The organism is Streptomyces sp. NPDC057623 (assembly GCF_042800355.1).
In the GTDB taxonomy this organism is placed as follows: Bacteria; Actinomycetota; Actinomycetes; order Streptomycetales; family Streptomycetaceae; genus Streptomyces.
Genome location: NZ_JBHVGZ010000007.1, coordinates 57,422 through 115,092 on the forward strand (window position 1 = coordinate 57,422; position 57,671 = coordinate 115,092).

46 protein-coding genes (2 of these 46 running past the window's edge) are annotated in these 57,671 nt (G+C 71.4%); 25 read left to right on the forward strand and 21 right to left on the reverse strand.

The window, feature by feature from the left end; translation table 11 throughout:
• Nucleotides 1-319: the 3' end of a LysR family transcriptional regulator gene (locus ACFU95_RS10120; RefSeq protein WP_383824493.1), read on the forward strand. It extends 629 nt beyond the left edge of the window; only the last 319 of its 948 coding nucleotides appear in the window; its start codon lies beyond the left edge, outside the window; it ends in the stop codon at nucleotides 317-319.
• On the opposite strand, the gene ACFU95_RS10125 is transcribed toward ACFU95_RS10120, so the two are convergent.
• The 5 genes from ACFU95_RS10125 to ACFU95_RS10145 are packed head-to-tail and all read right to left on the reverse strand — an operon-like array spanning nucleotide 303 to nucleotide 7,495.
• On the reverse strand, nucleotides 303-2,426 hold the full coding sequence (locus ACFU95_RS10125; protein WP_383824495.1) for a glycoside hydrolase family 127 protein: 2,124 nt from the start codon (nucleotides 2,424-2,426) through the stop codon (nucleotides 303-305). The genes ACFU95_RS10120 and ACFU95_RS10125 overlap by 17 nt on opposite strands.
• A gap of 34 nt (nucleotides 2,427-2,460) precedes the next feature.
• Nucleotides 2,461-4,395 (reverse strand): glycoside hydrolase family 127 protein, encoded by a 1,935-nt coding sequence (locus ACFU95_RS10130; RefSeq protein ID WP_383824498.1) that lies wholly within the window; start codon nucleotides 4,393-4,395, stop codon nucleotides 2,461-2,463.
• A 17-nt stretch (nucleotides 4,396-4,412) separates the two neighbouring features.
• Nucleotides 4,413-5,234, reverse strand: coding sequence for a carbohydrate ABC transporter permease (locus ACFU95_RS10135; RefSeq protein ID WP_383824501.1), 822 nt, complete (start codon nucleotides 5,232-5,234; stop codon nucleotides 4,413-4,415).
• 29 nt (nucleotides 5,235-5,263) lie between these two features.
• Nucleotides 5,264-6,145 (reverse strand): carbohydrate ABC transporter permease, encoded by an 882-nt coding sequence (locus ACFU95_RS10140; protein ID WP_383824503.1) that lies wholly within the window; start codon nucleotides 6,143-6,145, stop codon nucleotides 5,264-5,266.
• 36 nt (nucleotides 6,146-6,181) lie between these two features.
• Nucleotides 6,182-7,495 carry an ABC transporter substrate-binding protein gene (locus ACFU95_RS10145; protein ID WP_383824506.1) on the reverse strand — a complete coding sequence of 438 codons (1,314 nt, stop codon included), beginning with the start codon at nucleotides 7,493-7,495 and terminating at the stop codon, nucleotides 6,182-6,184.
• Nucleotides 7,496-7,666: 171 nt separating this feature from the next.
• Here ACFU95_RS10145 and ACFU95_RS10150 point away from each other — a divergent pair, with 171 nt between their 5' ends.
• The 3 genes from ACFU95_RS10150 (at nucleotide 7,667) to ACFU95_RS10160 (ending at nucleotide 13,576) form a co-directional block, all read left to right on the forward strand.
• Nucleotides 7,667-8,698 carry a LacI family DNA-binding transcriptional regulator gene (locus ACFU95_RS10150; RefSeq protein WP_383824509.1) on the forward strand — a complete coding sequence of 344 codons (1,032 nt, stop codon included), beginning with the start codon at nucleotides 7,667-7,669 and terminating at the stop codon, nucleotides 8,696-8,698.
• Nucleotides 8,699-8,804: 106 nt separating this feature from the next.
• Complete coding sequence (locus tag ACFU95_RS10155) at nucleotides 8,805-12,077, forward strand: discoidin domain-containing protein (RefSeq protein ID WP_383824512.1); 3,273 nt, start codon at nucleotides 8,805-8,807, stop codon at nucleotides 12,075-12,077.
• Nucleotides 12,074-13,576: a family 43 glycosylhydrolase gene (locus ACFU95_RS10160; protein ID WP_383824514.1), complete on the forward strand. Its 1,503-nt coding sequence runs from the start codon at nucleotides 12,074-12,076 to the stop codon at nucleotides 13,574-13,576. The genes ACFU95_RS10155 and ACFU95_RS10160 overlap by 4 nt, the downstream gene beginning before the upstream one ends.
• On the opposite strand, the gene ACFU95_RS10165 is transcribed toward ACFU95_RS10160, so the two are convergent.
• From ACFU95_RS10165 to ACFU95_RS10185, 5 genes are all read right to left on the reverse strand, one after another.
• The gene (locus tag ACFU95_RS10165; RefSeq protein ID WP_383824517.1) at nucleotides 13,577-13,849 is read right to left on the reverse strand and encodes a hypothetical protein; all 273 of its coding nucleotides are present in this window, start codon (nucleotides 13,847-13,849) and stop codon (nucleotides 13,577-13,579) included. It lies immediately after the preceding gene.
• Nucleotides 13,850-13,941: 92 nt separating this feature from the next.
• The gene (locus ACFU95_RS10170; protein ID WP_383824520.1) at nucleotides 13,942-14,118 is read right to left on the reverse strand and encodes a hypothetical protein; all 177 of its coding nucleotides are present in this window, start codon (nucleotides 14,116-14,118) and stop codon (nucleotides 13,942-13,944) included.
• A gap of 19 nt (nucleotides 14,119-14,137) precedes the next feature.
• Nucleotides 14,138-15,220 (reverse strand): sugar ABC transporter substrate-binding protein, encoded by a 1,083-nt coding sequence (locus ACFU95_RS10175; RefSeq protein WP_383824523.1) that lies wholly within the window; start codon nucleotides 15,218-15,220, stop codon nucleotides 14,138-14,140.
• A 20-nt stretch (nucleotides 15,221-15,240) separates the two neighbouring features.
• Complete coding sequence (locus tag ACFU95_RS10180) at nucleotides 15,241-17,751, reverse strand: SpoIIE family protein phosphatase (RefSeq protein ID WP_383824526.1); 2,511 nt, start codon at nucleotides 17,749-17,751, stop codon at nucleotides 15,241-15,243.
• Between the two features lie 116 nt (nucleotides 17,752-17,867).
• The gene (locus ACFU95_RS10185) at nucleotides 17,868-18,098 is read right to left on the reverse strand and encodes a hypothetical protein (protein ID WP_383824528.1); all 231 of its coding nucleotides are present in this window, start codon (nucleotides 18,096-18,098) and stop codon (nucleotides 17,868-17,870) included.
• Between the two features lie 63 nt (nucleotides 18,099-18,161).
• Between ACFU95_RS10185 and ACFU95_RS10190 the strand changes: the two genes are divergently transcribed.
• From ACFU95_RS10190 to ACFU95_RS10200, 3 genes are read left to right on the forward strand one after another with little or no spacing between them, the layout of a single operon-like run.
• Complete coding sequence (locus tag ACFU95_RS10190; protein WP_383824531.1) at nucleotides 18,162-19,250, forward strand: substrate-binding domain-containing protein; 1,089 nt, start codon at nucleotides 18,162-18,164, stop codon at nucleotides 19,248-19,250.
• Between the two features lie 46 nt (nucleotides 19,251-19,296).
• Nucleotides 19,297-20,070, forward strand: a complete 774-nt coding sequence (locus ACFU95_RS10195; RefSeq protein ID WP_383824534.1) for an ATP-binding cassette domain-containing protein — start codon at nucleotides 19,297-19,299, stop codon at nucleotides 20,068-20,070.
• Nucleotides 20,064-21,368, forward strand: a complete 1,305-nt coding sequence (locus tag ACFU95_RS10200; protein WP_383824537.1) for a sugar ABC transporter permease — start codon at nucleotides 20,064-20,066, stop codon at nucleotides 21,366-21,368. Before ACFU95_RS10195 ends, ACFU95_RS10200 begins: the two co-directional genes overlap by 7 nt.
• Before the next feature lie 84 nt (nucleotides 21,369-21,452).
• On the opposite strand, the gene ACFU95_RS10205 is transcribed toward ACFU95_RS10200, so the two are convergent.
• On the reverse strand, nucleotides 21,453-22,655 hold the full coding sequence (locus tag ACFU95_RS10205; RefSeq protein WP_383824540.1) for an NAD(P)/FAD-dependent oxidoreductase: 1,203 nt from the start codon (nucleotides 22,653-22,655) through the stop codon (nucleotides 21,453-21,455).
• A 203-nt stretch (nucleotides 22,656-22,858) separates the two neighbouring features.
• Here ACFU95_RS10205 and ACFU95_RS10210 point away from each other — a divergent pair, with 203 nt between their 5' ends.
• The 4 genes from ACFU95_RS10210 to ACFU95_RS10225 all read left to right on the forward strand — a co-directional run bounded on the left by ACFU95_RS10210 (nucleotide 22,859) and on the right by ACFU95_RS10225 (nucleotide 31,986).
• The gene (locus ACFU95_RS10210; protein WP_383824986.1) at nucleotides 22,859-23,491 is read left to right on the forward strand and encodes a DedA family protein; all 633 of its coding nucleotides are present in this window, start codon (nucleotides 22,859-22,861) and stop codon (nucleotides 23,489-23,491) included.
• Between the two features lie 175 nt (nucleotides 23,492-23,666).
• The gene (locus ACFU95_RS10215) at nucleotides 23,667-28,871 is read left to right on the forward strand and encodes a family 43 glycosylhydrolase (protein ID WP_383824543.1); all 5,205 of its coding nucleotides are present in this window, start codon (nucleotides 23,667-23,669) and stop codon (nucleotides 28,869-28,871) included.
• 194 nt (nucleotides 28,872-29,065) lie between these two features.
• Nucleotides 29,066-30,616 carry an alpha/beta fold hydrolase gene (locus tag ACFU95_RS10220; RefSeq protein WP_383824545.1) on the forward strand — a complete coding sequence of 517 codons (1,551 nt, stop codon included), beginning with the start codon at nucleotides 29,066-29,068 and terminating at the stop codon, nucleotides 30,614-30,616.
• 143 nt (nucleotides 30,617-30,759) lie between these two features.
• Nucleotides 30,760-31,986, forward strand: a complete 1,227-nt coding sequence (locus ACFU95_RS10225; protein ID WP_383824548.1) for a cytochrome P450 — start codon at nucleotides 30,760-30,762, stop codon at nucleotides 31,984-31,986.
• 9 nt (nucleotides 31,987-31,995) lie between these two features.
• On the opposite strand, the gene ACFU95_RS10230 is transcribed toward ACFU95_RS10225, so the two are convergent.
• Nucleotides 31,996-35,160: an ATP-binding protein gene (locus ACFU95_RS10230; RefSeq protein ID WP_383824551.1), complete on the reverse strand. Its 3,165-nt coding sequence runs from the start codon at nucleotides 35,158-35,160 to the stop codon at nucleotides 31,996-31,998.
• 130 nt (nucleotides 35,161-35,290) lie between these two features.
• Between ACFU95_RS10230 and ACFU95_RS10235 the strand changes: the two genes are divergently transcribed.
• Together ACFU95_RS10235 and ACFU95_RS10240 are read left to right on the forward strand one after the other, a co-directional pair.
• Entirely contained in the window at nucleotides 35,291-35,650 is a 360-nt protein-coding gene (locus tag ACFU95_RS10235; protein WP_383824554.1) for a DUF779 domain-containing protein, read from the forward strand.
• A 76-nt stretch (nucleotides 35,651-35,726) separates the two neighbouring features.
• A complete protein-coding gene (locus ACFU95_RS10240; RefSeq protein ID WP_383824557.1) occupies nucleotides 35,727-36,962 on the forward strand; it encodes a phosphodiester glycosidase family protein in 1,236 nt (411 codons plus the stop codon).
• 17 nt (nucleotides 36,963-36,979) lie between these two features.
• Here the strand turns inward: ACFU95_RS10240 and ACFU95_RS10245 are convergent, their stop codons facing one another.
• From ACFU95_RS10245 to ACFU95_RS10270, 6 genes are all read right to left on the reverse strand, one after another.
• Entirely contained in the window at nucleotides 36,980-37,174 is a 195-nt protein-coding gene (locus ACFU95_RS10245) for a hypothetical protein (RefSeq protein ID WP_107912016.1), read from the reverse strand.
• A 125-nt stretch (nucleotides 37,175-37,299) separates the two neighbouring features.
• Nucleotides 37,300-38,160, reverse strand: coding sequence for a phosphatidylinositol-specific phospholipase C/glycerophosphodiester phosphodiesterase family protein (locus ACFU95_RS10250; protein WP_383824560.1), 861 nt, complete (start codon nucleotides 38,158-38,160; stop codon nucleotides 37,300-37,302).
• A 185-nt stretch (nucleotides 38,161-38,345) separates the two neighbouring features.
• Entirely contained in the window at nucleotides 38,346-39,422 is a 1,077-nt protein-coding gene (locus ACFU95_RS10255; protein WP_383824563.1) for an acyl-CoA dehydrogenase family protein, read from the reverse strand.
• Entirely contained in the window at nucleotides 39,419-40,600 is a 1,182-nt protein-coding gene (locus tag ACFU95_RS10260) for an acyl-CoA dehydrogenase family protein (protein ID WP_383824565.1), read from the reverse strand. Before ACFU95_RS10260 ends, ACFU95_RS10255 begins: the two co-directional genes overlap by 4 nt.
• Nucleotides 40,597-41,574 carry an NADPH:quinone oxidoreductase family protein gene (locus ACFU95_RS10265; protein ID WP_383824568.1) on the reverse strand — a complete coding sequence of 326 codons (978 nt, stop codon included), beginning with the start codon at nucleotides 41,572-41,574 and terminating at the stop codon, nucleotides 40,597-40,599. Before ACFU95_RS10265 ends, ACFU95_RS10260 begins: the two co-directional genes overlap by 4 nt.
• A gap of 87 nt (nucleotides 41,575-41,661) precedes the next feature.
• Nucleotides 41,662-42,243, reverse strand: coding sequence for a helix-turn-helix domain-containing protein (locus tag ACFU95_RS10270; protein WP_383824570.1), 582 nt, complete (start codon nucleotides 42,241-42,243; stop codon nucleotides 41,662-41,664).
• A gap of 78 nt (nucleotides 42,244-42,321) precedes the next feature.
• Here ACFU95_RS10270 and ACFU95_RS10275 point away from each other — a divergent pair, with 78 nt between their 5' ends.
• The 5 genes from ACFU95_RS10275 (at nucleotide 42,322) to ACFU95_RS10295 (ending at nucleotide 47,056) form a co-directional block, all read left to right on the forward strand.
• Nucleotides 42,322-43,263, forward strand: coding sequence for an NAD(P)/FAD-dependent oxidoreductase (locus tag ACFU95_RS10275; protein WP_383824572.1), 942 nt, complete (start codon nucleotides 42,322-42,324; stop codon nucleotides 43,261-43,263).
• 51 nt (nucleotides 43,264-43,314) lie between these two features.
• Nucleotides 43,315-44,853 carry an ATP-dependent DNA ligase gene (locus tag ACFU95_RS10280; protein WP_383824574.1) on the forward strand — a complete coding sequence of 513 codons (1,539 nt, stop codon included), beginning with the start codon at nucleotides 43,315-43,317 and terminating at the stop codon, nucleotides 44,851-44,853.
• Nucleotides 44,850-45,323: an NUDIX domain-containing protein gene (locus tag ACFU95_RS10285; RefSeq protein WP_383824577.1), complete on the forward strand. Its 474-nt coding sequence runs from the start codon at nucleotides 44,850-44,852 to the stop codon at nucleotides 45,321-45,323. The genes ACFU95_RS10280 and ACFU95_RS10285 overlap by 4 nt, the downstream gene beginning before the upstream one ends.
• Nucleotides 45,324-45,399: 76 nt before the next feature.
• Nucleotides 45,400-46,794 (forward strand): NADP-dependent succinic semialdehyde dehydrogenase, encoded by a 1,395-nt coding sequence (locus ACFU95_RS10290; protein WP_383824580.1) that lies wholly within the window; start codon nucleotides 45,400-45,402, stop codon nucleotides 46,792-46,794.
• A 25-nt stretch (nucleotides 46,795-46,819) separates the two neighbouring features.
• Nucleotides 46,820-47,056 (forward strand): DUF6213 family protein, encoded by a 237-nt coding sequence (locus tag ACFU95_RS10295; RefSeq protein WP_234762360.1) that lies wholly within the window; start codon nucleotides 46,820-46,822, stop codon nucleotides 47,054-47,056.
• Between the two features lie 19 nt (nucleotides 47,057-47,075).
• Here ACFU95_RS10295 and ACFU95_RS10300 read toward each other — a convergent pair whose 3' ends face one another.
• Together ACFU95_RS10300 and ACFU95_RS10305 are read right to left on the reverse strand one after the other, a co-directional pair.
• Nucleotides 47,076-47,690 carry a transcriptional regulator gene (locus ACFU95_RS10300; RefSeq protein WP_383824582.1) on the reverse strand — a complete coding sequence of 205 codons (615 nt, stop codon included), beginning with the start codon at nucleotides 47,688-47,690 and terminating at the stop codon, nucleotides 47,076-47,078.
• A gap of 136 nt (nucleotides 47,691-47,826) precedes the next feature.
• Complete coding sequence (locus tag ACFU95_RS10305; protein WP_383824584.1) at nucleotides 47,827-49,056, reverse strand: acyl-CoA dehydrogenase family protein; 1,230 nt, start codon at nucleotides 49,054-49,056, stop codon at nucleotides 47,827-47,829.
• A gap of 181 nt (nucleotides 49,057-49,237) precedes the next feature.
• On the opposite strand from ACFU95_RS10305, the gene ACFU95_RS10310 reads away from it, so the two are divergent.
• Nucleotides 49,238-49,882 (forward strand): TetR family transcriptional regulator, encoded by a 645-nt coding sequence (locus tag ACFU95_RS10310; RefSeq protein ID WP_383824586.1) that lies wholly within the window; start codon nucleotides 49,238-49,240, stop codon nucleotides 49,880-49,882.
• 36 nt (nucleotides 49,883-49,918) lie between these two features.
• Here ACFU95_RS10310 and def read toward each other — a convergent pair whose 3' ends face one another.
• Nucleotides 49,919-50,458, reverse strand: coding sequence for a peptide deformylase (gene def / locus ACFU95_RS10315; protein ID WP_383824589.1), 540 nt, complete (start codon nucleotides 50,456-50,458; stop codon nucleotides 49,919-49,921).
• A 111-nt stretch (nucleotides 50,459-50,569) separates the two neighbouring features.
• Here def and ACFU95_RS10320 point away from each other — a divergent pair, with 111 nt between their 5' ends.
• From ACFU95_RS10320 to ACFU95_RS10345, 6 genes are all read left to right on the forward strand, one after another.
• A complete protein-coding gene (locus ACFU95_RS10320) occupies nucleotides 50,570-51,808 on the forward strand; it encodes a MurT ligase domain-containing protein (protein WP_383824592.1) in 1,239 nt (412 codons plus the stop codon).
• 23 nt (nucleotides 51,809-51,831) lie between these two features.
• Complete coding sequence (locus tag ACFU95_RS10325; RefSeq protein ID WP_383453779.1) at nucleotides 51,832-52,560, forward strand: type 1 glutamine amidotransferase; 729 nt, start codon at nucleotides 51,832-51,834, stop codon at nucleotides 52,558-52,560.
• Nucleotides 52,561-52,749: 189 nt separating this feature from the next.
• Complete coding sequence (locus ACFU95_RS10330) at nucleotides 52,750-53,775, forward strand: 6-phosphofructokinase (protein ID WP_383824595.1); 1,026 nt, start codon at nucleotides 52,750-52,752, stop codon at nucleotides 53,773-53,775.
• A gap of 113 nt (nucleotides 53,776-53,888) precedes the next feature.
• On the forward strand, nucleotides 53,889-54,839 hold the full coding sequence (locus tag ACFU95_RS10335) for a cytochrome c oxidase assembly protein (RefSeq protein ID WP_383824598.1): 951 nt from the start codon (nucleotides 53,889-53,891) through the stop codon (nucleotides 54,837-54,839).
• Nucleotides 54,840-54,908: 69 nt separating this feature from the next.
• Nucleotides 54,909-56,363, forward strand: coding sequence for a DUF6777 domain-containing protein (locus ACFU95_RS10340; protein ID WP_383824601.1), 1,455 nt, complete (start codon nucleotides 54,909-54,911; stop codon nucleotides 56,361-56,363).
• A 37-nt stretch (nucleotides 56,364-56,400) separates the two neighbouring features.
• Nucleotides 56,401-57,671, forward strand: the 5' portion of a protein-coding gene (locus tag ACFU95_RS10345) for a protein kinase (protein WP_383824603.1). 604 nt of this gene lie beyond the right edge of the window; 1,271 of the gene's 1,875 nt are visible here — the first part of the coding sequence; it begins with the start codon at nucleotides 56,401-56,403; its stop codon lies off the right edge, out of view.

Sequence of the window (57,671 nt, forward strand, 5' to 3'; positions counted from 1 at the left end):
CGACTTCGGGCTGACCATCGAGGCGACGGGCCCCAACTTCGGCGTCGAGGCCCTCATCGACACGATCGCCGCCTCCTCGACGCTGGCGACCTTCCTCGGTACCCAGACGCCCCTCGTCTGGCCCGCCGGCTACGACATGCGGCTCATCCCGCTGCGCGACCCGACGCCGGTCTACCCGCACTCGATCCTGTGGCGCGCCGACAACCCGCACCCGGCCCTCACCGCGCTCCGCGCCTACCTCGCCTCCGTCCACCACGACCCTGCGGACGGCGAGATCTGGACCCCGGCGTGGGCCCGGCGCGCTACGAACGGCTCCTGAGGTCCGCGCCCACGGCCGCCGCGACGACCCGGTCCCGTTCGGCGGAGCTGAACAGGCCCTCGGCGAGCCAGGTTTCGGCGAGGGCGCGAACCGTTGCCACGAAGCTGCCCGAGGACGCGAAGGGTGCCTGCTCCCACACGACGTCGAGGAAGGTCAGGCCGTCGCCGCGAGCGCGGTTCGGTACGCCCGAGTCGCTCGCTCCGAACACGACGACGGGTTCGGCGCGCCTGAAGTAGGCGTGGTAGCGGGTGGCGTCCGCGACGTGGAAGGGGGCGAGGGTCAGTCCGTGCGTGGTGAAGTGCAGCGGGCGGCCCTCGGGTGCGACGGCGTCGGCGAGCTCGCCGCGGAGCGTGAAGTCCTTGTAGAAGGAGAACGCGCGGAACTGCGCCGCCTCGCTCCGGGCGACCAGCAGGACCGGCCCGTAGAACAGCGACTGCACGCCGGGATCGTCCAGGGCCCGCTCGACGCGCAGCCGGTACGGGGCGGTGATGCCGACCCGGTCGCCGCTCCGCCAGTTCCTGCTCAGGGTGAGGTACGTACCGGGCGTGGCCGTGATTCGTTGCCGTACGCCGTTGACCGCGACCGTGAAGCCGCCCGTCGCCCAGGAGGGCACCCGCAGCTTCAGGTCGAGCCTGCCACCGCCCTCCCGGAAGGTCAGGGTGCGGACCCCCTCGGCCGGGTAGTCGCCGGCCTGCTCGACGACGAAGCCTCGCTCCGGCCACCGCAGGGTCGAGGCGAGGTAGAGATTGACGTACAGCGCGTCCCCGTCGGCCGAGCGGAAGTACACCGAGTCCTGGTACTTGGTGTGGTTCTCCATGCCGGTGCCGCCGCAGCAGGTGCCGGTGTTGCCGTACTCGCGCACGACACCCGGTCCCATGCCGACGAAGTAGGTCACCTCCGGGCTGCTCGTGCTGGGCGCGTCCCGGCGGGAGGCGAGGATGTGGTTGGTCAGGCCCCGCTCGTAGTAGTCCATGTACGCCGGGTCCGGAGCGTGGAAGAAGAGCTGCCGGCTCAGCTTGAGCATGTTGTACGTCGCGCAGGTCTCGGCGTTCTTGTCGTCCAGGGTGGCCGCGATGGCGCCCCGGGCACGGAACATCTCGCCCTGCCCCGTGCCACCCAGGCTGTACGTCCGCGTGCCGGTGACCATGCCCCAGAAGTTGCGGGCCGCGGCGGCGTACGTCTCCTCCCCGGTGTGGTCGAACAGCCTGACGTAGCCGGTGAACTGAGGAATGTGCTGGTTGGCGTGTCTGCCCTCCAGGATGTCCCGGTCGTCGGCGCAGGCGTCCAGCAGCGCCGTGTTGTCGAAGCAGCGGGCCGCGGCGAGGTGCTCCTGCCGTCCGGTGAGGGCGTACAGGTCCGCCATCACCTCGTTCATCCCGCCGTACTCACCGGCGATGTAGATCGACCACATGCGTTCCAACTGGGCCCTGGGCAGCCGGCCGAGACGGCTGTGCACCCAGTCGCCCATCCCGGAGACGATCCGCAGCGCCTGCGCGTTCCCGGCCAGGGTGTGCGCGTCGAGCAGGCCGCGCATGATCTTGTGACAGGTGTAGTACGGCGCCCAGATGGTCGGGTAGGTCGTGTAGCTCTCCAGCAGGACGAACTGCGTCTCCGGGTACGCCGCCAGATAGCCGGGGTGACTGGGCCTGGGCTCGCCGTGCTCCGCCAGGGCCTGCCGGCACTCGTCGAGCGCGGAGACCAGGTAGTCGAGCTTGGCCTTGAGGGCGGCCTCCCCGGTGTCGGCGTACGCCTGGGCGAGCAGGGTGAGGAAGTGGCCGCCGTAGTGGCCGCGCAGATTGCCGTCGGAGGTCTCCCAGCCGCCGGGCGGCCGGGCGCCACGGGTGTCGAGCCCGGCGTTGGCGCGGAAGACGGCCAGGATGCGGTCGGCCGGGTAGGACCGTGCGTAGTCGAGCATCAGGTCGCGCTTGCGTCGGAAGAGACCGTCGCCGAGGGCGACTTGGCCGAGGGGGAAGGGGTGTACGGCCCACGTGGGCGGCGGTACCGGGGCCGCGGCCTGGGACGGCGTGGCCGTCTGCGCGAGGGGGACGGCGGCCGCCGTGGCGGCGGCGATGCCCAACACGCGTCTGCGGGTGGGGGGTTGGGACATGCTCGGTCTCCTTTCGTATGGTCTCGTCAGCTCGTCAGGCGGTCGACTCGTCGGCGTCGGCTCGTGGAAGCGGTGTGGCCGGCAGCCACACGCGCATCGTCGAAGGGCCGCGGTTGGCCCAGGAGTTGTAGGGCACCAGCACGACCCCGCCGCGTTCGGCGGCGGGCACCGCGGACTGCCCCGGCGGTCGGTAGGGCCATGCCGGGTCGTGTGGCTCTCCCGGTGCGGCGAGTTCACCCGGCGCCACGACCGTGCCGTCCGGCCCGTCCACCGGAACGGCGCCCGGATCCACCCGTACGGCGTCGACCTCCTGTCCGTCCGGGAGGTCAACGGACTCGGCGCAGTAGACCAGCGGGCCGCGCTGGACGGCGAGCGTGCCGCGTACCGCGTCGATACGGGGGTCCGGTTCGATCCAGCGCGGTGCGACGGGCAGTTCGAGCCGGATCTCGTCGCCGGGCCGGAAGGCGCGGGTGAGAGTGGCCGTGCCCGGGGCGACGGTACGGCGGGTCCCGTCCGCGTCGACCAGCCTGGCCGTGGCGCCCTCCGTCCACGCCGGGACGCGCAGCGACAGGGTCCACGGCCGGTCCGGGGACCGGGCGACGCGCACGGACACGGTCCCGCCGCGGGGATAGTCGGTGCGGACCCGCAGAGCGATGCCGCCGGTGGTGATCTCCGCGTCGGCGTACTGGTGCAGTTGGATTCCGTCGTCGGACGCCGTCGCCAGGTACGCGGGCAGCACGGCCAGGGTCCGCGCCACGTTCGTAGGGCAGCAGGACACCGCGAACCAGGGTGCGCGCAGGCTCGATTCGGCGCGCGGGCTGTCCGTGTCCGCCGGAGGAACGGTGCCGCGGCGACGCCGGTGCAGGGTGTTGGCGTAGAAGAAGGCCCGGCCGTCCTCGGACGGGGAGGCCGCGACGACGTTGAACAGGGTCCGCTCCGCGAGGTCGGCGAAGCGCGGCTCGCCCGTGGCGAGGAGCAGGCGCCAGCTGAGCATCACGGAGGCGACGCCGGCGCAGGTCTCCGAGTACGCGCGGTCGGGCGGAAGCACGAAATCGTCACCGAAGGACTCGTCGCGGTGGTGCGAGCCCATGCCGCCGGTGAGATACGTCCGACGGGCGACCGTGGCCTCCCACTGCCGTACGACCGCCGCGAGCAGTTCGTCGTCCCCGGTCTCCACGGCCACGTCGACCGCTCCGGCGGCGAGGTAGAGGGCGCGAACGGCGTGACCGCGCAGGACGGTGGCCTCGCGCACGGGGATGTCGTCCTGGTAGTAGGCGCGGCCGAACTCGATGTCGGCGAGCGTGCCGTGGCCGCGGCGGTCGACGAACAGGGCGGCCTGGTCGAGGTAGCGCTGTTCGCCGGTCGCTCGGGCCAGCTCGACGAGGGCCGTCTCGATCTCCGGGTGTCCGCAGACGCTCTCGATGCCGCCTCGCCCGAAGGTGGCGCACACGTGGTCGGCGGCCCGGCGGGCGATCTTCGTGAGCTCGCCCTCGCCACCGGCGCGGGCCTGGGCCACGCCCGCCTGGATCAGGTGGCCGTAGCAGTAGAGCTCGTGGCCCCATTCGAGGTCGCTGTAGCGGGGCTGCTGCCCGGGGCGGCCGAAGGCGGTGCCGAGGTAGCCGTCCGGCTCCTGGGCGGGGGCGATGGTCTCGGTGAGGGCCGCCACCTCGCTGTCGTGCCGGCCCGCCCAGGCCATGGCCTCGATCAGTTTGTAGACGTCGGAGTCGGCGAACTCCCGTCCCCGTCGGTCGCGTTGGACGCGTCCCTCGACCGCGGCGCGGAAGTTGCCGATCCAGCCGACGCGTTCCATCCAGTCGCGGCAGTGGTCGAGCGTGGCGGTCGCGTTGACCTCGCGGCTGCGGGCCCAGAAACCGCCGGTGATCCGCACCTCGTCGAGCCCGAGCGGCCGCAGTCGGCCGCGGCTCGGTGCCACCGGCACGACGGGTGAGCCCTCCGTGTTCTCCTTCAACGCATCATCCCTTCAGCTCATCCCTTCAGCGCGCCCGACATGAAGCCCCTTACGTAGTGCCGTTGCAGCAGCAGGAAGACGAGCAGACAGGGCACGGCGAGGACCACCACGCCCGCCTCGGTGGCCCCGTAGTCGACGGCGCCCATGCTCTGCTGGCGCAGGTTGGCGACGGCCAGCGGCAGGGGCGCCTTCTCGCTGTCCGAGATGAGGATCAGGGGTGCGATGAAGTCGTTCCACGCGGCGAGGAACGCGAAGAGGCCGACGGTGATCAGACCCGGCTTCACCGCCGGGAGCAGCACCCGGCGCAGCGCGCCCGCCGTGCCGCACCCGTCCACGAGCGCCGACTCCTCCAGTTCGCGCGGCACCGCCTCGAAGGAGATCCGCATCATGAAGGTGGCGAACGGCAGTTGGAACATGGCCAGTACGAGGCTCAGCCCGATCAGCGAGTTCTGCAGGTGGAGACGGCCGAGCAGGACGTAGAGCGGGATGAGGAGGGTGGCGTACGGGACCATGAGGATGGCCAGCGTCAGCAGGAACAGCAGGTTCTTGCCCGGGAACTCGAAGCGGGCGAAGGCGTAGCCGCCGAGCAGGGAGACGCCGAGGGTCAGGGCGACGGTGAGCGCCGAGACGACGGTGCTGTTGAGGAGGTACTGGCCGAGGCCGGCGTCGTAGTCGAGCAGCGTGCGGTAGTTGCCCAGCCCGTAGCCGGACTCCTGGGAGGTGCCCGGTTGGGCGCTGACCGAGGCCCAGGCGTTCCACAGCAGCGGGAAGAGGAAGATGACGGCCAGACCTCCGGCGACGACGTAGTAGGGCGTCCGGCCGAGGGCTCGGGTGAGCACGTCGGTGTCCCTCCTCAAGGCGGGGTGGGTCATGACTCGTCGGCGCGGCGCAGTGCGCGGAACTGGGGGACGTTGAGCAGGAGCAGCGCGGCCAGCACGATGATCGACAGGGCGGCCGCGGTGCCGAGGTCCAGGCGCTGGAACGCCTCGCGGTAGACCAGCTGCACGACGGTGACGGTGCTGTTGTCCGGCCCGCCCTTGGTGAGGACGAAGAACTGGTCGAACGCGAGCAGCGATCCGGTCACGCAGAGCAGCAGGGACAGGGCGAGGGACGGCTTCAGCAGGGGCAGGGTGATGCCGCGGAAGATCTGGCCGCGGCTCGCGCCGTCGATCCGCGCCGCCTCGTACACCTCGTGGGGGATGCGCTGGAGGCCCACGAGCAGGATCAGCATGTAGAAGCCGGCGAACTTCCAGACGACGAGGAACACCGTCGACAGCAGGGCGGCCGTCGGCGAGCCGAGGAAGGACACCGGGTCGTCGACGAGGCCGAGTCTCTCCAGGGCATGGCTGAGCGGTCCGGTGGTGGGGCTGTACAGGCCCCAGAACAGCAGGGAGGCGGAGGCCAGGCCCAGGGCTCCGGGCAGGAAGTAGACCGTGCGGAAGAAGCCCGCGCCGGGGCGGGACTCCTGCACCAGGAGGGCGAGGAGGAGCGCGAGTCCGAGGAGGACGACGGTGACGATCGCGGTGTAGAAGAGGGTGAAGCGGACTGCGGGCCAGAACAGCGGGCTGTCGGTGACGTCGGTGTAGTTCTCGGGGGCGTTGGCGCCCTGGTCTCCCGCGAGCAGCGGCCAGTCGTTCAGGGACATCTGCCCGACGAGCAGCAGGGGCAGCAGGAAGAAGACGGCGACGAACACGGCGGTGGGGGCGGCGTAGCCGATCCCCTGTACCTTGCGGGACGCCTTCACCTGCATGCCACTCCTGTCGGTCGGTCAACTGAACAGGCGGGCTCAGTCGGCGAGCGAGGCGCTGACCGCGTCGTTGTCCTTGTCGACGGACGCCCCGTCGCCGAAGACGGCGTCGCGCATCAGGGCCAGCCAGGGCCCGTTGGGGTCGTTGAACGTCTGCCCGAACTTCAGCGCGTACGGGGTACGGCCGTCGGCCACCAGCTCGTTGATGGTGACCAGCCGCGGGTCGGCGTCGGAGTACTTGTTGGATGCCAGGTCGGTGCGCGCCACGACGTCCCTGTGCGCGGCCACCACGTCGACCTGTGCCTCGTCGCCCAGGGACCAGGCGAGGAAGTTCCAGGCCTGGTCGGCCGACTCGCTGGTGGCGGAGATACCGATGGCGTCACCGCCGACGAAGGTGGACCGGCCGCCGTCGGGCCCGGGGATGGGCGCGACCCCGAGGTCGAGGTCCTTGGGCATCAGGCCCAGGGTGGTGGACGGCATCGGCATCACGCCGACCTTGCCCTTCGGGAAGACGCCGGTCCAGGTCGCGCCGGTCTCGTCGCGGGCGCCGGGGGCGACGATGTCGTCGTCCACCCAGCCCCGATAGGTGTCGTAGACCTTCTTGGCGGTGGCGGAGTCGAGCGTCGCCCCGGTTCCGTCCTCGTTCAGCACGTCGTCCCCGGCGGCCCAGATCGACGGCCACCAGGTGAAGACTCCGCAGCCGCCGCAGTTCCCGCCGAAGAACGTGCCGTCGACGCCCCCGCCCAGCGCGTCCACGGCGCGCGCCTGCCGGTCCCAGTCCGCGAGGGTGGCGGGCGGCTTCTCGGGGTCGAGCTTCGCCTGCCGGTAGAGGTCCTTGTTGTAGAAGAGCACCGACAGGTCGAGGGTGTGCGGCACGACGTACTTCTTGTCCTCGTACGTCCCGGCCTTGATGTGCGACTGGGCCAGGTCGTCGGCGAAGGGCAGCGCGTCGATGCGTTCGGTGAGGTCGGTGAAGAGGCCGCTGGAGGTGTAGTTCGGCACGAACACGACGTCCGAGGCGAACAGGTCGGGCAGGTCGCGGGAACCGGCGGCGGCACCGACCTTGGCCTGGTAGTCGTCGGTGGGGATGACGGTGAGTTCGACCTTGTTCTCGTGGCTCGCGTTGTACGCCTTGACGAGGGCCTCGCTCTGCGGCCGGGTCGCGGCGCGCGTCCACATCGTCAGGGTGGTGCCGTCGTCGACGCCCTTCGCGTCCGCGGCCTTGCCGCCACCGCCGCTCGAACCGCCGTCCCCCGACCCGCAGGCCGTGGCCAGTGCCACGGCGGCGATCAGGGCCACGGCCGCGGTGCCGAGGCGGCGGACGGGTCCAGGTGATGCGGTCGGGCTCCCCATGACGATCCCCCTCCGTGACGAACACTCGGAAGAAACGAGCCGAAAAGGCTTTCAGCAAGCTAGGTCCGAGCTGAAGGCCCGTCAATCCCCTGTGCAGAACAACGACTTCAGGTGGGCGGCCGAAAATTCTCGCGTACGGTTTACGCACGTGATGCGAGACAGGAGACACGCATGACACCACCGGCCGGCCCCTCGCGTTCGCACACCGCCACCCTCACCGACGTCGCCCGGCTGGCGGGCGTGTCCGTCGCCACCGCGTCCAAGGCCCTCAACGGCCGCAGCCAGGTGCGCGCCGAGACCCGGCAGCGGGTCGTCGAGGCGGCCGAGCGGCTGTCGTTCCGGCCCAACCAGCTGGCCCGCGGGCTGCTCGCCGGGCGGACGGGGACCGTCGGCCTGCTCACCAGCGACCTGGAGGGCAGGTTCGGCATCCCGATCCTGATGGGCGCCGAGGACGCCTTCGGCGCGGGCGAGGTCGCGGTGTTCCTGTGCGACGCCCGCGGTGACGCGATCCGCGAGCAGCACCACGTGCGCGCGCTGCTGGGGCGCCGGGTCGACGGGCTGATAGTGGTCGGCAGCCGCACCGATCCGCGCCCGTCCCTGGGCCGTGAGCTGCCGGTTCCCGTCGTGTACGCGTACGCCCCGTCGGACGATCCGGCGGACCTGTCCATCGTCCCCGACAACGTCGACGCCGGCCGGATCGCCGTGCAGCACCTGCTGACCTGCGGTCGTACCCGGATCGCGCACATCAGCGGCGACCCCGGCTACCTCGCGGCCCGGGACCGGGCGGACGGGGCCCGTGCCGCGCTCGCCGACGCGGGTCTGGCCCTGGTCGACGAGCCGCGGTTCGGGGCGTGGTCGGAGGGCTGGGGGCGGGCGGCCACCGCGCTGCTCCTCGACCGGCATCCGGATGTGGACGCCGTGCTGTGCGGCAGCGACCAGATCGCGCGGGGCGTCATGGACGTCCTGCGCGAGCGCGGTCAGCGGGTGCCGGAGGACGTGGCGGTCATGGGGTTCGACAACTGGCGGGTGCTGACCTCCGGTTCGCGTCCGCTGCTGACCAGCGTCGACATGAACCTGGAACAGGTCGGCCGCGCGGCCGCGCAGGCCCTGTTCGGCGCCATAGCCGGTGGGGCACCGCGCTCCGGGGTCGAGACGCTGCCCTGCCGTGTGGCGATCAGGGGATCCACGGCTCCCCTGTCCTGAACCGTTCGTCCGGTGAACTCAGGTCCCAGCGACCTCTCTTGACACTCCATCAGTCCGCTCCTACGTTGCGAAAACCTTTTAGGTCGTTTCAGCAAAGGGGAGCCCGATGCGAAGACGAACAGAGCCCCGCGCACGACATCTCCTGCTCGCCCTGGCCCTCCTGGTCTGTTCCGTCATCACCGCGGCCCCCGCCCATGCCGCGCAGACCATCGGGTTCCCCGCCTTCAGCGGCCCCGCGATCCCGGCGCCGCCCGTCGCCCACACGTCCGGCGACATGATGAAGGCCATCTACGACGCGGAGAGCTCGGGCACCGACTTCTGGATGGACCGCCTGCTGGCCCGCTCGGGCGACGACCCCGCCGGGCCCTGGCTGATGAGCCGGGGCCGCGCGCTCTTCATGAAGGAACACGACCCCGCCCGGCTCGGGTTCGGCGGCAAGGTCGCCTACTGGGAGAGCATCACCGGCGACAACGCCTACACCGTCGCGATCACCCCGGGCACCTTCACCGAGCAGGTCTCCCAGCGCCGGCAGACCCCGAGCCACTGGAAGAGCGTGCACACGGCCGGCTCGGTCACGGTCGACCAGACCAAGTTCATCACCGACAACAACGTCGCGGTGACCAACCTGTCGATCAGGAACAACGGCAGCGGCTCGACCACCGTGCGGCTACGGGCCACCTCGCCGTATGCCACCACGGGCACCGGCAGTGAGCTGACCGGCCAGGTGAACGCCTACAACAACCTCACCACCCTGCGCCCGAGGCTCACCGGCGACGGGTTCACGGCCTCCGGTGGCGGCCTCGACCGCTCGGTGACGATCGCGCCCGGCGCCACGGTCACCGCCAAGGTGGTGATGGGCTTCGTCACCGACGAGATCCCCGAGTCCCGCACGGAGTACGACGCCTACGCCGGCTACTCCCCCTCGACCGCCTTCGCCACCCATGTCCGGGCCTACAACCAGTGGTGGGCGCGGAACGTGCCCTACATCGACGTGCCCGAGCCCGCGATCAAGAAGAACATCTACTACCGCTGGTGGCTGATGCGCTTCAACCACCTCGACGCCGACATCCCCGGGCAGACCTTCCAGTTCCCCACCTCCACCGAGGGCGTCCTCGGCTACAACAACGCGATCGCGCTCACCCAGCCCATGCACATCGACGACCTCAAGTACCTGCGCGACCCCTCCTACGCGTACGGCGACTGGCTGAGCGTCGGCCAGACCTCCAAGGGCGGCCGCTTCCTCGACAACCCGGGTGACCCGGAGAACTGGTCGAACAGCTACACGCAGTACATCGCCGAGGCGGCCTGGAAGAGCTACCAGATCCACGGCGGCCAGCCGGGCATCGCCGCCAACCTCGCCCGCTACGCCGAGGGTGACGTCAAGGGCCAGCTCGCCCACTACGACCACGACAACAACAAGCTCATCGAGTACGACTGGGGCGCGCTGACCGGCAACGACGCCGACGCGGTCTCCTTCCACTGGAAGCCCGGCAACATGGACCGCGCCGAGTCGGCCTACCAGTACAGCGGCGCGCTCGCCGCGGCGCATGCCTACGAGGCGATCGGCAACACGGCCAAGGCGACCGAGATGCGCACGCTCGCGACGCAGATCAAGGACGCGATCGTCAACGTGCTGTGGAACCCGAACCGGCAGTTGTTCGAGCACCGGCTGAAGTCGACCAACGAATGGGTGCCGTGGAAGGAGATCAACAACTACTACCCGTTCTCGGTCGGAGCCGTCCCGAACACCGCGACGTACCGGCAGGCCCTGCGCCTGTACGACGACCCGGCGCAGTACCCGGTCTTCCCCTTCTACACGGCCAACCAGGTCGACAAGAAGGCGGCGGCGGACGCGGGTGAGCCCGGCTCCAACAACTTCTCCACCATCAACTCGACCGTCCAGTTCCGGCTCTACTCCTCGGTGCTGCGCAACTACCCCAACTCCTGGATGAACGCGACCGACTACAAGAAGCTCCTGTACTGGAACACCTGGGCCCAGTACGTCGGCGGCAACACGCAGTGGCCGGACGCCAACGAGTTCTGGGCCGACTGGAACGGCAACTCGATCGACTACCGCTCCTGGATCCACCACAACATCCTGGGCAGCAGCAACTGGACGGTGATCGAGGACGTGGCGGGCCTGCGGCCGCGCAGCGACGCCAAGGTCGAGCTCTCCCCGATCGACATCGGCTGGTCCCACTTCACCGTCAACAACCTCCGCTACCGGGGCGCGGACCTGTCGGTCGTCTGGGACGACCCGTCCGACGGCGTGGTGCGCTATCCCGGCATCCCCGAGGGCTACTCGATCTACGTCAACGGCAACCGGGTCGCCACGGTCGGCTCGCTGGTGCCCTTCACCTGGGATCCGGCCACCGGCGACGTGACCACCAGCGGCACGGTCACCCACCACACGGCCGTGCCCGGGCTCAAGGCGCCGAACCAGGTCGTGCAGGACAGCCCGAGAATGGTCGACATGCTCGCCAAGGCCGGCGTCGACCTGACCGCCGACCTGACCAACCTCGCCGCCGGGGCCACCGTGTCCGCCTCCTCCACCGGTTCCGGCAGCAGCGCCGCCGGAGCGGTCGACGGCTACCCCACCAACGAGCCGTTCTGGGGTGCCGGCGGATCGGCCGCCCAGGACTGGTACGAGCTGAACCTCGGCACGGCCCGCACCCTCAACGAGGTGCGCCTGTACTTCAAGGACAGCCGCCCGGCGAGCACGACCTACCGGGCGCCGTCCGCGTACACCGTCCAGTACTTCAACGGCAGTTCATGGGTGGACGTCCCGAGCCAGACCAGGAGTCCGGCCGCGCCGCGCGCCAACTACAACCTGGTGCGGTTCCCGGCGATCGACGCCCAGCGTGTCCGGGTCCTGGCCACCAACGCCTCCGGCGCGCGGACGGGCCTGACCGAGGTCAAGGTGTACAACCGGGGCGGCGTCCAGCCCCCGGCCAACCAGGCGACCTCCGCGACCGCGACCGCGTCGTACACCTCCCCCTGGGAGAGCGTCACCGCGGTCAACGACGGGATCGACCCGCCCTCGTCCAACGACACCGTCAACCCGCGCTGGGGGACCTGGCCGGAGACGGGCCGGCAGTGGGCCGAGCTGACCTGGCCGTCGGCGAGGACCATCGGCAAGGCCGACGTGTACTTCTTCGACGACGACCAGGGCATCGACCTGCCCGCCTCCTGGAAGCTCCAGTACTGGAACGGCAGCGCCTACGTCGACGTACCGGGCGCGAGCGGCTATCCGCTGGCCGGGAACCAGTACAACAGCGTCACCTTCACCGCCATCGACACCACGCGGCTGCGGGTGCTGCTCACGAGCAACGGCACCAACTCCGTCGGCCTCCTCGAAGCAAAGGTGTACGGCCCGTGACCCGATCCGGATACCTCTCCGCGCTCCTCGCCGCGCTGACTCTGGCGGCCGCCTTCCTGGTGGCGCCGCCCGCCTCCGCCGCCGTCGCCTTCACCTCGACAGGAGTGAACCCCAACGGGGGCAACTGCCTGGATCTGCCGGGCGGTTCGACGTCCAACGGCACCCAGCTGCGCGCCTTCACCTGCTCCTCGGGCGCGAACCAGAGCTTCTCCTACACGCCGGTCGCCGGTACGAGCGACACGTACACGATCACCACGCAGTCGGGCCAGTGCGTCGACGTCCACGGCGCGTCCACGGCGGACAACGCGGCGATCATCCAGTGGCCCTGCCACGACGGGACGAACCAGCGGTGGCGGCTCGTGCCCGTGACGGTCTCCGGTACCGACAAGACCTTCAACCTGGTGTCGGTCGGCTCCGGCAAGTGCGTGGCCCCGAGCGGCGGTTCGTCGGCCTCGAACACCACCCTCGTCCAGCTGCCGTGCTCCGCGTCGAGCGGCAGGGTGTGGCGGCTGCCCGCGTTCACCGGCGGCGGTACCGGTCCGGGCACCTTCACCAACCCGCTCGCCCAGCGCGGGCCCGACCCGTGGCTGACGTACCACGACGGGTCCTACTACCTCGCCACCACGACCTGGAACTCGACGGTCACCATGCGCAAGTCCCGCACCCTGGGAGGACTCGCCACCGCCCCAGAACAGGTGATCTTCAATCTGACCCGGCCCAACGGGGCGGGCACGATGTGGGCCCCGGAGTTCCATCTGCTCGACGGCCCGAACGGCAAGCGCTGGTACTTCTACTACACGGCCGGGCGGGAGCCCTTCGACCTGGGCACCCAGCGGATCCATGTGCTGGAGAGCGCCGGCCTGGACCCGATGGGCCCCTACACCTTCAAGGCCGACCTGCTCGACCCGACCCAGGACAACACCTGGGAGCTGGACCCGGGCATCCTGCAACTCGACGGCCGGCTCTATCTGCTGGGCACCTTCTACAACGGCTCTCAGCCGATGTTCATACGGCCGCTGTCGAACCCGTGGACGGCGAGCGGCACCCGGCGTGTCCTGTCCACCCCGACCTACAGCTGGGAGACGGTGGGCGGCGCGGTCAACGAGGGCGCCGAGGTGCTCCAGCGGGGCGGGAAGACGTTCATCGTCTACTCCGCGAGCCACTGCTCGACGCCCGACTACAAGCTGGGGATGCTCACCTACAACGGTGGTGACCCGCTCGACTCCGCCTCCTGGGTCAAGTCCCCGAACCCGGTCTTCCAGCGGTCCAACGCGAGCGGCGTGTACGGACCGGGCCACAACGGCTTCTTCAAGTCGCCCGACGGGACGGAGGACTGGATCGTCTACCACGCCAACAGCTCCGCGAGCGGTGGCTGCGACATGAACCGCAGTACCAGGGCGCAGAAGTTCACCTGGAACGCCGACGGCACGCCGAACTTCGGCACCCCGGTGGGCCTGGGCGTCCCGCTCTCCTCGCCGTCGGGCGAACAGACGGGCTAGCTAGGCGCCGAACGCCCCGAAGAGGGCGGCGATGCCGAGCAGGCCGACGGTTCCGAGCACGGTACCGAGCGCGGCGGGCCACATACGGCCGACGCCCTGACGGGCGTAGTGCATGCCCGCCGCGCCGAAGGTGACGGCCAGGCCGCCGGCGATCAGAGCGAACGGCGAGATGACGAACGAGGTCAGGGCGGCGATGACGCCGAAGGCGAGAGCGGTGGGTCCCAGGGCGACCGCGGGTGAGTCCTGCTGGGCCGCGGCGGTCGGTTCACGCATTGTCAGTTCCCCCTTTTCTGAACATGTTCAAAGTATGCGTGCCGACCGACGTCGGGTCCAGCCGGATCCCCCTGTCGACCGTGTGTCGGTGATCACGGAGTCCCGAGGTCGTCCACCCTCTCTCCCTCGGCCTGGGAGGGCTCGGTCCTGGGGACGTCCGGGTGCTGTTCCATGCCCTTGCGCTCCGCGGGTTCGTCACGTTCGCCCTCGGCCTGGGAGGGGGTGTGCGAGTACAGCCAGCGGTCGTAGTCCGAGGCTCCGGTCTTCATGGCTGACCTCCCTGGGTCGCTATCCGGTGAGGCCGATCTCGGCGCAGGCTGCGCGGAGCGGCCGGATGCAGATCTGCTCGATGGTGAACCGGCCCCCGTCGACGAGCGTCTGACGCACGTTGTCGGCCGTCACCTCCTTCGGGGTGAGCAGGATGGACGGGATGTCCTCGGTGGTCGGGCTGTCGATCGCCGTCGTCGCGACGTCGTCGGCCCCGTCGCCGCTTCCCACGGCGACGGCCATGGCGGCGGCGGCCGCGGCCTCCTTCTCGAACGGTTTGAAGACCGTCATGTACTGCTCGCCCTTGACGATGCGCCGCACGGCCTCCAGATCGGCGTCCTGGCCGGTGACCGGAGGGATGTCCCTGACGCCGGCCTTCTTGAAGGCGGAGATGACGCCGGCGGCGATGGCGTCGTTGGCCGCCAGGACGCCGTCGATGCGGTCCGCGCCGAGGGCGGAGATCGCGGCGGACATGTTGGCGTGGGCGTTCTCCGGGCTCCAGCCTGCGGTCTCGTACGACCTGGCGATCTTCGCCTTGCCCGCGATGACGGACATCGCTCCCTCACGGAACCACGCCGCGTTGGCGCTGCTCGGATCGCCGTTCATCATCACGACGGTCCGGCCCCTCCCCCTCTCGTCCATGGCCTTCAGCAGCCCCTCGCCCTGAAGCCGGCCGACCTGGTCGCCGTCGAAGCTGACGAAGCCCGAGATCGGGCCTTCGGCGAGGCGGTCGTACGCGATGACCGGGACACCCGCCCGCTTGGCCTCCTGGATCGAGGAGCGCACCGCCTTGCTGTCGGCGGGGTCGAGGATCAGGACCTTCGCCCCGTTGGTGATCATGGAGATCACCTGCTGCCGCTGCCTGGCCACGTCCCCCTCGGCGTTGGCATAGACCATGGTGCAGTCGGCACACAGCTCCTTGAGCCGCTGCTGGATCAGCGGCTTGTCGGAATGCTCCCAGCGCGGGGTCACCCGGTTCGGGAGCAGCAGGCCGACCGTGAAGCTCTCCGCGCCCGCTCCGCCTTCCTCGCCGCAGGCGGCCAGGGGCACCGTCATGAGTCCCGCGACGAGCGCCGCGACGACGTGCAGCTTACGGGTCCTCATCGCAGCTCGCCTCGTTCCGTTCAGAGCTTCGAGTCGGCGGGAGCGGGGTCGTCCCGCGGCACGGTGACCTCGCTCCACACCTGCTTTCCCCCGGCCACCGGCATCGAGCCGCAGGAGTCCGACACCGCTTCGACCAGCAGCAGGCCCCGGCCGCCGGTCGACTCCCAGTCCACGATGACCGGCTTGGCGGGCGCGCGTGGCGAGGAGTCGCTCACATAGACCCGGACCCGGTCGCCGCGGAGCATCAGGTCGAGGCGGACCGACCCCTGGGTGTGCACCAGGGCGTTGGTGACCAGTTCGGACACCACGAGCAGCACCGCGTCGGCCGCTTCCTCGACCTTCCACCGGCGCAGGGTGCGCGCGGTGAAGCGCCGTGCGTGCATGACCGCGTCGGGCAGTCGCCACACCACCCAGCCGGCCCGGATGGGCCGGGTCTTCATGCCGTCGTAGCGCAGCAGCAACAGCGCCACGTCGTCCTCGCGACGGCCGATGTCGCCGAGCAGATCGTCGGCCATCCGCGCCGGATCCGCCGGGTCGGCCGCGGCGAGCGCGGTGCGGGTCCGTTCCATGCCCACGTCCAGGGGCAGGTCGGCGGCCTCGACCAGACCGTCGGTGACCAGGGTGAGCACCGTGCCCGGCGTCAGGGTGACCGCGGTCATGGGGAACTCCGCCTCCGCGAGAACCCCCAGCGGGGGGCCGCCCTCGACCTCCACCTCCTCGGTGCTGCCGTCGGGGTGGCGCAGCAGCGGGGAGAGGTGGCCGGCCCGGACGACCAGGGTGTTGCCCTCCTCCATGTCCAGTTCGACATAGCAGCAGGTGGCGAAGAGGTCGGTCTCCATGCCGACGAGGAGGCGGTTGGCGTGGGAGACGACCACGTCGGGCGGGTGGCCCTCCACCGCGTACGCCCTGACCGCCGTCCGCATCTGGCCCATGATCGTCGCGGCTCCGGCGCTGTGTCCCTGCACATCACCGATGACCAGCGCCACCCGGTCCTCGGACAGGGCGATGACGTCGTACCAGTCGCCGCCCACCTGCAGCCCCCGCCGGGCGGGCAGGTAGCGGGCGACGGCCGTACCGCCGGGCAGTTCGGGCAGGCGACGGGGCAGCAGACTGCGCTGGAGCATCGTCGCGAGTTCCTGCTCGGCGTCGTAGGCGTGGGCCCGTTTGAGGGCCTGTCCGATCAGCGCCGCGGTGGCGGTCAGCAGGGACCTCTCCTCGGGGATGAACTCGTGCGGCTGGTCCCAGCCGACCAGGCACACCCCGGCGACCCGTCCCTTGGCCGGGAGCGGCAGGACGGCCAGCCCGCCGGGGCCGATACCGGCGAGTCCCGGTTCGAGGGCGGTGCCGGCGGGCCAGAGATCCATACGGCCGTCCCGCAGGGCCAGTTGCAGGGTGGGCAGGGCACTGACCGGTGCGTCGGGCCACTCGGAACGCCACTGGGCGCGCCACAGTTCCGGCCAGACGTCGGGCTGGGGCGGATCCAGCAGGGTGACCACGAGCCGGTCGTCCCGGACGTCGGCGAGCGCCACCCGGTCGGCGCCCAGCGGCTCACGCAGCGCGGCGACCGCCACGCGGCCGACGTCACGGACCGTCAGGGCGTCGTCGAGTACGGCGGTCAGCCACTGGATCCGGGAGACGTCGTCGGCGCTGCGGCTCTTGACCGAGGTGGCCGTGACCACACCCAGCACCTGCTCCGGCTGTTCGTCGGTGTGCGCCATCACCCGGCAGATCAGGCTCAGCCAGCGCATCTCCCCGGTGGGGCAGCGGACCCGGAACTCCAGCTCCCGCCGGCCCGGCGCCTGGGTGGAGGGTTCCAGGACCGACATCAACGCGGGCATGTCCTCCGGGAGGGCGTGCGCGAGCAGGGTGTCCGCCTTGCCGTCGAAGTCGTCCGGGGTGGTGCCGACCAGTTCGAGGAGCGTGCCGTCCGCCTCGATCAGGCCGGTGTCCGGCACCAGGACGAACGTGCCGACGCGCAGACTCCGCAGGGCGCGGCTCAGCAGGGCGGGCTGCGCGGGCCGGCCGGACTCGGCCAGCAGCAGGCCGGCGACGGCGTCGGCGTACCGCTCCAGGAAGCGCTGCTGCCCGGCGTCGAAGCCGTCGGCGGAGGCCCCCACGACGACGAGGCAGCCCAGCCGGGTGCCCTCCCTCTCCAGGGGCAGCGCGCCGAGCGACGCCGACCTGGCGCGCGGGGGCGTGGGCGCGCCCACGGGATAGGAGGCGAGGGCCGCGGCGCTCAGCCACAGTGGCCGGTCGGTACGGAAGGCGTGGGTCGCCGCGGAGCCACCCGCCACGGCGAGCCGGTCCGGCAGCCGGTACTCGGGGGTGCCGCCGACCGTTTCCAGCAGCTGAAGCTCCTCGTCCCCGGCAGTGGGGGCGTAGATCGCCGCCAGCGCCGCTCCGGCGAAGGTCAGGGCGCGGTCGCTCGTGACGGCCTCCGGCTCCGTAGGCGGTGAACCGGTGTCTGCGGTGCCGACCTCCACTGCCCCCGGCGCCGAAACTCCGGTCCGGGCACGGCCGTCATGAGGCATGTCCGCAACCAACCTCCCGTCCGTGCCGGAGGAGCCGAAGGGGATCGGGGCACCACCTCGCGCCGCCCCGGTCGCTTCCACACACCAGAATCGCATATATGGATGAGCCGGACATATCAGGTCGCCGGTTCCTCGCTCCACGGGACGCCGTCGCTGCGTTCGCAGATCACCCCGGCCGGTGTCAGACTGACCACGTGGTCGCCCTGCCACGTCCACGCCGCACGTTCGAGCCGGATGTCCGGCACCGCCATCATGGCCATCCGTCGACTGCCGGCGTTCTGCCCGGCTGTAGGCGCGGCATGCCAGAACCCGGCCCTCGCGCCCGGGTCGGCTCCGAACCCGCCCAAGCGTCGTCGACACCATGAGCGCCTCCTCGCCACGCCGGGCGAAGGACAAGGGAGGTCTCTCACATGAAGGCCCGCATACGGAACGCGGTGCTCGCCCTGACCGCGGTTTCTACGGCCGTAGCCCTCGCGGCCTGCGGGACGGACGGGGAGAGCGATCCCGCCGACGGGAGCGCACCGATGATCGGGGTGCTTCTGCCGGACGCCACCACGGCCCGCTGGGAGACCCGGGACAAGCCCCTGCTCGACAAGGAGATCAAGGAACGGTGCGGTGACTGCACGATCGAGCAGGCCAACGCCAAGGGCGATGTGGCCATGCAGCAGGCGCAGATGAACTCGATGATCACCAAGGGCGTCGACGCCATCCTGCTGGTGGCGGTGGACTCCAGGTCGCTCGCCGCCTCGGTCAGGAAGGCCGTCGAGGCCGACATCCCCGTCATCGCCTACGACCGCCTCGCCGAGGGCCCGATCTCGGGTTACGCCTCCTTCGACGGCGAGGAGGTCGGCAGGCTCCAGGGCAGGGCACTGCTGACGGCCATGGGCGACGAGGTGCCCGGCGCCCAGATCGTCATGATGAACGGCGACCCCAGCGACCCCAACGCGGTGCTCTTCAAGAAGGGCGCCCTGGACGTCCTCACGGGGAAGGTGAGGATCGGCAAGGAGTACGACACCCTCCAGTGGCGGCCCGAGGCCGCCCACCTGAACATGTCGGGCGCCATCGCCGCGCTCGGCGTCGACAACATCCAGGGGGTCTACGCCGCCAACGACGGCCTCGCCGCGGGCAGCATCGCCGCCCTCAAGGCGAACAAGGTGGACCCGGTGCCCCCGGTCACCGGGCAGGACGCCGAGCTCGGCGCCGTACAGCGCATCGTCGGCGGGGACCAGTACATGACCGTCTACAAGCCGTTCGAACCCGAGGCCGCCGCCGGCGCCGCCATGGCGGTGGCCGCGGCCCGCGGAGAGAGCCTCGACCGGGTGGCCCGGGACGAGGTGACGACGCGCGGTGGGCAGCGGGTTCCGGCCGTCATGCTCACCCCGGTGTCCGTGACCGTCGGCAACATCAAGGACACCCTGGTCAAGGACGGGGTGTACACGGTCGAGCAGATCTGCACCCCCCCGCTCGAAGCCGCGTGCACCTCGGCCGGGCTGACCTGACATCCGGTGCGACCCCGTCCGGATCCACGGGAAGGAGATCGTCTCCGTGTCCGCTCCCCCACTGCTGGCGCTGCACGGTGTGTGCAAGCGCTACGGCGCCGTCGAGGTCCTCGTCGACATCGAACTGGAGATCCACGCCGGCCAGGTCGTCGCCCTCCTCGGCGACAACGGGGCCGGCAAGTCCACCCTGATCAAAGTGATCTCCGGGGTCACTCCCGCGGACCGGGGCGTCATCGAGTGGGAGGGCCGCACGGTCCACATCAGGCGCCCCAACGACGCCCGGGATCTCGGCATCGCCACCGTCTTCCAGGACCTCGCGCTGTGCGGGAATCTCGATGTCGTCGGCAACCTGTTCCTCGGACGTGAGATCCGCAGGTTCGGGTTCCTCGACGAGATGGAGATGGAGCGCCGTACCCTGCACCTGCTGGAGCAGCTGACCCGGGGCGTCCCGGAGCTGCGCGCCCCGGTCGTGTCGCTGTCCAGCGGGCAGCGGCAGACGGTCGCCATCGCCCGTTCCCTGCTCGGCGACCCGCGGCTGCTCCTCCTGGACGAACCGACCGCGGCACTGGGACTCCAGCAGACCACCGAGGTGATGGACCTCGTCGACCAGCTGCGCGACCGCGGTCTGGGCGTCCTGCTCATCAGCCACAACATGGGCGACGTCAAGGCGCTCGCGGACCGGGCCGCCGTGCTGCGGCTCGGGCGCAACAACGGCTTCTTCGACGTCAACACCGCGTCCCAGGAACAGATCATCTCCTCCATCACCGGGGCGACGGAGAACGCGCCCCGGCGGCCGGCCCACCAGGAGGCGGGATGGTGAAAGGGACGCGCGACACGGCGGACGACCCGCGGACCGAAGCCGCCGCACCCGCCCCCGAGGCCCGTCAGGCGGATCGCGGACAGACGCTCGCCCGCGCCATGGACAGCTGTGCCCGTGCCGTGGAGAGCTGGGCCGCCTTCTCCCGGCGCAAGCTGCGGGCCGGTGAACTGGGCTCGCTCCCCGTGGTCCTCGTCCTCGCCGTCGTCTGGATCACCTTCCAGTCCCTCAACGAGAACTTCCTCTCGCCCCGGAACCTGTCCAATCTCAGCGTGGACATCGTCGGCACGGGGCTGATCGCGGTCGGCATCGTCTTCGTGCTGCTGCTCGGCGAGCTCGATCTGTCGGTCGGTTCGGTCAGCGGGCTCGCGGCGGCCGTCTTCGCCGTACTGAACGTGAACAACGGCGTGCCCGAATGGATCGCCCTCATCGTCGCGGTGCTCGCCGGCACGGCGGCGGGAACCGTGCAGGGCTACTCCTTCGCCAGAACCCGGGTGCCTGCGTTCGTCGTCACGCTCGCGGGGCTGCTCACCTGGAACGGCCTCATGCTCTACATCCTGGGGACCAGCGGCACGATCAACCTCGACGAGAACGGGCTCGTCGCCGACCTGACCAGCTACTACTTCACCCAGGACGCCGTCGCGTACGGGCTGGCGGCAGTCGCCGTCGGCATCGTCTTCCTCGTGTCCCACCAGGACCGGCGGCGCCGGATGGCCGCCCACATGCCGCACCGCTCGCTCCAGTTCATCGTGGTGCGCGCGGGCGGGCTCGCGGTGATCGCGTTCGCCACCGCGTATCTGCTCAACCGCTTCCAGGGCCTGCCGCTCGCCCTGCTGATCTTCCTGGTGGTGGTGGCCGGGCTCGACATTGTCCTGCGCCGCACCCACTACGGACGGCAGATCTACGCGCTCGGCGGCGGGATCGAGGCGGCCCGTCGCGCCAGCCTCCACGTGACACGGGTGCAGACCGCGGTGCTCGCGGTCTCGGGCACCATGGCGGCGGTCGGCGGACTCTTCCTGGCCTCGCGCATCACCTCGGTGAGCCAGAGTTCGGGCTCCGGGGTGCTGCTGCTCAACGCCATCGCGGCGGCCGTCATCGGCGGTACCAGCCTCTTCGGCGGACGCGGCTCCACCTGGTCGGCGGTGCTCGGCATGCTGGTCATCCAGTCGATCGCCTCCGGCATGGCGATCACGGACACACCCGCCGCGGTCCAGTTCATGATCACGGGCGGGGTGCTCTTCGCCGCCGTGGTCATCGACGCGCTGTCCCGCCGCTCCCAGGAGGCACACGGGCGGGCCTGACCCGTCCGCCCCGCCCGGGATTCCCGGTACGCGAGGCCCGAGACCGCCCCCGCGCGCCGGGGATCCCGGGCACCGCCCCGGCTGTCAGCCGTTGGAGAAGCGGCCCGCCTGGGCCAGCAGCTGCTCCGGGTCGTCGGCCGGCGGGTAGATCCAGATCTCGTTGATCTTCTTCTTGAGCGCCTTCGCCTCCGGCCCGGTCAGCGCGACCCCGCGCTCCCAGCCCTCCGTGTAGACGGCGTCGGCCGGACCGAGGTCCAGGCAGGTGACGTAGGGGTCCGGGGTGAAGGGCAGCGGTGCGGTGCCGAGGAGGTCGGCGGCCACGTTGTGACCGGCGAACTTGCCCATGGGCAGAGCGTGCTGGCACGACTGCGTGGTGGTGCGCCCGTCGTCGGCGGCGGCGAGCGCGGTGTCACCGGCGGCGTAGACGTCGGGCACTCCGGTCACCCGCAGGTACTCGTCCACGCTCAGCCGTCCCAGCCGGTCGCGTTCACCGGGGATCTCGGCGGTGAGGGCGCTCGCCGCCATGCCGGCCGTCCATACGACGGTCGCCGCGGGGATGACCTCGCCGTCCGAGAGGGTGATGTCCCGGCCGGTGACCGACGCCACGGTGCGTCCCAGCCGCCGTTCGACCTTCAGCTCGTCGAGCGCGTCGAGGATGGCCGGGCGCGGACCCGGGCCGAGTTCCGGTCCCACGACGTCGGCGAGGTCGACCAGCACGACCCGGGCTTCCCCGGTCGCGCCCCGGGCGCCGGAGATCGCCTCCAGACGCTCGCCCAGCGCGGTGGCCAGCTCCACGCCGGTGAAGCCGGCACCGACCACCACGGCGGTGTAGCGGCCCTGGGACGGCGCCTGGTCGGGCAGCCGCCGGAGGTGGTGGTCGAGGGCGGCCGCCGCGGGCAGGGAGTCGACGTCGAAGACATGCCGCGCGCCGGGGAGGTCGGGCCGGACGAGCCGGCTGCCCGCGGCCAGCACCAACCTGTCGTAGGTCAGCTCCAGTTCCTCCCCGGTGCGGGCGACGGCACGTACGGCGTGCGCTTCGGTGTCGATCCCCGTGACGGTCGCCGTGACGCGGCGTACGCCGATCGGGCCGAGGACCCGGTCCAGGGCGACCCGCATGCCCTCGGGAGCGTCCTCGTACAGGCGGGGCCGGATGACCATGTCGTCGCCGCCGTCGACCAGCGTCACCCGCAGCGCGTCGCCGGCACCCGCCTCGCGAGCCGCGCGCACGGCTCCGGCCGCGCTCCACACCCCGGCGAAGCCGCCGCCGATGATCAGGACATCTTTCATGAACCACTCCGTTGTCGCAGTCGGGTCGTGACGAGCCGGTGCTCGGTTCCGTGAGCCGCAGCAATTCTGGACACTAAATATCCTGGATACAAAATGTCAAGATTCATTGGAGGGGCCCGCGCCGCCGGACCAGGCGGCCGCGCCGCGCACACGGGATGCTTGAGGGGAGGGCGACCGACGAGGACGGCCGGGAGGTGATGGTGGTGATCGCCGTCAACCCGATGGACGGTTCCTCCGTACTGGCGACCTTCGGCGCCCTCGGCGTCCTCGCGGTGGTCTTCGCCGAGTCGGGCCTGCTGGTGGTCGGCTTCTTCCTGCCCGGTGACACCCTGCTGTTCCCGGCGGGCGTGCTGTGCGCGGCGAGCGCCGACCAGGCGCCGCGGCTGGTGCTCTGGCAGGTGATGCTGTGCGCGGCCGTGGGCGCCGTGGTCGGCGGACAGGTCGGGTTCGTACTCGGACGGCACGGCGGGCGGGCACTGCTGGCCCGCACCTCGAAACGCGGCATCCGGGACGCGGCGGCCCGGGCGGAGAAGCTCCTGGCCCGCTACGGCTACGGCAAGGCCCTGGTGATCGGCCGTTTCGTCCCGATGGTGCGGACCGTCCTGCACCCGGCGGCCGGTGCGCTCGGCGTACCCACACGGACCTTCACCGTCTGGCAGATCGTCGGCGGGCTGCTCTGGTCGCAGAGCCTCGTCCTGGCCGGGTACACCCTCGGCGCCTCCGTGCCCGACATCGACAACTACCTGCTGCCGCTGGTCGCCGTCGTCGTCATCCTCTCCCTGCTGCCGCTGCTGCCCCTGCTGACCGAGGCACGCCGCGCGCGGCGCGATCGCTGATCCGGGCCACCACGACCCGGACTCGAAAATCTCTTGTTCGGCTGGTCGGACATCGTTCGAAAACTATTGACGCTGTGCCACACCCCGATTGACACTCTCGCAACACGACGTCACACAGCCGAAACGGCAGGGTGCCCATGGCCGAGGCCCCGCCATGCCTCAGCAGGGACTCCACATGCCGTACATCACACGCGCCCGCGCACGCGTGAGACGCCGGGCGGGCCGACTCGCCGGGCTGACCGCCGCGTCGCTGTTGCTGGGCCTCGCCGCACCCCTCGTTCCCGCACAGGCCGCCGACACGGCCGAAGCGGCGGAGATCACCGACGGACTCGCCCTCTGGTACAAGCTCGACGCCGCCTCCGGCGCCACGGTGCCCGACGCCTCCGGCAACGGCCGCGACGGCACGGTCAACGGCGCCGCGGACTGGTCGGGCACCGGCCAGGGGCTCGCCTTCAACGGCTCGGACACCTACGTCAAGGTGCCGAACGACGTCATGAAGGGCATGGACGCGATCACCGTCTCGCTGGACGTGCAGATCGACTCCGCGCAGAGCACGCCGTACTTCCTCTACGGCTTCGGCAACTCCAGCGGCGGCACCGGGAACGGCTACCTGTTCGCCACCGGCAACTCCCTGCGGACGTCCATCGCGAGCGGCAACTGGTCGACCGAGCAGACCACCAAACCCGCCGACTCCCACAACCTCACGCGCTCGGCCTGGAAACACCTCACCTACACCCAGACCGGTAACACGGGGGTGCTCTACGAGGACGGCGTCGAGGTCGGCCGCAACACCTCCGTCAGCATCACCCCGGGCTCGATCGGCTCCGGCATCACCACAGCCAACTACCTGGGCAAGTCGGTCTACTCCGGCGACAAGCTCTTCAAGGGCCGGATCCGCGACTTCCGGGTCTACAATCGCGCACTCGCCGGCTCCGAGGTCGAGCAGCTCGCCCTCCCCGTCGCCACCCAGGGCGTCGCCGACGACAAGGCAGCCCTGAGCCTCGGTGACACCAGCGCCGTCACGGCCGACCTCGACCTGCCGAAGACCGGCACGGCGGGCGGGTCCGCGATCAGCTGGGCCAGCGACAACCCGGCCGCCGTGTCCGACTCGGGCAAGGTGACCCGCCCCGCCGCCGGTCAGCCCGACGCCCACGCCACGCTCACGGCGACCCTGAAGAAGGGCTCCGTGACCGACACCAGGACCTTCGAGGTCACGGTGGTCCCCGACTTCGACGACCGGACCGCCACGGAGCAGGCCGCCGAGGCCCTCACGGTCCGCAACCTCGACGACGTACGCGGCAATCTCACCCTCCCGGCGACCGGCGCCTACGGCACCGACGTCACCTGGTCCTCCGCGACCCCGGACGTCATCGCCGCCGACGGCGTGGTCCACCGCCCGGCGCACGACGAGGGCGCCACCACCGTCGAGCTGACCGCCACCGTCACCAAGGGCGAGGCGAAGGCGACCCGCACGTTCACCGCGAAGGTGCCCGAACTGCCGAAGCACGAGGCCCTCAAGGGCTACATGTTCAGCTACTTCACCGGCGAGGGCACCTCGGACGGCGAGCAGCTCTACGCCGCGCTCAGCAAGGGAGACGACCCGCTGAAGTGGCGGGAGCTGAACGACGGCAAGCCCGTCCTGACCTCCACGCTCGGCGAGAAGGGCCTGCGCGACCCGTTCATCATCCGCTCCCCGGAAGGCGACAAGTTCTACCAGATCGCCACCGACCTGAGGATCTACGGCAACGGCGACTGGGACGCCTCCCAGCGCACCGGCAGCAAGTCCATCATGGTCTGGGAGTCCACCGACCTCGTCCACTGGACGAACCAGCGGCTGGTCAAGGTCTCCCCGGACAGCGCGGGCAACACCTGGGCGCCGGAAGCGTTCTACGACAAGCAGCGCGGTGAGTACGTCGTCTTCTGGGCGTCGAAGCTGTACGACAACGAGGCGCACTCGGGCGACACGTACAACCGCATGATGTACGCGACCACCCGCGACTTCTACACCTTCAGCGAGCCCAAGGTCTGGATCGACCGCGGCTACTCCGTCATCGACTCGACGGTGATCGAGCACGACGGGACGTACTTCCGCCTCTCCAAGGACGAGCGGAACAACACCTCCTCCACGCCCAACAGCAAGTTCGTCTTCGAGGAGAAGAGCGACTCCCTGCTGGACCTGTCCTGGGACGCGGTCGCCGAGGGCATCGGCAAGGGTGCGATGAACGCGGCCGAGGGGCCGCTGGTGTTCAAGTCGAACACCGAGGACAAGTGGTACGCGTTCCTGGACGAGTTCGGCGGCCGCGGCTACATCCCCTTCGAGACGACGGACCTCGCGTCCGGCTCCTGGACCCCGTCCACGGGCTACGACCTCCCGGCCAAGCCGCGCCACGGCACGGTGCTCCCGGTCACCCAGGCCGAGTACGACCGCCTCCTGCGCGCCTACCAGCCGGACCAGGTGGTGGCGGACGTCGAGGACGTGACGGTGAAGACGGGGATCGGTAAGGCCCCGGTCCTCCCGGCGACCGTGATCGCCGAGTACGCCGACGGCGTCAAGCGTCCCGTCTCCGTGACCTGGGAGGACGTCCCGGCGTCGAAGTACGCCCAGGCCGGCACCTTCACCGTGACCGGCAGCCTGCCCGACGGCGCCGCGCTCCCGGTGCGGGCCGAGGTCACCGTCTCGGAGGAGGGCGCGGACGTCCCGGCGGACCTGCTCCTGCACTACGGCTTCGACGAGACCGGCGGCAACATCGCCCGCGACTCCAGCGGCCACGGCTACCACGGCACCTACGTCCGTACGCCCGACTTCGGCACCGGCGTCGAGGACGGCTCGTTCCGGATGTCCGGCGCCTCCGACTCGCCCTATGTGAAGATCCCGAACGGCGTGCTGAAGAACGCCGACAGCGTCACCGTCTCGACGTACGCCAAGTGGAAGGGCGGGGACAACTTCCAGTGGCTGTTCGGGCTGGGTCCTGACAGCAACAAGTACCTCTTCGCCACCCCCTCCAACGGCGGGTCCAGCCTCTACTCGGCCATCACGAAGGCGAGTTGGTCGGCGGAGTCGAAGCTGACGGCCGGCTCGCGGCTCAAGCCCGGCGAGTGGCAGCACGTCACCGTCACCCTCGACGGCACGACCGGCGCGATGATCCTCTACGTGGACGGCATCGAGGCGGCCCGCACGACGACCACCATCAAGCCGTCCGAGCTGTACGACGCGAACAAGGACTACGCCGGCTACATCGGCCGGTCCATGTACGCGCCCGACCCGTACTTCGGCGGCGAGGTCGACGACTTCCGCGTCTACGACCGGGCCCTCACGGCCGCCGAGGTCATGGAGCTCAGCGGCAACACCGCGGGCATCGCGAAGGCGACGCACCCCGCGCTGAAGGTCGACGCGCTCATCGACAACTCCGGCAGCCGGATCACACTGCCGATGAAGGAGGGCACGGATCTCACGGCCCTCGCCCCGGAGTTCACCCTGGCGCACGGCGCGGCGATCAGCCCCGCCTCCGGCAGCGTGCGGGACTTCAGCAAGCCGGTGACGTACGAGGTGACCGGCTCCGACGGCACGAAGCGCACCTGGACCGTCTCGGCGCTCGTGATGAGGAGCCCGGTGCTGCCGGGTCTCAACGCCGACCCGAACATCGTGCGGTTCGGCGACACCTTCTACCTCTACCCGACGACCGACGGCTTCGAGGGCTGGAGCGGTACGCAGTTCAAGGCGTACTCCTCCACCGACCTGGTCCACTGGAAGGACCACGGCGTCATCCTCGACCTGGGTCCGGACGTCTCCTGGGCGGACAGCAGGGCCTGGGCGCCTACGATCGCCGAGAAGGACGGGAAGTACTACTTCTACTTCTGTGCCGACGCCAACATCGGCGTCGCGGTGTCCGACTCGCCGACCGGACCGTTCAAGGACGCGCTCGGCGCGCCGCTGCTCAAGGCGGGCCAGCTGAGCGGCCAGATGATCGACCCGGCCGTGTTCACGGACGACGACGGGCAGTCGTACCTCTACTGGGGCAACGGCCGTGCCTACGTCGCTCCGCTCAACGCCGACATGACATCCATCGACACGTCGAAGATCAAGGACATCACCCCGAGCGGCTACAACGAGGGCACCTTCGTCATCAAGCGCAAGGGCACCTACTACTTCATGTGGTCGGAGAACGACACCCGGGACGAGAACTACCGCGTCGCCTACGCGACCGGCCCCTCCCCCACCGGCCCGTGGACCAAGCGCGGCGTGATCCTGGAGAAGGACCTCTCCCTCGGCATCAAGGGACCCGGCCACCACTCGGTCGTCCATGTCCCGAACACCGACGACTGGTACATCGCCTATCACCGGTTCGCCATCCCGGGCGGTGACGGCACCCACCGCGAAACGACCGTCGACCAGCTGGAGTTCGACGCCGACGGACTGATCAGGAAGGTCGTGCCCACCCTCACCGGCATCGACCCGGTGACCGTCGTGCACGCCGGTCCGGACAGCAGCGGGAAGGAGGGCGACGCGATCGCGCTGAACGGCACGATCTCCGGTGCGGGCAGCCCGAAGTGGACGGTCGAGGAGGGCGCGCCCTGCACGGTCGCCGACGCCAAGGCCGCGCGGACCACGATCACCTGCACCGACGACGGCACGTACGACGTCACCCTGACCGGCGGCCGCGGCGCCGACACGGCCACCGTCGACGTCGCCAACGCGGCACCGGCGATCACCTCGGCGACCGGCCCGAAGTCCGCCGTGCCGGTCCGCCAACGCACCACGGTCACCGCCGGCTTCGGCGATGCGGGCGCCCGGGACTCCCACACCTGCACCGTCGACTGGAAGGACGGCACCGCCCCCACCACCGGCACGGTCACCGGCACCGACTGCCGGGCCGAGCACACCTACACCAAGGCCGGCCTGCACCGTCCGGTGATCACGGTCACCGACGACGACGGCGCCTCGGACAGCACCACGCTCCCCGAGCTGGCCGTCTACGACCGCGCCGCGGGCCCCGCACTCGGCACCGGCGTGATCACCTCCCCGGCCGGGGCCTACCCGGCCAAGCCCGATCTGACCGGCAAGGCGGCCTTCTCCTTCGCCGTCGCGTACGGCAAGGGAGCGACCGTTCCCACGGGCAAGGCCACCTTCGACCTGGGGCCGGCCAGACTGAAGTTCCGCTCCACCGGCTCCGACTGGCTCGTGGTCACCGGATCCCGTGCGGTCTACCAGGGCTCCGGCACTGTCGACGGCAGCGGCGGCTACGTCTTCCGGATCACGGCGACGGACGGCCCGGACACCTTCCGTATCAAGATCTGGAAGAAGTCCACGGGTGACGTCGTCTACGACAACGCCGACGGGGCGAGGACCACGGGCCTCCTCACGATCGGGAAAGGCCGGTGACAACCCCGCGCTGTCCGGACCCCGGAGATCGTGGGGGTCAACCCTGAGCCCGGCTCGGGACGTTCCCTGGTTCCGTCCCTGATCTCGGTCGTGAACGGTTGTGGCCACCCTCGGCTCGCTGTGAGGCTCGTCGAGGAGTGGCCACTCCTGTGTTCCGTGATCCGAGCAGTGTCAGAAGTGCCAGGAGGAACTCTGTGCAACCGTTCAGGAAGGCGCTCACCGGGGCGCTCGCGGCAGGCGTGCTCGCGGCCGGCGCGCTGGTGCTCGGCCCCGGCATGGCGGACGCCGACGCGCCTGTCGCGGCCGACCGCTTATCGGCGGGCCCGTCGGGTCCGCCCGCTCCGATCGACTGGAAACCGTGCCCTGACCATCCCACCGCCGAGTGCGGCACCCTGCGGCTGCCGGTCGACTGGGCGCACCCGGCGGGCGCGAAGTTCGACATGGCGGTGGCGCGGCGAAAGGCGACCGACCCCGACCGCCGGGTCGGCGCGCTCCTGGTCAACCCGGGCGGACCGGGCGACCCGGGGGTGGACTTCGCCCTCACCCGTGCGCCCGGCCAGTTCAGCAAGGAGCTCCAGGCCACGTTCGACATCGTCGGCTTCGATCCGCGCGGTGTCGGCCGCAGCCAACCGGTGAAGTGCTCGACGGAACTGCTCGACCGGGCGCCGTCCCCGTACCCCCGCGACCAGGCGGAGTTCGACCGCCTGGCCGCCTACAACCGGGAGCTGCGCGAGGACTGCCGGCGGCACAGCGGCCCGATCTTCGACCACGCCGACACCCTGGGCGTCGTCCGGGACATGGAGGCCCTGCGCAGATCGCTGGGCGAGGACAGGCTCAACTACTTCGGGCACTCCTACGGCACGCTGATCGGCGAGCAGTACGCGGAGCTGTACGGCGACCGGATCCGTGCCATGGCCCTGACCGCGAACATCGACCACAGCCTGGGCACCCGGGACTTCGTGGTCTCCTCCGCCGTCGCCGCCGAGGACTCCTTCCACGAGTTCGTGCAGTGGTGCGAGCGCTCGCCGTCCTGCGCGCTGCACGGCCGCGATGTCACCGCCGTCTGGGACGCCCTGCTCGCCCGGGCCGACCGGGGCGAGATCCGGGATCCGGAGGACCCCGGCCGGACCCTCTCCGCGAACGACATCAGCTTCTTCGCCTTCAGGTACAAGTTCTACGGCCCGGACTACGACGAGCTCGCCGACTACGTGGCCGGACTCGAAGCGCAGCCCGGGCGGAGTTCCCCCGCCGATCAGCGGCCGGGCGCATCGGGGGCGACCGCTGCCGAGGACACCGGGCAGCAGACGCGGGCCGAGCCCTTCTCCGCGGTGTTCTGCCAGGACTGGCGTGTCCGGCCCAGGGATCACCGGGAGTTCGCCCGGCTCACCGCGGCCGAACTGCGGGCGGCTCCGCACTTGCGCGGCTCACCGCGCGTCCACGCAGCGCTGGCCGGGTGCGTCGGCTGGCCGGACGAGGTGAACAACCCGCAGCACCCCCTGCGCATCACGAAGGCGCCGAGGATCCTGATGCTGCACTCCCGCCACGACCCGGCGAACAACTACGCGTGGGCGACCAATGTGCACCGGCAGACCCGCGGGACGACCGTACTGCTGACCTACGAGGGCGCGGGACACAGCGTCTACGGGCGCAGTGACTGCACGCGCGGTGCGGTGGACGGCTACCTCGTGTCCCTGACCGTTCCGAAGGACGGCAGCCGCTGCCCCGCGGTCGGTCCGGGCGCCTGAGAGGCGTGGTCGGCACATTCGGCAGGCATCCGTGAAACCGCGGTGAAACCAGGCGGAAGCCGCGCCCCAGGAGGCTCTGGGGCGCGGGTCGGGAACCTCACGGCCCGAGCCGACGTGCCGTCCACGACCGGAAAGGCCCTGCCATGACCGAGGCTCTCCACCTCACGCCCGAACTCGTCGAGGACCCCGTCCGCGGCTACGCCGGACTGCGCGCCCGCCCCGGCCTCGGCCACGCGGTCCTGCCGGGCCTGAGCACGCCGGTACGGCTCCTCACCCGCTTCGACGACGTCCGGGCCGCCCTCACCGAGCCGCGCCTGATCCGGGACCGCACCTCCGTGCCCGGTGGTTCCGACATGCCGGACCCGCAGGCCGAGTTGCTGTCCCAGGGCATGGAGGGCCTCCCGGCGGAGTACGTCCCCTACCTGTCCGGGCACCTGGCGCTGTTCGACGGCGACGAGCACACCCGGCGGCGCGGACCGCTCACCCGCGCCTTCACCGCCCGCCGGGTGTCCGCGCTGCGCCCCTTCGTGGAGAAGACCGCCCGCGACCTGATCGCGACCCTCGCCGAACGCGAACAGGTCGATCTGCTCGGCGAGTTCGCCTATCCGCTCAGCACGGCCGTGATCTGCGAGCTGGTCGGGGTCGACAGCGCCGACCAGGACCGGGTCCGCGCCTGGATCCGGGACTTCGCGTACGGCGACGGCAGCGGGATCGCCGAGGGGCTGGCCGGCATCGTGGAGTACACCAAGGACCTGGTCGCCCGGCGCCGCGCCGAACCCACCGACGACCTGGTCTCGGCGCTGCTGGCGGACGGCGGGCTGAGCGACGACGAGATCGTCAGCGCCTTCTTCCTGCTGATCAACACCGGTATCACCCCGCCCGCCCTGTTCCTCGCCCACGGCGTCCTCGCCCTGCTCGACCACCCGGAGCAGCTGCGGCGGCTGCGCGCCGAGCCGGAACTGCTCGCGCGCGCGGTGCCCGAACTCCTGCGGTACGTCACGCTGGTGCGCATCGGCGCCACCCTGTACGCGGCCGAGGACTTCGAGTTCGCCGGTACGTTCCTGATGAAGGGGGAGGCGGTGACGGTCGCCCTGTTCGGCGCCGACCACGACCCCGCCGTGTACGAGGCTCCCGAACGGCTCGACATCACGCGGGAGTTCGGGCGCGGCGACGGTCACCTCGCCTTCGGGCACGGCCCGCACCACTGCATCGGTGCGGCGCTGGGCCGGGTCCTGACCGCCGTCGTGTTCGAGGAGCTGCTGGTGCGGCGGTCCGCCGCGCCCGTGCTGGCCGTGGACCGTGCCGACGTGGAGTTCGGGCACTGGCCCGGCGACGGCTTCCACCTGGTGCGGCTGCCGGTCACGCTCTGAGCCGCCGCCTCAGCGGCCGCCGCCGAGCTCCGCGAGCACGGCCTCGCCCAGCGCCTCCGGGTCCAGGTCGGCGTACGTGGACACCGCGTCCTCGTACGCCGCCTTGTCCGCGTTCGAGGCGGCCTCGCGGGAGACGGCCGAGGACATCGTCGGCTGGAAGTTGCGCAGGGCGCGGAAACGGTCGGCGAGCGCGAGCAGCCGTACGCCCCGCGCCGTCGCGCCGGTGGCCAGGTCGACCGTCCCGAGGGCGAGCAGCAGTGCCCCGCACACCGGGAAGTCGACCGTCACCCGGTTCGGGGCGACCTTGGGGCGGGTCAGCAGCGTGGTCACCCGGTCCGGGAGGGCCGCCGCGATGCCGGGGACGAGGTCGAGGCCGCCGTGCCGGGCGTGGGCGGTCACGGCGACCGCCTGGAGCTCCAGCACCCAGGGTTCCATGACGAGTTCGTCGCCGAAGACGGGGCCCGCGCCGCGCTCCAGCCGGGCCACGGCACGGCGCCACAGGCCCAGCCCGGTGTCGATGTCACCACGGGCGAGGGCGATCTCGGCGCGGGCGCCCAGGTCGGGGATGAACGCGTCGGAGCCCGCACCGTCGGGCTGGTGCCGCAGGGCCTCCGCGAGCCAGTGCTCGGCCGCGTCGAGATCCCCGGTCTGGAGGTTGGCGAGCATCATGCCCCAGCGCAGCCCGATCGGGTCGCCCCACTCGCCGTACTCCTCCAACGCCTCCAGTGCTGACCGCACGTGGACGAGGGCCTCGGCGCCCCGTTCCGTCTGGAGGCACAGCTCGGCGACGCGCGAGGCGGGCCAGAACCTGAGCAGGGGGATGTCCCGGTCGCCGAGGGCCGCCTCCATCCGGCGGGCGGCGTCCAGGGCCCGGTCCGGCTGGTGCTCGCTCTGCCACACGTAGCTGGCCAGGCAGTTGGCGACGCCGGCGAGCAGCGGGGCGTCGCTGTCGCACAGCGCCTGCAGCGCGCTGCGGTCGCCGAGCACCTCGGGCAGGGCGGACAGCACGGTCGCGACGGCGCGGACGAGGGTGTCCGGCGGGGCGGGCGGCAGCCGACGCAGGGTGACGAGGGTGCGGACGGCGCCGGGGCCGACGCCGAGGAAGATGTTGGCGGTGGTCAGGGCGGCGGCGGTGCGGGCCGGTTCGACGTAGTCGGGGCCGGGCCGGTAGTGGGAGAGCAGCCCGGCGGTGTCCGCGGTGAGGGCGATCAGCCGGGCGTAGTTGGCGTCGGTGGTCCACAGGCCGGCCAGGACGGCGGTGACCGGGGCGACGGTGTCGGCGTCCGCGCGGGCGAGCGCGATCCGCACGGCCTGGACGAGGTTGTCCTGCTCGGCGCGGACCAGGTGCCAGGAGGTCAGGGGGTCGGCCCCGAAGGGCGCGTCGTGGTGCTCGACCCCGAAGTCCCGTGCCCAGTGCAGGAACCGTTCCTCGACCGCCGTGTCCTCACCGGCCCGCTCGCGCCGCGCGGCGGCGAACTCCCGCACGGTCTCCAGCATCCGGAAGCGGCTGCCGCAGGCGGTGTCGGCCACCTTGAGCAGGGACTGGTCGACGAGGTCCGCCAGCACGTCCAGGGTGTCGTCCTCGCCGAGGAGGTCCGCGAGGACGTGTTCGGCCGCGGTGGCGGTGAAGCCGCCGGGGAAGACGGCGAGGGCACGCAGGGCGGTCCGGCCCGCCGGTTCGAGCAGGTTCCAGCTCCAGTCCACGACGGCGTGCAGGGTGCGGTGCCGCTGGGGCGCGTCGCGGGGGCCGCCGCGCAGCAGGGCGAACCGGTCCTCCAGGCGGCGGGCGATCTCGGCGACCGACATCACCCGGACCCGGGCGGCGGCGAGTTCGGTGGCGAGCGGCAGCCCGTCGAGGCGGCGACACAGGTCGGCCACGGCGTCGGCGGGCAGCTCGACGCCGGGGCGGGCGGCGCGGGCGCGCTGTTCGAACAGCTCGACGGTGGTGGCCGGGTCCAGCTCGGGCAGCGGGTGGACGGCCTCGGAGGACAGTCCGAGCGGGGCGCGGCTGGTGGTGAGGACGCTGACGTTCCGGGTCATCGACACGAGGGCCTGGACGAGGCCGGCGACGCCGGAGACGACCTGCTCGCAGTTGTCCAGGACGAGCAGCGCCGGCCCTGGACCGAGGGCGCCGACGATGCCGGCGAGCGCGTCGGCGGACGGTCCGAAGCCGCCGGCGGGGGCGCGCAGGCTCTCGCCGACGCCGAGCGCCGAGGCGACCTCGCCCGCGACGTCGGCGTCCAGCCGGACACCGGCGAGCGGCACCAGATGCACGACCCGGTGTCCGGCCTCGCGCGCGACGGCGTTCGCGAGGCGCGTCTTGCCGAGGCCGCCCGGCCCGACGACGGACGTGACCCGTGAGCTGTGGATCAGCCGGGTGACGGCGGTGATGTCGGTCTCCCGCCCGAGCAGCGGGTTCGGTTCGTGCGGCACCCCGCGCCGTACGACGGGTGCCTGGCCCCGCAGCAGCTCCTGGTGCAGCTCCTGGAGGGCCGGACCCGGATCGGTGCCGAGCTCGTCGCGCAGGCGGCGCCGATGGGTGTCGTACGTCGCCAGCGCGGCGGCCGCTCCGGCGGTGGCCTCCTGACAGCGCATCAGCTCCAGGAGCGGTTCCTCGTCGAGGGGGTGCGCGGCCACCAGTTCGCCGAGCGGCCCCACCGCCTCCTCCCGGCGCCCCGAGCGGGCCAGCGAGAGGGCCCGTAGCCGCACCAGCGTCAGGTGCGTGGCGCCCAGTTCGAGGCGCAGGGCCACCAGGGGGTCACCGAGGAGGGCCCCTTCCGCGGGGCTCCCGTCCCACAGGCCGAGCCCCGCCTCGGCCTCGGCGACCGCACCGTGATGGTCCCCGGCCCGCGCCTTGTCCCCTCCGGCGGCGGCGTGCAGCTGGACGGCCCAGGCGTCGACCTGGTCCTCGCGCAGGGCGATGCGGTAGCCGGTGGGGGTGTTCGCGATGACCTCCGCGCCCAGCAGCGAACGGGCCCGGGAGACCAGGATCTGGAGCGCCTTGGTCGGGTTCCCGGGCTGCTCGTCCGGCCACAGCCCGGCCACGAGCCGGCCCGTGCCGCATCCGGACCGCGGCTCCCCGGCCAGCAGCGCGAGCAGCCCGCGCAGGCGGGGCGCGGTGATCTCCCTGCCCCGGTGGGACACGGACGTCAGCAGCTCCAGCTCGATGGTCACCCGAGCAGAGTAGTCATAACGGGTGGTCAGAACAGTGGTCAGAGGGATGATCGGAAGGGCGGCCGGAGGGAATGGCCGGGCAGAACGGGTGCAACCCTCTCGCAACGTCGCGCGTGCTGCCCTTGTCGCCATGTATGAGGAGACCCCGCGCGTCGAGCTCACCCCCGCGGCCGCCGACCTGCTGCGCCGTCTGCGCGCGACGCACGGCCCGCTGATGTTCCACCAGTCCGGCGGCTGCTGCGACGGCAGCGCGCCGATGTGCTATCCGGCGGGCGAGTTCCGCACGGGCGGCTCGGACGTGCTGCTCGCGGAGCTGCACGTCGAGGGGGTGGCGGAGCCGGTGACGTTCTGGATGGCACGCAGCCAGTACGAGGCGTGGAGCCACACCCGGCTGATCGTCGATGTCGTCGAGGGCCGGGGCAGCGGGTTCTCCCTGGAGGCACCCGAGGGGGTGCGTTTCCTCACCCGTTCCCGCGTCGTCGGCGCCTAGCGGCCCCGTGGCTCATCGCGGTCTGGTGCACTTCCCCTGAGTCCTGCCACATTTGACGAGACATCAGGGGGGAATCGTGACACGTCGCCAGAAACGGTTCGGAGCTGCCAGAGCGGCCCTCACGTTGCTCACGGCACTCGGCACGCTGGCCGGTGGGGCCCTGGCGGGGGCGGCACCGGCCGGCGCCGCGCAGGACACCCCGATCGCGCCGGGAGTCACGTACGAGGAGTTCGACATCGCGGCGGGGCGGGGCACCGCGCACGCCCACGTCCTCACCGTCGACCTGCGCGATCCGCGGGTACGTCTCGATCTGCTGCGTCCGGGGGCGGTGGCGGCGCGGGCCACCGTCTCGCGGCAGGCCACCGCCCAGGGCGCCGTCGCGGGCGTGAACGGCGACTTCTTCAACATCAGCGAGGCCCAGCATCCGGGGGTCCAGGCGACCGGCGCGAGCGTGGGCCCGGCGATCGCGAGCGGCCGGGCGCTGAAGGCGGCGGTGCCCGACGGCCAGCGTTTCGGGCCCGCGCTGCCGCCCGGCACGAGCACCGAGAACGTGTTCGGTGTGGGCGTCGACCGGCGCGCCCGGCTGGACGGCCTGAGCCTCGTCGGCTCGGTCGACACCCCCGAGGGCCGGCTGCCCCTGCGCGGGCTCAACCAGTACGCGCTGCCCGTGGGCTCCGTCGGGGCGTTCACCACCAAGTGGGGCAGCGCCTCCCGGGTCCGCGCCACCTGCGGCACGGACACCGACCGGGCGGCCCCGTGCAGCGCCGACACCTACGAGGTGACGGTCCGCGACGGCCGGGTCGTGTCGACCGCCGAGACTCCTGGGAGCGGGCCCATCGGCCCGGACACGACCGTCCTCGTGGGCCGGGAGGCGGGGGCGCAGCGGTTGCGGGAGCTCGCGGCGGGCGAGCAGGTGACGGTACGGCACCGGCTGGTGGCGGCGACGTCACGTGTCCCGTTCCGCTTCGCCCTCGGCGGCTATCCCGTCCTCGACGGCGGACAGCCGTTGCCCGGCCTCGACGACAGGGTCTCGGCCGTGCGCACGGCCGTGGGCATCGCGGACGGCGGACGGCGCCTGCTGCTGCTCGCGCTGGACGGTGCGCCCGGGTACCGCACCGGTCTGACCATCGCGGAAGTGGCGTCCGTCATGCGGAAGCTGGGCTCGGCCGACGCCTTCAGCCTGGACGGTGGCGGTTCGTCGACGCTGGTCGCCCGCGCGCCGGGAGCGACGGCGGTCTCCGTGCGGAACCACCCGTCCGACGGCGTGGAACGCCCTGTCCCCAACGGCATCGGGGTCTTCTCGACCGGCTGACGGTCATGGTCCGACCGTCACGGTCTGAGGCTGCTGACGATGTCCGCCGTGGCCGTCAGACCGCTGTTGATGGTGGGCGCCATGCTGGTGCTGGCCAGGTAGAAGCCGAGCAGCAGGCACACCAGCGCATGGGTGATCTTCAGCCCGCCGTTGCGTACGAAGATCACCGCAAGGATGAACAGCAGCAACACCACTGAGATGGAAATGGCCATCGTCAATCTCCTCCGCCACGCCGTCTTGCCCGGTTCACGGCGTTCGGCCGCAAGTGTGGCGTAGCGGAGGGTTCGTCCGGGCGGCTGAGCTGTACGCCGAACGTGTGGTGTCCCGCCGACCGGTCCTAGGCCGTCCGGCGGCCGTCGAGGAAGGCTTGCAGACCGGCGAGGTCGTCGGTGTTGAGGAAGTCGGCGTCGGCGGCCAGCAGTTCGCCCCACAGGGCGTCGCGGGCGGGTCCGGCCACGTCCGGGGTGGCCCAGAAACGCACCTTCTGGCCTCGGGAGTGCGCCGCCTCGACGATGCCGCGCAGCTTGCGCCGCTCGGCGTCCGGGAAGGCGCCCACGCCGAGCCAGGTGAAGTTGAGCGTCCAGTTGTCGCTGATCAGCGGGATGAAGGAGGCGGGCGCGGAGCCGCCGAGGTCGGCGAGGCGGCCGTCGTAGAAGGCCCGGCGGACGGTCTGGCCCTCCATCGGCGTACGGGCCGCACGGTCGCCGGAGATGACGGCGGTGACCGCGCCCGGGAACACCCGGCCGTGGGCGTACGTCGTGAAGAGGTGCCGGTAGCGCTTCAGATGCCGGTCGAGTTCGAGGTACGTCGACGCGCCCTCGGTCTTGATGTCGATGAGCAGCTGGACCGGCCGGCGGTGTCCCCGGTACACGGAACCGTGGTTGGCCCTGACGCGGGCGGCCAGCGGGTCGAGGTAGAGGGACTCCAGCGTGCGGGTGGGGTCGAGGTCCTCGGGGTCGTGGGCCACGAGGAGCTGGTCGCCGGCCAGGTATATGTCGGCTTCGAGGCTGCCGAACCGGTGGTCGAGGGCGTCGAGGAGAGGACGCGGATGCTCGTAGTCGTTGTGGGCGTGTGCCCGCCACAACGGGCGCGGGCCGTGCGTCCGTTCGCCCGCCAGCGCTCGGGCGGCGGGCAGGGCGACGGTGCCCGCGAGGGCGGCGCCGAGGGTGAGGACTCTGCGACGGGTGGTGAGGGCCATGCTCTGCCTCCCTGGTGGGGCCGGTACGGAACCGCTGCGAGTATGCGATTCGCAGGGCCCGAAGAGCAGAGCTGTGCGGTGAGTTGGCCGGATGGCCGTCGGGCGTTCACTTCTTCCAAGGCGTGCACACCGGAAAGCCCGCCCCAGGTGGGGCGGGCTTTCCGTGCGCTTCGCTCAGGTGTACGTCAGGGAGCCCGGAGGTCGACGAGTTCGGCCAGCTCCGCACGGTGGGCGCCCGCCGTGCCGTAGGCGATCGAGTCGGCCTTGGCCCGCTTCAGATACAGATGGGCCGGGTGCTCCCAGGTCATCCCGATACCGGCGTGCAACTGCACGGCCTCCTCGGCGGCGTGCACGGCGACGGACGCCGCGTAGGACTGGGCGACGGCGACCGCCACATCGGCGTCCTCACCGGTCGCCAGCGCGTCGGCGGCGTTGCGGGCGGCCGCGCGCAGGCTGACGACCTCCAGCCACAGCTGGGCGAGCCGGTGCTTGAGGGCCTGGAAGCCGCCGACGGGGCGGTTGAACTGCTTGCGGTCCTTCAGATGGCGGACCGTCTCGGTCAACGTCCATTCGGCGAGGCCGAGTTGCTCGGAGGCGAGCAGTCCGGCTCCGGCGCGCAGGGCGCGGCGTACGGCCGGTTCGGCGTCGCCCAGCAGTCGGCCGGGCGCTCCGTCCAGGGTGACCGTCGCCAGGGGCCGGGTGAGGTCCAGCGACACCTGCGGGGTGACGGTCACCGCGCCGGCGTCCACCGCGTACAGCCCGCCGTCGTCCGCCGGCACGAGCAGCACGTCGGCGACGACCGCGTCCGCGATGGCGGTCAGCTCCCCGTGCAGGGTGCCGCCTTCATGCCGTACGACCTGGTAGGCGGCGCCGGGGCCGACGCTCAGCGCGACGGCGAGGGCACCGGTCCGCCGCCCGGTCGCCAGCTCGGCGAGCAGGCCGCCTTCGGCCGCGCAGGCGAGCAGGGCCTCGGTGGCCACCACGGCGCTCGTCAGATACGGCACCGGAGCGACCGCGCGCCCCAACTCCTCCAGCACTACGGCGACTTCGCGGTGCGTGGCACCCTGGCCGCCCTTCTCCTCGGGGACCAGGAGCCCCGCCAGGCCCATGCCGTCGGCGAGCGCCTTCCACGCCTGAAGGCTGTGCGGGGTGTCCGTCTCGGTGCGCGCGATGACACCGGGTGCGTCGCAGTGGTCGGCGAGCAGGTCCCGGACGGCCGCCCGCAGCGCCTCTTCCTCCTCCGAGTACAGCAGGTCGGTCATCGGGCCAGGTCCTTCCAGGCGACGTCCTTGTCGGTGCGCGGCTCGGCCGGCAGGCCCAGGACGCGCTCGGCGACGATGTTCAGCAGGACCTCACTGGTCCCGCCCTCGATGCTGTTGCCCTTGGAGCGGAGGTAGCGGTAGCCGGCGTCGCGGCCGGTGAAGTCCACGAGCTCCGGGCGGCGCATGGTCCAGTCGTCGTACAACAGGCCCTCCTCGCCGCGCAGTTCGACCTCCAGGCCGCTGATCTCCTGGTTGAGCCGGGCGAAGGCGAGCTTCATGCCGGCGCCCTCGGGGCCGGGCTGGCCGGCGACGAGCTGCTGGCGCAGCCGCTCGCCGGTGAGGCGGGCGACCTCGGCCTCGACCCACAGCTTCAGCAGCCGCTGGTGCAGATCGTGGGTGCGCAGTTCGGGGCGTTCCCGCCAGGTCTTGGAGATCGGGCCGATCATGCCGCCCTCGCGGGGCAGCCGCATACCGCCGATCGCCACGCGTTCGTTGTTCAGGGTGGTCTGCGCGACCCGCCAGCCGTCGCCGATCTCCCCCAGGCGGCGGGATTCCGGGATGCGGACGTCGGTGAGGAAGACCTCGTTGAACTCGGCCTCACCGGTGATCTGCCGCAGCGGCCGGACCTCGACGCCCGGGTCGGTCATGTCACAGAGGAAGTAGGTGATGCCCGCGTGCTTGGGCACGTCCGGATCGGTCCGGGCGATGAGGATGGCCCAGCGGGCGACGTGCGCGCTGGAGGTCCACACCTTCTGCCCGTTGACGACCCAGTCGTCGCCCTCCCGCACGGCCCGGGTACCCAGGGCCGCGAGGTCGGACCCGGCGCCCGGCTCGCTGAAGAGCTGGCACCAGACCTCCTCGCCGGTCCACAGCGGCCGCAGGTAGCGCCGCTTCTGCTCCTCGGTGCCGTACTGGAGGATGGTCGGGGCGGCCATGCCGAGGCCGATCCCGATGCGCCGGGGGTCGTTGTCGGGTGCGTCCGCGGCCTCCAGCTCGGCGTCCACGACGACCTGGAGGGAGCGGGGCGCGCCGAGTCCGCCGAGCCCCTCGGGGTAGTGCACCCACGCCAGGCCCGCGTCGAAGCGGGCGCGCAGGAAGTCCAGGCGGTCGGTGGTGGCCGGCGGGTGCGAGGCCAGCAACTCCGCTGTACGGCGGCGCAGTTCGGCGGCGTCGGTCATGCCGCTCCTCCTTCGGTGAGGCCCGGGATCACGGCGACGCGCCCCGTGGTGACGCCGTCGGCGACGCGCTGTACGGCGGCGGCGGCCCCGCTCAGCGGTACGCGCTCGCTCACCAGTGGCTTGACGGCGCCCCGGGCGGCCAGCTCGGTGAGCTGTTCGTGGCAGTGCTGGATCAGCTTCGGGTTCTTGGTGTTGTACAGGCCCCAGTGCAGGCCGAGGATCGAGTAGTTCTTCACCAGTGCGTGGTTGAGCGCCGGGCTGGGGATCGAGCCGCTGGCGAAGCCGACCACGACGATCCGGCCCTCGAAGGCGACGACCTTGGCGGACTGGGCGTAGGCCTCGCCGCCGACGGGGTCGTAGACGACGTCGGCGCCCCGGCCGCCGGTCGCCTCCTTCACGGCACCGATGACGTCCTCGGCACGCCGGTCGATGACGACGTCACAGCCCAGCTCCCGCGCCACGGCGGCCTTCTCCGCCCCGCCCACGACACCGATGACCCTCGCGCCGGCCGCCTTCCCGAGCTGCACGGCCGCGCTGCCGACCCCTCCTGCGGCAGCGTGGACCAGCAGCGTCTCCTCGGCTTCCAGCCCGGCCCGCCGGTGCAGACCGAACCAGCCCGTCTGGTACCCGATGTGCAGGGCGGCGGCCTCGGCGTCGTCCAGCGAGTCGGGCGCCGGCAGGACGGCGGCGGCGTCCGCGACGGCGTACTCGGCGAAGCCGCCGTAGGGCAGGGCAGGATTGGCGAGGACGCGGCGGCCGTCCTCGGTCTCGCCGCAGATCTCCACGCCCGGCGTGAAGGGCAGCGGTGGCCTGACCTGGTAGTGACCCCGGCAGAGCAGGGCGTCCGGGAAGTTGATGTTCGCGGCACGCACCTTCAGCAGGACCTGGCCGTCGCCGGGCGTGGGCGTCTCGATCTCGTCGAGCCGCATCACCTCGCTCGGCTCGCCGTTCTCGTGCACTTGCCATGCCTGCATGCGGTGCCTCCACGGGACTGCTTCGTCTGACCGGGGTCGCTACGCATACTAAGCGGTCGCTTGCCATTCGGGGAACAGTCAGATGCGTCACGACCGCTTGGGTCGCGCCCGCACATGCATCCGCTCCCCCTGCGGCCCGAACAGAGAGAGGAACTCCACCGGCCCCTCCCCCGTCGACCCGAACCAGTGCGGGACCCGGGTGTCGAACTCGACGGCCTCCCCCGCGGTCAGCACGATGTCGTGATCGCCCAGGACCATCCTCAGCCTCCCCGCCATCACATACAGCCACTCATACCCCTCATGCGTGCGCGGCTCCGGCTCGGCCTTCTCCTGCGGCACCAGCACCTTGAAGGCCTGGAGGCCGCCGGGCTGGCGGGTCAGCGGCCAGTACGTGCGCCCGTGCCGCCTGATCGGCTCGGCCCGCACCCGGGGATCGCGCACCACGGGCGCGGCCACCAGTTCGTCCAGCGCCACCTCGTGCGCTCGCGCGATCGGCAGCAGCAGTTCCAGACTGGGTTTGCGCAGCCCCGACTCCAGCCTGGAGAGCGTGCTCACCGAGATGCCGGTCGCCTCGGACAGGCCGGCCAGCGTCGCCCCCCGCTCCTTGCGGATCCGTCGCAGCCGTGGACCGACCTCCGCGAGCACCGTGTCCATGTCGTCGTCACTCATGGCTGCCATTGCAGTTTCGGCAAAGACGTTTGTCAATGCGGTAAGGATCGCGCGACTGTCTCGGTGGAGGTGGTCACCATGACCGAGAAGAGCACCGGCTCGTACGAAGTGATCGTCGTCGGAGGCGGCGCCGCGGGCCTGTCCGCCGCCCTCGTTCTGGGCCGCGCCCGGCGCCGCACCCTGGTCGTCGACGCCGGGGAACCGCGCAACGCGCCCGCCGCCCATATGCAGGGCTACCTGTCCCGGGACGGCATGTCGCCCGCCGACTTCCTGGCCGTGGGACGCGAGGAGATCGCGCGGTACGGCGTCGAACTGGTCCGGGACCGGGCGGTGGACGTCGAGGGCGGGCAGGAGTTCACCGTCGCACTGGAGAGCGGCCGGACGGCACGCGCCCGGCGGCTGGTCGTCGCCACCGGCCTCAAGGACGAACTGCCGGACGTCCCCGGCGTCGCCGAGCACTTCGGCCGGGATGTGCTGCACTGCCCGTACTGCCATGGCTGGGAGGTCCGTGACCGGGCCTTCGGCGTGCTGGCGACCACACCGATGAGCGTGCACCAGGCGCTCATGGTGACGCAGTGGTCGAAGGACGTGACGTTCTTCCTCCACAAGGTCGCCGAGTCGGATCTCCCGGACGACGATGTGCGCAGGCTCGCGGCGGCCGGGGTGAAGGTGGTTCCCGGTGAGGTGGCCGGCCTGGTGACCGAGGACGACCGGCTGACGGGCGTACGGCTGGCCGACGGCACGGAACACGGACGCGAGGTGCTCTTCGTCGCACCGCGCGCGGTGCCGCAGACCGGGCTGCTGGAGAAGCTCGGCGCCGAGTTCCAGGAGACGCCCTTCGGCTCGTATCCGGTGGTCGACCCGACGGGGCTGACGTCCGTGCCGGGCGTCTGGGCGGCCGGCAACGCGATGGGCTTCTCCGAGCAGGTCGTCAACGCCGCGGCGGGCGGCTACCGAGCGGGGGCCTTCATCAACGGTGAGCTGCTGATGACGGACCTGGACGCCGTCGCACCGGCATAGAACCGCCGCCGCCCGGGTGTGGAGCGCCCGCCTCCGTTGGACCATGGCTGCATGCTGCTGACCCGGCTGGCCCAGGTGTCCCAGGACGTCGCCGCGACCTCGGCGCGGTCCCGGAAGATCGCTCTGCTGGCGGAGCTGTTCCGGGACGCCGAGGCGGACGACGTGCCCATCGTCATCCCGTATCTGGCGGGACGCCTGCCACAGGGCAGGCTCGGCATCGGCTGGAAGGTGCTGAGCCGCCCGGTCGCCCCGGCCGTCGAACCGACCCTCACCGTGGGCGACGTGGACGCCCGGCTCACGGCACTGGGCAAGGTGACCGGCACCGGATCGCAGGCCGAACGGGCCCGTCTGGTGGGCGAGTTGATGGGTTCGGCCACCGAGCACGAGCAGCGCTTCCTCTTCGGGCTGATCACCGGCGAGGTGCGGCAGGGCGCCCTGGACGCGGTGGCCGTGGAGGGTCTGGCCCAGGCGACCGGGGCGCCGGCGGCGGACGTACGGCGGGCTGTGATGCTCGCCGGGTCGCTCCAGACGGTGGCCGAGGCCCTGCTCGCCGACGGACCCGCCGCCCTGGCCCGCTTCCGGCTCACCGTCGGCCGTCCGGTGCTGCCGATGCTGGCGCACTCCGCCTCCTCCGTGTCCGAGGCGGTCGGCAGACTCGAAGCCTGCGCGGTCGAGGAGAAGCTGGACGGCATCCGCGTCCAGCTGCACCGCGACGGCGACACCGTACGGGTCTACACCCGCACCCTGGACGACATCACCGATCGCCTCCCCGAACTCACCGCCATGGCACAGGGGTTGAAGGGCGAGCGCTTCATTCTGGACGGCGAGGTCATCGCCTTCGACGCCGCCGGGCGCCCCCGCTCCTTCCAGGAGACCGCCGGCCGCGTCGGCTCCCGCGTGGACGTCGCGACGGCGGCGAAGGAGGTCCCCGTCTCCCCCGTCTTCTTCGACGTCCTGTCCGTCGACGGCCGCGATCTGCTCGATCTGCCGTTCGGCGAACGGCACGCGGAGCTGGCCCGGCTGGTCCCCGAGCCGATGCGGGTGCGCCGCACGCTGGTCCATGGCACCGAGGACCTCGCGGGGGCCGAGGACTTCCTCGCCGAGACCCTGGAGCGCGGCCACGAGGGCGTCGTCGTCAAGGCCCTCGACGCCCCCTACAGCGCGGGCCGCCGCGGCGCCTCCTGGCTGAAGGTCAAACCCGTCCACACCCTCGACCTGGTGGTGCTGGCCGCCGAATGGGGCCACGGCCGCAGGACCGGCCGGCTCTCCAACCTCCACCTCGGCGCCCGTACGGCGGACGGCGGCTTCGCCATGCTCGGCAAGACGTTCAAGGGCATGACCGACGCGATGCTGGCCTGGCAGACCGAGCGACTGCGGGCACTGGCCGTTCGGACCGAGGGCTGGGGGGTGACCGTACGCCCCGAACTCGTCGTCGAGATCGCCTACGACGGCCTCCAGCGCTCCACCCGCTACCCGGCCGGCGTGACGCTCCGCTTCGCGCGCGTGGTCCGCTATCGCGAGGACAAGCGACCGGAGGAGGCCGACACGGTCGAGACCCTGCTCGCCGCCCACCCCGGGGTGGGGCCGTGACGTCGCCCCGGGGAAGGCGCAGCGCCGGCCTGCTCCTCTTCCGCCGCACCGACGCCGGCTTGGAAGTGCTGCTCGGCCATATGGGCGGCCCGTTCTTCGCCAGGAAGGACGCGGGGGCGTGGACGGTCCCGAAGGGCGAGTACGAACCCGACGAGCCCGCCTGGGAGGCGGCCCGCCGTGAGTTCCGGGAGGAGCTGGGGCTGGCGCCGCCCGACGGGGCGGCCGTACCGCTCGGCGAGGTCAGGCAGACCGGCGGCAAGATCGTCACGGTGTGGGCGGTGGAGGCCGACCTCGATCCGGCGACGGTGGTCCCCGGCACGTTCCGGATGGAGTGGCCGCCACGGTCGGGACGGACCCAGGAGTTCCCGGAGCTGGACCGGGTGGAGTGGCTGGGCGTCGACCGGGCGCGCGAGGTCATCGTCAGGGCCCAGGCCGCGTTTCTCGACCGGCTGGCGGAGCACTCGGCCTGAGCGGCCGTACACGCGTTGCGGTAGCCACCGCCGCGCGCGAAGGTCGAAGCATCAGCCCGCTCCCAGGAGGTCGGTCATGCCCATCGCGACGGTGAACCCGGCGAACGGCGAGACGCTCAAGACGTACGAGGCCATGGGTACCGAGGAGATCGAACGCAGGCTCCAGCTCGCCGAGGCCACGTTCCGCACGTACCGGACCACGAGCTTCGCCGAACGCGCGCGCCTGCTGAACCGGGCCGCGGACCTTCTGGACGCCGACCACGAGGACATCGCCCGGGTGATGACCACCGAGATGGGCAAGCCGATCAAGCAGGCCCGCGCGGAGGCCGCCAAGTGCGCCAAGGCGATGCGCTGGTACGCCGAGCGCGCCGAGGCACTGCTCGCCGACGAGGAGCCGGCCGACTCGGACGTGAAGGACTCGGGCGCGTCCCGGGTGCGGGTCCGCTACCGCCCCCTCGGACCGGTCCTCGCCGTGATGCCGTGGAACTTCCCGCTCTGGCAGGTGATCCGCTTCGCAGCACCGGCTCTGATGGCCGGCAACGTCGGCCTGCTGAAACACTCCTCGAACGTCCCCCAGACCGCCCTCTACCTGGAGGACCTCTTCCACCGCGCGGGCTACCCCGAGGGCTGCTTCCAGACTTTGCTCATCGGCTCCGGACAGGTCGACGAGATCCTGCGCGACGACCGCGTCAAGGCGGCCACGCTGACCGGCAGCGAGCCCGCGGGCCGCGCGGTCGCCGCCACCTGCGGGGAGATGATCAAGCGGACGGTGCTGGAGCTGGGCGGCAGCGACCCGTACGTCGTGATGCCGTCCGCCGACCTCGACCGGGCCGCGAAGGTCGCGGTGACCGCGCGGGTGCAGAACAACGGGCAGTCGTGCATCGCCGCCAAGCGGTTCATCGTGCACACCGACGTCTACGACGCCTTCGCCGAACGGTTCGTCGAGGGCATGAAGGCGCTCACGGTCGGTGACCCGACGCGGGAGGACACGGACGTCGGTCCGTTGTCGAGCGAGCAGGGGCGGACGGACCTGGAGGAACTGGTCGACGACGCCAAGCGCGCCGGCGCGACCGTCCTGTGCGGCGGCCACCAGCTGCGCCGCCCCGAACTGCCCGGCTGGTACTACCCGCCCACCGTGCTCGCCGAGATCACCCGCGAGATGCGGATCCACCGCGAGGAGGCCTTCGGGCCGGTCGCCACGCTGTACCGGGCCGCCGACCTGGACGAGGCGGTGCTCATCGCGAACGACTCGCCCTTCGGACTGAGTTCGAACGTGTGGACGCGCGACGAGGCCGAGGTGGACCGGTTCGTACGGGATCTGGAGGCCGGGAGCGTGTTTGTCAACGGGATGACGGCGTCCCATCCCGCGTTCCCGTTTGGCGGAGTAAAGCGGTCCGGTTACGGGCGTGAGCTGTCCGGGAACGGAATCCGCGAGTTCTGCAACATCACCACGGTTTGGCAGGGCGCGTGAGCGCCGCGCGACTACGATCCCGGGTGTGAACCGCGAAGTTACTCTGCCGCTGATCGTCGACGACCGCGGGACCTTGCAGGTGGCTGCCGCCGATGTGAGCAAGCTGCTGCGGACCGTGGGTGGACGGTGGCTGCACCTGGTCGAGGCCGGGGAGGATGGGCTCGACGAGGACACGGTGGCCGCGTTGACCATTGAGCTGGCGAAGCTCGCGGACCGGATCGACGTGGCGTGTATCGCGCACAGCAGCGGGAGTGCGCCGTAGGGGTTTCGGTGTAGTGCCCCTAGGGGGTTGACTCGCGCAGCGTTGACCAGAACTGATCCTCGTAGGACTGGAGCAAGCGGGTGTACCTCTGCGCGCGCCCCTCGTCGACCTGCCCGGCATCCCGTCCCGCCCGGACCGCGACGGTCGCCCTACGGTCCAGCTCCGGGGACGGTTCCGCGAAGAAGTCGAAGAACGCGCAGGCCTCGTCCGTGAAGCCGTAGTGGTGGCGCAGGGCACCGGCGATCGTCGCGCAAGAGCCACCCCAGGCCGCGAAGTTGGCCGTAAGGGCGAGGACCGCCTCCGGCGGTGACGCGTTGAGGGCCAGCCAGGCCACGTACGCGGGGTAGGTCTGGCAGCCCGGGAGAGGTTCGTAGGCGGCTGCCCGCGCTTCGGCCACTCCGCACGCCTCCGCGAACGCGCCCAGACGCTCCGCCGCCAGCGACTCACCCTCGGCCAGCAGGGTAAAGAAGGCGGCGGACTCGGGGGCGTCGAGGGTGGCGCGCTGAGCCAGATGGAGGAATGCCCTGCGGTCGGCGGGGATCACCCGGCTCTGTTCGAGGGCCAGGGCGGCGAGCGTGGTGGTGCGGTCCGCGTCTCCGCCGGCGATCAGCGGTACGAGGGGGTTGGCCGTCATCGGCGTGTCCTCCATCAACTCGGTTGCGGTCAACGCCCCCAGGGGTGCGAGGCTGTATCGATGTGCGGCTCCGCCGCGTGGGCGCGACCGGCCACGACGCAGCGGCAGACCGAGTCGCGCAGAAACCCCCACGGCGCTACCGAATCGACATACCCGACAACGTACGGGCGATCACCAGCCGCTGGATCTCGCTCGTCCCCTCGAAGATCGTGTAGATCGCGCTGTCCCGGTGCATCCGCTCCACCGGGTACTCCCGCGTGTAGCCGTTGCCGCCGAGGATCTGTATCGCCTGGGCCGTGACCTTCTTCGCCGTCTCGCTCGCGAACAGCTTCGACATCGACCCCTCGGCCGCCGTGAACGGCTTCCCGTTGACCGCCATCCAGGAAGCGCGCCACACCAGCAGCCGCGCGGCGTCGATCTGCGTCGCCATCTCGGCCAGCTGGAAGGCGACCCCCTGGTTGTCGATGATCGGCCGCCCGAACTGCTCACGGGTCATCGCGTAGTCGAGGGCGACCTCGTACGCGGCGCGGGCCGTACCGACGGCCATCGCACCGACGGCCGGCCGCGAGGCCTCGAACGTGGCCATCGCCGCGTTCTTCACGCGCTCGCCGCCCGCCGCCTTGGCCCGCTCACGAGCCCGCGCCAGCCTCTCGTCCAGCTTCGCCTTGCCGCCCAGCAGGCAGGAGCCCGGCACCCGCACGTTGTCCAGGACGACCTCGGCGGTGTGCGAGGCACGGATGCCGTGCTTCTTGAACTTCTGGCCCTGGGCCAGGCCCGGCGTGCCCGGCGGGACGATGAAGGACGCGTGGCCCCTCGATCCCAGCTCCGGGTCGACGACCGCGACGACGACGTGGACGTTGGCGATACCGCCGTTGGTCGCCCAGGTCTTGGTGCCGTTGATCACCCACTCGTCCTTGGCCTCGTCGTACACGGCACGCGTACGCATCGAGGCCACGTCGGAGCCGGCGTCGGGCTCGGAGGAGCAGAACGCGGCGAGCTTGACATCGTTGGCGTCGCCGTACATCTGCGGCACCCAGGTGCCGATCTGCTCCTCGGTCCCGTTGGCCAGGACGCCGACGGCGGCGAGGCCCGTGCCGACGATCGACAGGGCGATGCCCGCGTCCCCCCAGAACAGCTCCTCCATCGCCATCGGGATGCCGAGACCGGTGGGGTCGAAGTACTGCTGGGCGTAGAAGTCGAGCGAGTAGATGCCGACCTTCGCGGCCTCCTGGATGACCGGCCAGGGAGTCTCCTCACGCTCGTCCCATTCGGCGGCCGCGGGGCGGATCACGTCGGCGGCGAAGCCGTGCAGCCAGTCCCGGACCTCCTTCTGTTCGTCGTTGAGCTCCATGGTGAACTCGGCCATGTCCCCTCCAGCGGCGTTCGTGCATGCCTGCATGCTTGTTACTAGCGGTAACACTAGTTTGTTACTCGCGGGTAGGTAAAGTCAACCCACGATGCCCGGTCGGCAGCCCGTTCGATGATTGCGGCTGGTTGAGTGTTAGTTTGCGCTGGCGTCATCGATTCACCACGGGTGGGGAGAGCTCATGGACACCACACAGCGGACCGAGCAGCAGCGGTCCGCCGACCGCCGTCGGCGCGAGCTGCTGGAGGCCGCCGACAGGGTGGTGCTCCGCGACGGCCCACAGGCCTCGATGAACGCGATCGCGGCCGAGGCCGGCATCACGAAGCCGATTCTGTACCGGCACTTCGGCGACAAGAGCGGACTTTACGCGGCGTTGGCCAAGCGGCACACCGACGCGTTGCTGGATTCACTGAGGGCCGCGTTGGACGCCCCCGCGGACCGGCGCGAGCGGGTCGAGGCCACGCTGGACACGTACCTCGCCGCCATCGAGGCCCGGCCCCAGGTGTACCGGTTCCTGATGCATCCGGCGGAGGGGAGCCAGGTGGGGGACCACGGGTTCGACGTCGGCAAGCACTCGGCGCCGCTGCTCCGCAGGATGGGCGAGGAACTGGCCACCGTCATCGAGGAGCGGCTGGACCTCGGGCCGGGCAGTCAGCAGCTGGCCCGGGTGTGGGGGCACGGGATAGTCGGGATGATGCACGCCGCCGGGGACTGGTGGCTGGGGGAACGGCCCTGTTCACGGGCGGAGTTGGTGCGAAGCCTGGCCGACCTTCTGTGGGGGCGGTTGGCTGCCGCCGGGGACAAGGTGGGCGGTCCGGGGTTCTGACGGTCGTGTGCCCTCTGTCGGCCGGTGGGGGCTGTGTCACCGGCGCCAGGAGGCTCGGGCCACTTGGCGCATCAGGCGTCTGTGGCGCCAACCCGTAACACGGTCCGCGTAGACCCCGCCCTCCAAGTGGTCGTACTCATGCTGCAGGCACCTCGCGAAGAACCCCGTGCCATGGATCGTCACCGGCTCCCCCGTCATCGTGAACCCCTCGACCACCGCATGGTCGTACCGCTCCGTCCCCGCCTCCAGACCCGGCAGGGACAGGCAGCCCTCCGGTCCGCGGACGACCACCCCGTCCGTCTCCACGAGCCGTGGGTTCACGACGTGCCCGAGGTGTCGTACGTCCTCGTCGTCGGGGCAGTCGTACACGAACACCCGCGACGACACACCCACCTGGTTGGCGGCGAGGCCCACGCCGTGCGCGGCGTACATCGTGGCGAACAAGTCCTCCACGAGCGTCGCCAGTTCCGGGCCGAAGTCGGTGACCTCCTCGCACGGCGCGTGGAGTACCGGGCTGCTGTGCAGGGTGAGGGGCCGGACGCGCCCGCGGGTGCCCGGAATGGAGCCGTTTCGCATGGCCGCAAGGGTACGGCGATTCGGGAGTGCGAATGGATCTCGATAGGCTGACCACCACCACGTTGCCGGCAGGCAGGGGCGCGGCGCGTACGCAAGGAGGATCGAGAACTGATGGCAGGCAACTCGGACCCGCTCTCGCCGCGGGCCAAGCTCGCCGTGACCGCGGGCAAGGCGGTCGCGGCGGCATCGCGCGCCGCTGGGCGCGGCAGCGGTTCGGTGATCGGCGGCCGGGTGGCGCTCAAGCTCGACCCCGACCTGCTCGCACGGCTCGCACAGCACCTGGACGTGGTCCTGGTGTCGGCGACCAACGGGAAGACCACCACGACGCGACTCATCGCCGAGGCCCTGCGGGCCGCCGGGCCCGTCGTGTCCAACGCGCTCGGCGCCAACATGCCGGCCGGTATCACCTCGGCGCTCGCGGGCAGCTCGGACGCCCGCTACGGCGTCATCGAGGTCGACGAGAAGTACCTCGCCGGCGTCGCCCGGGACACCGACCCCAAGTGCATCGCGCTGCTCAACCTCTCCCGTGACCAGCTGGACCGTGCCGCCGAGACCCGGATGCTCGCCGAGAACTGGCGGGAGGGGCTCGCGGGTTCGAAGGCGGTGATCGTCGCCAACGCGGACGACCCGCTGGTCGTGTGGGCGGCCTCGTCGTCCCCGAACGTGATCTGGGTCGCCGCCGGGCAGATGTGGAAGGACGACGCCTGGTCCTGCCCGTCCTGCGGTGGCGTGATGCAGCGGCCGGGAGACGACTGGTTCTGCGGCGAGTGCGGGTTCCGGCGGCCCACGCCGAGCTGGGCGCTCTCCGGTGATCATGTTCTCGACCCGCACGGGTCGGCCTGGCCCATTCACCTCCAGTTGCCCGGCCGCGCCAACAAGGCGAACGCCGCGTCGTCGGCCGCCGTGGCCGCCGTGTTCGGGGTGCCGCCGCAGGTCGCCCTGGAGCGGATGTACCAGGTGCAGGCCGTCGCGGGGCGCTACGACGTCGTCCAGTTCCAGGAGCGGGATCTGCGGCTGCTGCTCGCCAAGAACCCGGCCGGCTGGCTGGAGACGTTCTCGCTCATCGACCCGCCGCCCACCCCGGTGATCCTCTCCGTGAACGCGCGCGGCGCCGACGGCACCGACACCTCCTGGCTGTGGGACGTCGACTACACGCGGCTCACCGGGCACCCGATCTGTGTCATCGGCGACCGCAAGCTGGACCTCGCGGTGCGCCTGGAGGTCGCGAACCAGCAGTTCCAGGTGTGCGAGAACCTGGACCAGGCCGTGCAGATGAGCCCGCCGGGCCGGATCGAGGTCATCGCCAACTACACGGCGTTCCAGGACCTGCGCCGCCGGGTCGGCAACTGACCACCAGACTTCAGGGGACTTAAGTGAGCGACAACCAACTGCGGGTCGTCTGGATCTACCCGGACCTGCTCAGCACCTACGGCGACCAGGGCAACGTCCTCGTCGTGGAGCGCCGCGCGCGGCAGCGGGGTCTCGACGTGGCCCGTCTCGACGTGCGCAGCGACCAGCCGATCCCGACCTCCGGCGACATCTACCTGATCGGCGGGGGCGAGGACCGGCCGCAGCGGCTCGCCGCCGAGCGGCTGCGCCGGGACGGGGGTCTGCACCGGGCCGTCGAGAACGGCGCGATCGTGTTCTCGGTCTGCGCCGGCTACCAGATCCTCGGCCACGAGTTCATCAACGACCTCGGCCAGCGTGAGCCCGGTCTCGGGCTGATCGACGTGGTGTCCGTGCGGGGCGAGGGCGAGCGATGCGTCGGTGACGTCCTCGGGGACATCGACCCGCGGCTCGGCCTGCCTCCGCTGACCGGCTTCGAGAACCACCAGGGCGTCACCCACCTCGGCCCGACCGCCCGCCCCTTCGCCCAGGTCCGCCTCGGCAACGGCAACGGCACGGGGGACGGCACGGAGGGGGCGTACAACGACACGGTCTTCGGTACCTACATGCACGGTCCGGTGCTGGCGCGGAACCCGCTGATCGCCGACCACCTGCTGAAGCTGGCGCTCGACGTGAACGCGCTGCCGCCGACCGACGACCGCTGGTACGAGGCGCTGCGCAACGAGCGCATCGCGTCCGCGCAGCAGCCCGCCTGACGGCTCGTTCCACTGGGTTCCAGCCTGCTGTCACCAGCCCGTCTGACGGCCCGTCCGCACAGGTGAGCGGGGTCGTCCAGCAGGCGGACGCACGGTTCGGCCCCGCCCCCTGATGCCGCTAGGGTGGCGGGGATTCGAGCCGGACAACGTGGTCCGGTCCCGGCCCACGTTGAGAAGGTATTCCGGGCTATGCGCATTGGTGTCCTCACGTCCGGCGGCGACTGCCCCGGCCTGAACGCCGTCATCCGGTCCGTCGTGCACCGCGCCGTCGTCGACCACGGCGACGAGGTCATCGGCTTCCGGGACGGCTGGAAGGGCCTCCTGGAGTGCGACTACCTCAAGCTCGACCTCGACGCGGTGGGTGGCATCCTCGCCCGCGGCGGCACGATCCTCGGTTCCTCCCGGGTCCAGCCCTCCCATCTGCGGGACGGGGTGGAGCGGGCCAAGGGGCACGTGGCGGAGCTCGGCCTCGACGCGATCATCCCGATCGGCGGCGAGGGCACGCTGAAGGCGGCCCGGCTGATGTCGGACGCCGGCCTTCCTGTCGTGGGCGTGCCGAAGACCATCGACAACGACATCGCGGTCACCGACGTGACCTTCGGTTTCGACACGGCCGTGGGTGTGGCGACCGAGGCCCTGGACCGGCTCAAGACCACCGCCGAGTCCCACCAGCGGGTGCTGGTCGTCGAGGTCATGGGGCGCCACACCGGCTGGATCGCGCTGCACTCCGGCATGGCGGCCGGCGCGCACGCCATCGTCGTACCGGAGCGGCCCTTCGACATCGAGGAGCTGGCCCGGCGGGTCGGTGCGCGGTTCGACGCCGGCAAGCGCTTCGCGATCGTCGTGGCGGCCGAGGGGGCCAAGCCACTGCCCGGCTCCATGGAGTTCGACGAGGGCGGCAAGGACATCTACGGCCACGAGCGCTTCGCCGGGATCGCGCGCCAGCTGTCGATCGAGCTGGAGCAGCGGCTGGGCAAGGAGGCCCGCCCGGTCATCCTGGGGCATGTGCAGCGGGGCGGTACGCCCACCGCCTACGACCGGGTGCTGGCGACCCGGTTCGGGTGGCACGCGGTGGAGGCCGTGCACCGCGGGGAGTTCGGTCACATGACGGCGCTGCGGGGCACGGACATCGTGATGGTGCCGCTCGCGGAGGCCGTGGAGACCCTGAAGACGGTTCCCGCGGAGCGGTACGAGGAAGCGGAGTGCGTCCTCTAGACCGCGTCGTACAGGACTGACGAGTCTGCCCCCGGCCGCAGCTGCGGCCGGGGGCGGTTCTAGTCTGTGTGCGGACAGACTTGCACAACCCCCACGAATCAGGAGCCGCCGGAATGGATCACAGCGGGCACGGCATGACCATGGATCTGCCGCCGTTCACGCTGGGGCGGGGTCTTCAGTGGTCGGCCGACCCGTTCTTCCTCGTCGCCTGCCTGGTGGGGCTCGCCCTGTACGGGTGGGGGGTCGTGCGGCTCGCGCGACGCGGGGACAAGTGGCCCGTGGGGCGGACCGTCTCGTACGTCATCGGTGTGCTGTCCGTGATGCTCGTCATGTGTACCGGCCTGAACGACTACGGCATGGTCATGTTCAGCGTGCACATGGTGCAGCACATGGTGATCAGCATGCTGTCGCCGATCCTGCTCCTGCTCGGCGCCCCGATGACACTGGCGCTACGGGCGATGCCGCCGGCGGGACGCGGGCGCAAGGGGCCGCGCGAACTGCTGTTGGCCCTGCTGCACAGCCGGTACATGCGGATCATCACGCATCCGGCGTTCACGATCCCGCTGTTCATCGCCAGCCTGTACGCCCTGTACTTCACGTCGCTCTTCGACTTCCTGATGGGCTCCAAGACGGGGCACATCGCGATGATGGTGCACTTCCTCGCCGTGGGTGTGGTGTTCTTCTGGCCGATCATCGGCGTGGATCCCGGCCCGCACCGGCCGGGGTATCTGATGCGGATGCTGGAGCTGTTCGCGGGGATGCCGTTCCACGCGTTCTTCGGTATCGCGTTGATGATGGCGTCGGAGCCCATGGTCGAGACGTTCAAGAACCCGCCCGCCTCGCTCGGTATCGAGGCGCTCTCCGACCAGAACGCGGCCGGCGGCATCGCCTGGGCGTTCAGCGAGATTCCGTCCGTGCTGGTGCTGATCGCCCTGCTGTTCCAGTGGTACCGATCGGAGCAGCGGCAGGCCCGGCGCAAGGACCGGGCCGCCGACCGGGACGGCGACAAGGAACTCGAGGCTTACAACGCCTATTTGGCCTCATTGAACGCACGCGGAAACTGAGGAAACCGAAAGGCCGCGCCTTTCAGTAGCATGAAGCGCGTCGGGGGAACCGCACCGGGGGGAGCGGTAATGGCGCTTCGCGTGTTCGTGCACAGGGCCGGGAAAACTGCGACGCAGTCGGTGATTCGGAGGATCGCCGTCCTGTTGGTCTTCGTACTGGCCCTCAGCGGCTGCGACCGGGACGCGCCGTGGTGGGCGGTGAAAGCGGTGGCCGCGGGAGTTCCGTCGCTCGCGCCCTTCTTCGACGAGAGTCAGGGTCTGGGGAGAGACCAGCAGGTCAGGGCGCGGACGGCGCCCGGTGGCCTGCAGCAGGGGGACACACCTGGGCTGTACGGCGGTTCGAAGCAGCCGACGATCTGTGATGTCCGGCGCTTGGAGGAGTTCCTCACCGATCCCGCCCACGGGCGCAAGGCACAGGCGTGGGCAGCCGCGCTCTCCATTCCGAGGACCGGGATTCCGGATTATCTCGGCCGGCTCACACCGGTTCTCCTGCGTCACGACACTCTCGTGAAGAACCATGACTACAGGAAAGAAAAGGCCGTCCCCTTCAACGCGCTGCTCCAGACGGGAATCGCGATTCTTGTCGACGCGCAGGGACTTCCCGCGGTGAAGTGCTCGTGCGGAAATCCGCTGCGGCCCTTCGAGGGTGACACGACCCGCATAAAGGTCGACTTCGACGACCGCAACGAGGAGTGGAAGGGCTACGAGAAGGCGTCCGTGGTGGCCGTGCGGCCCGCGACGCGGAAGGTGGAGCGGCTCGCGCTCGTCGATGTCCATGAACCCGACCGCGGCATCGCCCGCCCCGTCGGCACCACCGGCGAGGACGACACGACGTTCGACGCACGTGAGCGGCGTGCGGTGCCGAGGCTCACCGGGGAGACGTTCGGACAGGCGAGCCGGCGGCTGGCCGACGAGGGGCTGGCGGTCGCCTTCGACGGCCGCGGGCTGCCGCCGGAGGACGCCCGGGTCACGGCGTCTGATCCGCCCGCCGGGAGCAGGCTGCGATTCGGGGAGTACGTGACGTTGAGCGTGGCCGGGGGGACCTCCGGTGGCTCGCCGGACGGGTCGGCGTCCACTGCCCCGGGCTCGGGGTCGTCCGGGTCGACACCGGATGCGCCGGCCTCGACGCCACCGACGCCCTCGTCCTCCTCACCCTCCTCGCCCTCCTCGCCCGCTTCACCCTCTGTACCCTCTTCGTCCCCGCCGTCCAGCTCGGCTCCGCCGTCCTCGTCGTCCTCCCCACCCGGCAGTCCCGGTCCCAGCGGCCCCGGTCCCACGAGCGGGCCGCCGTCCGCGCGCCCCCCGTCGTCCGCCCCGCCCTCCTCCGGCCCGCCGCCCGCCTCCGCGTCGCCCTCGTCGACCAAGGGCGACCCCGCGTCCAGCTCCCCGCCCCCGCCCCCGCCCCCGCCCGTGACCGGTTCGCCACCGGTGACCGCGAGCACGCCCCCGACCAGCGCCCCGGTGACCAGCGGAGCGCCGCCGCCCAGGACGAGTCCGCCACCCGCCACGAGCACGACCGCCTAGCGACCACGCAGCGCACCGCAGACCCGGGAGTCACCGGATGCCTTCAGGAACACCGACGTCGGGAGTGGGCCGGGTCATCGCCGGCCGCTATCTGCTGCTGAACCGGCTCGGCAGCGGCGGTATGGGCCATGTCTGGCTCGCCCACGACCAGAGACTCGCCTGCGAGGTCGCGCTGAAGGAGATCGTGTTCCGTGATCCGGCCGAGGCCGACGAGCGCGAGGCCAGGGTGGCCCGGGCCCGTGCCGAGGCCCGGCACGCGGCAGGGCTGCGCGGGCATCCGCATGTGGTGACCGTGCACGACGTGCTGGAGCACGAGGGCCTGCCATGGATCGTCATGGAGTACGTGGCAGGCGCCGTCAACCTGCGCGACCTCATCGTCCAGCACGGTCCGCCCGCGCCCGCGGAGTGCGCCCGCGTCGGGCTCGCCGTGCTCGACGCGCTCACGGCCGGACACGAGCGGGGCGTCATGCACCGGGACGTGAAACCGGCGAACATCCTGCTGGCGCCGGACCGCACCGGGGCGCCGCACGGCCGTGTGCTGCTCACCGACTACGGCATCTCGGTGCAGCCGGACGCCGGGGAGACGCGGTACACACTGGCGTCGGTGCTCGTGGGTACGGCGGGCTATCTGGCGCCGGAGCGGGTCACGGGCGGGGCGCCCACGCCGGCCACGGATCTGTTCTCGCTGGGCTGCACGCTGTACCAGGCCGTCGAGGGCCGGGGTCCCTTCGACCGCGAGTCGCATCTGGCGGAGCTCACCGCGGTGGTCACGGAGGAACCCCGGCCGGCCGTACGGGCCGGGGCGCTGGGGCCCGTGGTGCGGGCCCTGCTGGAGAAGGATCCGGCCCGGCGGATGTCCGCGGCGGAGGCGGAGGCGGCCCTGTCGCGGATCGTCACGCCGGAGGTCGACGCGTACGCGCGGACCCGGACCGACCTCGGTTCGCAGCCGCACTGGGGTGGGGCGCCGCCGGGGCCCGCGCCCGAGGCGGCGGGGTTCGGCTCCTCCCGGCCCGTGTCCGACCGGCCCCGCGGCGCACAGGGCTTCGGTTCGCCGCCCGACCTGCCCGTCCTGCCCGAGATGCCCGGCGGGCCGCGTCGGCCCCGTATCCTCCACGCGGTCCTCGCCGGCCTCCTCGGGCTGGCCCTGGCGGGGGCCGGTGTCTGGTACGCCATGGCCCGGGAGTCGGACCCGGGCGGGACGGGACGGCCGTACGGTGACGTCGTCGGGCTCGGTGCTCCGCTGAGGGACGGTGACTGTGTGCTCGCCGACTGGCCCGGCGCGACCGCCTTCCAGGGCACGCCCCGGCT

Coding starts and splice junctions, on each gene's coding strand:
- ACFU95_RS10245 (WP_107912016.1), bottom strand. CDS start 37,174: ATGGCCATTTCCATCTCAGTGGTGTTGCTGCTGTTCATCCTTGCGGTG.
- ACFU95_RS10175 (WP_383824523.1), bottom strand. CDS start 15,220: ATGAGGACCCGTAAGCTGCACGTCGTCGCGGCGCTCGTCGCGGGACTC.
- ACFU95_RS10320 (WP_383824592.1), top strand. CDS start 50,570: ATGGCAGGCAACTCGGACCCGCTCTCGCCGCGGGCCAAGCTCGCCGTG.
- ACFU95_RS10290 (WP_383824580.1), top strand. CDS start 45,400: ATGCCCATCGCGACGGTGAACCCGGCGAACGGCGAGACGCTCAAGACG.
- ACFU95_RS10300 (WP_383824582.1), bottom strand. CDS start 47,690: ATGACGGCCAACCCCCTCGTACCGCTGATCGCCGGCGGAGACGCGGAC.
- ACFU95_RS10225 (WP_383824548.1), top strand. CDS start 30,760: ATGACCGAGGCTCTCCACCTCACGCCCGAACTCGTCGAGGACCCCGTC.
- ACFU95_RS10250 (WP_383824560.1), bottom strand. CDS start 38,160: ATGGCCCTCACCACCCGTCGCAGAGTCCTCACCCTCGGCGCCGCCCTC.
- ACFU95_RS10340 (WP_383824601.1), top strand. CDS start 54,909: ATGGCGCTTCGCGTGTTCGTGCACAGGGCCGGGAAAACTGCGACGCAG.
- ACFU95_RS10260 (WP_383824565.1), bottom strand. CDS start 40,600: ATGACCGACGCCGCCGAACTGCGCCGCCGTACAGCGGAGTTGCTGGCC.
- ACFU95_RS10170 (WP_383824520.1), bottom strand. CDS start 14,118: ATGAAGACCGGAGCCTCGGACTACGACCGCTGGCTGTACTCGCACACC.
- ACFU95_RS10270 (WP_383824570.1), bottom strand. CDS start 42,243: ATGAGTGACGACGACATGGACACGGTGCTCGCGGAGGTCGGTCCACGG.
- ACFU95_RS10280 (WP_383824574.1), top strand. CDS start 43,315: ATGCTGCTGACCCGGCTGGCCCAGGTGTCCCAGGACGTCGCCGCGACC.
- ACFU95_RS10145 (WP_383824506.1), bottom strand. CDS start 7,495: ATGGGGAGCCCGACCGCATCACCTGGACCCGTCCGCCGCCTCGGCACC.
- ACFU95_RS10235 (WP_383824554.1), top strand. CDS start 35,291: ATGTATGAGGAGACCCCGCGCGTCGAGCTCACCCCCGCGGCCGCCGAC.
- ACFU95_RS10165 (WP_383824517.1), bottom strand. CDS start 13,849: ATGCGTGAACCGACCGCCGCGGCCCAGCAGGACTCACCCGCGGTCGCC.
- ACFU95_RS10150 (WP_383824509.1), top strand. CDS start 7,667: ATGACACCACCGGCCGGCCCCTCGCGTTCGCACACCGCCACCCTCACC.
- ACFU95_RS10255 (WP_383824563.1), bottom strand. CDS start 39,422: ATGACCGACCTGCTGTACTCGGAGGAGGAAGAGGCGCTGCGGGCGGCC.
- ACFU95_RS10125 (WP_383824495.1), bottom strand. CDS start 2,426: ATGTCCCAACCCCCCACCCGCAGACGCGTGTTGGGCATCGCCGCCGCC.
- ACFU95_RS10140 (WP_383824503.1), bottom strand. CDS start 6,145: ATGCAGGTGAAGGCGTCCCGCAAGGTACAGGGGATCGGCTACGCCGCC.
- ACFU95_RS10180 (WP_383824526.1), bottom strand. CDS start 17,751: ATGCCTCATGACGGCCGTGCCCGGACCGGAGTTTCGGCGCCGGGGGCA.
- ACFU95_RS10200 (WP_383824537.1), top strand. CDS start 20,064: ATGGTGAAAGGGACGCGCGACACGGCGGACGACCCGCGGACCGAAGCC.
- def (WP_383824589.1), bottom strand. CDS start 50,458: ATGCGAAACGGCTCCATTCCGGGCACCCGCGGGCGCGTCCGGCCCCTC.
- ACFU95_RS10155 (WP_383824512.1), top strand. CDS start 8,805: ATGCGAAGACGAACAGAGCCCCGCGCACGACATCTCCTGCTCGCCCTG.
- ACFU95_RS10305 (WP_383824584.1), bottom strand. CDS start 49,056: ATGGCCGAGTTCACCATGGAGCTCAACGACGAACAGAAGGAGGTCCGG.
- ACFU95_RS10215 (WP_383824543.1), top strand. CDS start 23,667: ATGCCGTACATCACACGCGCCCGCGCACGCGTGAGACGCCGGGCGGGC.
- ACFU95_RS10265 (WP_383824568.1), bottom strand. CDS start 41,574: ATGCAGGCATGGCAAGTGCACGAGAACGGCGAGCCGAGCGAGGTGATG.
- ACFU95_RS10205 (WP_383824540.1), bottom strand. CDS start 22,655: ATGAAAGATGTCCTGATCATCGGCGGCGGCTTCGCCGGGGTGTGGAGC.
- ACFU95_RS10310 (WP_383824586.1), top strand. CDS start 49,238: ATGGACACCACACAGCGGACCGAGCAGCAGCGGTCCGCCGACCGCCGT.
- ACFU95_RS10330 (WP_383824595.1), top strand. CDS start 52,750: ATGCGCATTGGTGTCCTCACGTCCGGCGGCGACTGCCCCGGCCTGAAC.
- ACFU95_RS10190 (WP_383824531.1), top strand. CDS start 18,162: ATGAAGGCCCGCATACGGAACGCGGTGCTCGCCCTGACCGCGGTTTCT.
- ACFU95_RS10275 (WP_383824572.1), top strand. CDS start 42,322: ATGACCGAGAAGAGCACCGGCTCGTACGAAGTGATCGTCGTCGGAGGC.
- ACFU95_RS10335 (WP_383824598.1), top strand. CDS start 53,889: ATGGATCACAGCGGGCACGGCATGACCATGGATCTGCCGCCGTTCACG.